The 56727-nt window shown below is 73.7% G+C and carries 48 protein-coding genes and 1 pseudogene (1 of these 49 running past the window's edge); 16 read left to right on the top strand and 33 right to left on the bottom strand.

The annotated features are described in order from the left end of the window. Positions 1-1010: the 3' portion of a LacI family DNA-binding transcriptional regulator gene (locus AC069K_RS22435; protein ID WP_478618957.1), read on the top strand. The gene continues 28 nt to the left of window position 1, outside the view; only the last 1010 of its 1038 coding nucleotides appear in the window; its start codon lies off the left edge, out of view; it ends in the stop codon at positions 1008-1010. Between the two features lie 139 nt (positions 1011-1149). After that, positions 1150-3192: an ATP-binding protein gene (locus AC069K_RS22430; protein ID WP_478618954.1), complete on the top strand. Its 2043-nt coding sequence runs from the start codon at positions 1150-1152 to the stop codon at positions 3190-3192. Between the two features lie 82 nt (positions 3193-3274). Here AC069K_RS22430 and AC069K_RS22425 read toward each other — a convergent pair whose 3' ends face one another. The 7 genes from AC069K_RS22425 to AC069K_RS22395 form a co-directional block, all read right to left on the bottom strand. Further along, positions 3275-3799, bottom strand: a complete 525-nt coding sequence (locus tag AC069K_RS22425) for an N-acetyltransferase family protein (protein ID WP_478618952.1) — start codon at positions 3797-3799, stop codon at positions 3275-3277. A 27-nt stretch (positions 3800-3826) separates the two neighbouring features. Next, the gene (locus AC069K_RS22420; protein ID WP_478618949.1) at positions 3827-4528 is read right to left on the bottom strand and encodes a TetR/AcrR family transcriptional regulator; all 702 of its coding nucleotides are present in this window, start codon (positions 4526-4528) and stop codon (positions 3827-3829) included. Between the two features lie 13 nt (positions 4529-4541). Then, positions 4542-5615, bottom strand: a complete 1074-nt coding sequence (locus tag AC069K_RS22415) for a PDR/VanB family oxidoreductase (RefSeq protein ID WP_478618946.1) — start codon at positions 5613-5615, stop codon at positions 4542-4544. Position 5616: 1 nt separating this feature from the next. Then, positions 5617-6504 (bottom strand): metal-dependent hydrolase, encoded by an 888-nt coding sequence (locus tag AC069K_RS22410; RefSeq protein WP_478618943.1) that lies wholly within the window; start codon positions 6502-6504, stop codon positions 5617-5619. Positions 6505-6615: 111 nt separating this feature from the next. Continuing rightward, positions 6616-8541: a hypothetical protein gene (locus AC069K_RS22405; protein ID WP_365110121.1), complete on the bottom strand. Its 1926-nt coding sequence runs from the start codon at positions 8539-8541 to the stop codon at positions 6616-6618. Positions 8542-8611: 70 nt separating this feature from the next. Next, the gene (locus tag AC069K_RS22400) at positions 8612-9412 is read right to left on the bottom strand and encodes a tyrosine-protein phosphatase (RefSeq protein WP_365110118.1); all 801 of its coding nucleotides are present in this window, start codon (positions 9410-9412) and stop codon (positions 8612-8614) included. Next, positions 9409-9645: a hypothetical protein gene (locus AC069K_RS22395; RefSeq protein ID WP_365110115.1), complete on the bottom strand. Its 237-nt coding sequence runs from the start codon at positions 9643-9645 to the stop codon at positions 9409-9411. Before AC069K_RS22395 ends, AC069K_RS22400 begins: the two co-directional genes overlap by 4 nt. A gap of 144 nt (positions 9646-9789) precedes the next feature. Here AC069K_RS22395 and AC069K_RS22390 point away from each other — a divergent pair, with 144 nt between their 5' ends. Beyond that, entirely contained in the window at positions 9790-10185 is a 396-nt protein-coding gene (locus AC069K_RS22390; protein WP_365110113.1) for a hypothetical protein, read from the top strand. Between the two features lie 91 nt (positions 10186-10276). Here AC069K_RS22390 and AC069K_RS22385 read toward each other — a convergent pair whose 3' ends face one another. The 6 genes from AC069K_RS22385 to glnII all read right to left on the bottom strand — a co-directional run bounded on the left by AC069K_RS22385 (position 10277) and on the right by glnII (position 17318). Then, entirely contained in the window at positions 10277-11797 is a 1521-nt protein-coding gene (locus AC069K_RS22385) for a DUF1996 domain-containing protein (protein ID WP_478618938.1), read from the bottom strand. A 99-nt stretch (positions 11798-11896) separates the two neighbouring features. Then, positions 11897-13042 (bottom strand): methyltransferase, encoded by a 1146-nt coding sequence (locus AC069K_RS22380; protein WP_478619404.1) that lies wholly within the window; start codon positions 13040-13042, stop codon positions 11897-11899. Positions 13043-13242: 200 nt separating this feature from the next. After that, complete coding sequence (locus tag AC069K_RS22375) at positions 13243-13890, bottom strand: response regulator transcription factor (protein WP_365110107.1); 648 nt, start codon at positions 13888-13890, stop codon at positions 13243-13245. Continuing rightward, the gene (locus AC069K_RS22370; protein ID WP_478618933.1) at positions 13875-15158 is read right to left on the bottom strand and encodes a sensor histidine kinase; all 1284 of its coding nucleotides are present in this window, start codon (positions 15156-15158) and stop codon (positions 13875-13877) included. The genes AC069K_RS22375 and AC069K_RS22370 overlap by 16 nt, the downstream gene beginning before the upstream one ends. 167 nt (positions 15159-15325) lie before the next feature. Beyond that, a complete protein-coding gene (locus AC069K_RS22365) occupies positions 15326-15931 on the bottom strand; it encodes a winged helix-turn-helix domain-containing protein (protein ID WP_478618930.1) in 606 nt (201 codons plus the stop codon). Positions 15932-16289: 358 nt separating this feature from the next. Then, a complete protein-coding gene (gene glnII, locus AC069K_RS22360; RefSeq protein ID WP_358832875.1) occupies positions 16290-17318 on the bottom strand; it encodes a glutamine synthetase in 1029 nt (342 codons plus the stop codon). 206 nt (positions 17319-17524) lie between these two features. On the opposite strand from glnII, the gene AC069K_RS22355 reads away from it, so the two are divergent. After that, positions 17525-18460, top strand: a complete 936-nt coding sequence (locus AC069K_RS22355; RefSeq protein ID WP_478618926.1) for a Gfo/Idh/MocA family protein — start codon at positions 17525-17527, stop codon at positions 18458-18460. Positions 18461-18594: 134 nt separating this feature from the next. On the opposite strand, the gene AC069K_RS22350 is transcribed toward AC069K_RS22355, so the two are convergent. Further along, the gene (locus AC069K_RS22350; RefSeq protein ID WP_478618923.1) at positions 18595-18954 is read right to left on the bottom strand and encodes an arsenate reductase family protein; all 360 of its coding nucleotides are present in this window, start codon (positions 18952-18954) and stop codon (positions 18595-18597) included. A gap of 127 nt (positions 18955-19081) precedes the next feature. Here AC069K_RS22350 and AC069K_RS22345 point away from each other — a divergent pair, with 127 nt between their 5' ends. Next, positions 19082-19363 carry a hypothetical protein gene (locus AC069K_RS22345; RefSeq protein WP_365110092.1) on the top strand — a complete coding sequence of 94 codons (282 nt, stop codon included), beginning with the start codon at positions 19082-19084 and terminating at the stop codon, positions 19361-19363. A gap of 261 nt (positions 19364-19624) precedes the next feature. Here the strand turns inward: AC069K_RS22345 and glnA are convergent, their stop codons facing one another. After that, a complete protein-coding gene (gene glnA, locus AC069K_RS22340; RefSeq protein ID WP_358834225.1) occupies positions 19625-21034 on the bottom strand; it encodes a type I glutamate--ammonia ligase in 1410 nt (469 codons plus the stop codon). Positions 21035-21276: 242 nt separating this feature from the next. Here glnA and AC069K_RS22335 point away from each other — a divergent pair, with 242 nt between their 5' ends. Next, positions 21277-21744, top strand: a complete 468-nt coding sequence (locus AC069K_RS22335; protein WP_478618918.1) for an RDD family protein — start codon at positions 21277-21279, stop codon at positions 21742-21744. Positions 21745-21993: 249 nt separating this feature from the next. On the opposite strand, the gene AC069K_RS22330 is transcribed toward AC069K_RS22335, so the two are convergent. From AC069K_RS22330 to lipB, 4 genes are all read right to left on the bottom strand, one after another. After that, positions 21994-22692 (bottom strand): DUF4191 domain-containing protein, encoded by a 699-nt coding sequence (locus tag AC069K_RS22330; RefSeq protein WP_358834223.1) that lies wholly within the window; start codon positions 22690-22692, stop codon positions 21994-21996. Positions 22693-22711: 19 nt separating this feature from the next. After that, the gene (locus tag AC069K_RS22325; RefSeq protein WP_358834222.1) at positions 22712-22915 is read right to left on the bottom strand and encodes an SCO2195 family GlnR-regulated protein; all 204 of its coding nucleotides are present in this window, start codon (positions 22913-22915) and stop codon (positions 22712-22714) included. A gap of 252 nt (positions 22916-23167) precedes the next feature. Continuing rightward, positions 23168-24199, bottom strand: a complete 1032-nt coding sequence (lipA, locus tag AC069K_RS22320; RefSeq protein WP_478618913.1) for a lipoyl synthase — start codon at positions 24197-24199, stop codon at positions 23168-23170. Between the two features lie 126 nt (positions 24200-24325). Continuing rightward, the gene (gene lipB / locus AC069K_RS22315) at positions 24326-25132 is read right to left on the bottom strand and encodes a lipoyl(octanoyl) transferase LipB (RefSeq protein WP_365110079.1); all 807 of its coding nucleotides are present in this window, start codon (positions 25130-25132) and stop codon (positions 24326-24328) included. Positions 25133-25341: 209 nt separating this feature from the next. On the opposite strand from lipB, the gene AC069K_RS22310 reads away from it, so the two are divergent. Next, complete coding sequence (locus tag AC069K_RS22310; RefSeq protein WP_358834219.1) at positions 25342-26808, top strand: NsdA family TPR-like regulatory protein; 1467 nt, start codon at positions 25342-25344, stop codon at positions 26806-26808. A 357-nt stretch (positions 26809-27165) separates the two neighbouring features. On the opposite strand, the gene AC069K_RS22305 is transcribed toward AC069K_RS22310, so the two are convergent. Then, positions 27166-28518: an NAD(P)/FAD-dependent oxidoreductase gene (locus tag AC069K_RS22305; protein ID WP_365110076.1), complete on the bottom strand. Its 1353-nt coding sequence runs from the start codon at positions 28516-28518 to the stop codon at positions 27166-27168. A 287-nt stretch (positions 28519-28805) separates the two neighbouring features. Beyond that, positions 28806-29693, bottom strand: coding sequence for a TIGR01777 family oxidoreductase (locus AC069K_RS22300; RefSeq protein ID WP_478618908.1), 888 nt, complete (start codon positions 29691-29693; stop codon positions 28806-28808). 85 nt (positions 29694-29778) lie between these two features. On the opposite strand from AC069K_RS22300, the gene AC069K_RS22295 reads away from it, so the two are divergent. Together AC069K_RS22295 and AC069K_RS22290 are read left to right on the top strand one after the other, a co-directional pair. Then, on the top strand, positions 29779-30273 hold the full coding sequence (locus AC069K_RS22295; protein WP_365110073.1) for a GNAT family N-acetyltransferase: 495 nt from the start codon (positions 29779-29781) through the stop codon (positions 30271-30273). A 48-nt stretch (positions 30274-30321) separates the two neighbouring features. Continuing rightward, on the top strand, positions 30322-31437 hold the full coding sequence (locus AC069K_RS22290; protein WP_478618904.1) for a PP2C family protein-serine/threonine phosphatase: 1116 nt from the start codon (positions 30322-30324) through the stop codon (positions 31435-31437). A gap of 45 nt (positions 31438-31482) precedes the next feature. On the opposite strand, the gene AC069K_RS22285 is transcribed toward AC069K_RS22290, so the two are convergent. The 7 genes from AC069K_RS22285 to AC069K_RS22255 form a co-directional block, all read right to left on the bottom strand. Next, positions 31483-32007: a DUF4240 domain-containing protein gene (locus tag AC069K_RS22285; protein ID WP_478618901.1), complete on the bottom strand. Its 525-nt coding sequence runs from the start codon at positions 32005-32007 to the stop codon at positions 31483-31485. 102 nt (positions 32008-32109) lie between these two features. Further along, positions 32110-33123, bottom strand: a complete 1014-nt coding sequence (locus tag AC069K_RS22280; protein WP_478618899.1) for a helix-turn-helix transcriptional regulator — start codon at positions 33121-33123, stop codon at positions 32110-32112. 111 nt (positions 33124-33234) lie between these two features. Further along, positions 33235-35934, bottom strand: a complete 2700-nt coding sequence (gene aceE / locus AC069K_RS22275) for a pyruvate dehydrogenase (acetyl-transferring), homodimeric type (protein ID WP_478618896.1) — start codon at positions 35932-35934, stop codon at positions 33235-33237. Between the two features lie 837 nt (positions 35935-36771). Continuing rightward, positions 36772-37395: a GntR family transcriptional regulator gene (locus AC069K_RS22270; RefSeq protein ID WP_358836434.1), complete on the bottom strand. Its 624-nt coding sequence runs from the start codon at positions 37393-37395 to the stop codon at positions 36772-36774. Between the two features lie 122 nt (positions 37396-37517). After that, the gene (sucB, locus tag AC069K_RS22265) at positions 37518-39335 is read right to left on the bottom strand and encodes a 2-oxoglutarate dehydrogenase, E2 component, dihydrolipoamide succinyltransferase (RefSeq protein WP_478618893.1); all 1818 of its coding nucleotides are present in this window, start codon (positions 39333-39335) and stop codon (positions 37518-37520) included. Between the two features lie 54 nt (positions 39336-39389). Then, positions 39390-40778 carry a dihydrolipoyl dehydrogenase gene (lpdA, locus tag AC069K_RS22260; RefSeq protein ID WP_358836712.1) on the bottom strand — a complete coding sequence of 463 codons (1389 nt, stop codon included), beginning with the start codon at positions 40776-40778 and terminating at the stop codon, positions 39390-39392. A 296-nt stretch (positions 40779-41074) separates the two neighbouring features. Then, positions 41075-42595 (bottom strand): leucyl aminopeptidase, encoded by a 1521-nt coding sequence (locus AC069K_RS22255; protein WP_365110054.1) that lies wholly within the window; start codon positions 42593-42595, stop codon positions 41075-41077. Positions 42596-42912: 317 nt separating this feature from the next. Between AC069K_RS22255 and AC069K_RS22250 the strand changes: the two genes are divergently transcribed. The 5 genes and pseudogenes from AC069K_RS22250 (at position 42913) to AC069K_RS22230 (ending at position 49766) form a co-directional block, all read left to right on the top strand. After that, the gene (locus tag AC069K_RS22250) at positions 42913-44925 is read left to right on the top strand and encodes a hypothetical protein (protein WP_478618888.1); all 2013 of its coding nucleotides are present in this window, start codon (positions 42913-42915) and stop codon (positions 44923-44925) included. A gap of 37 nt (positions 44926-44962) precedes the next feature. After that, positions 44963-46549: a GT4 family glycosyltransferase PelF gene (gene pelF / locus AC069K_RS22245; RefSeq protein ID WP_478618886.1), complete on the top strand. Its 1587-nt coding sequence runs from the start codon at positions 44963-44965 to the stop codon at positions 46547-46549. Then, the gene (locus AC069K_RS22240; RefSeq protein ID WP_478618883.1) at positions 46546-47997 is read left to right on the top strand and encodes a hypothetical protein; all 1452 of its coding nucleotides are present in this window, start codon (positions 46546-46548) and stop codon (positions 47995-47997) included. The genes pelF and AC069K_RS22240 overlap by 4 nt, the downstream gene beginning before the upstream one ends. A 288-nt stretch (positions 47998-48285) precedes the next feature. Beyond that, positions 48286-48912 (top strand): annotated as a pseudogene (locus tag AC069K_RS22235) (spherulation-specific family 4 protein); the annotation flags it as partial. Beyond that, positions 48909-49766 carry an endo alpha-1,4 polygalactosaminidase gene (locus AC069K_RS22230; protein WP_478618881.1) on the top strand — a complete coding sequence of 286 codons (858 nt, stop codon included), beginning with the start codon at positions 48909-48911 and terminating at the stop codon, positions 49764-49766. The pseudogene AC069K_RS22235 and the gene AC069K_RS22230, both read left to right, overlap by 4 nt. Positions 49767-49838: 72 nt before the next feature. Here AC069K_RS22230 and AC069K_RS22225 read toward each other — a convergent pair whose 3' ends face one another. Then, a complete protein-coding gene (locus tag AC069K_RS22225; RefSeq protein ID WP_478618878.1) occupies positions 49839-50618 on the bottom strand; it encodes an adenosylcobinamide-GDP ribazoletransferase in 780 nt (259 codons plus the stop codon). A 90-nt stretch (positions 50619-50708) separates the two neighbouring features. Between AC069K_RS22225 and AC069K_RS22220 the strand changes: the two genes are divergently transcribed. Continuing rightward, positions 50709-51461, top strand: a complete 753-nt coding sequence (locus tag AC069K_RS22220; protein ID WP_365110035.1) for a hypothetical protein — start codon at positions 50709-50711, stop codon at positions 51459-51461. On the opposite strand, the gene AC069K_RS22215 is transcribed toward AC069K_RS22220, so the two are convergent. From AC069K_RS22215 to AC069K_RS22200, 4 genes are all read right to left on the bottom strand, one after another. Then, positions 51410-52153, bottom strand: coding sequence for a hypothetical protein (locus AC069K_RS22215; RefSeq protein WP_365110032.1), 744 nt, complete (start codon positions 52151-52153; stop codon positions 51410-51412). The two genes, AC069K_RS22220 and AC069K_RS22215, sit on opposite strands and share 52 nt — an antisense overlap. Beyond that, on the bottom strand, positions 52150-53916 hold the full coding sequence (locus AC069K_RS22210) for a phosphatidylglycerol lysyltransferase domain-containing protein (RefSeq protein WP_365110029.1): 1767 nt from the start codon (positions 53914-53916) through the stop codon (positions 52150-52152). The genes AC069K_RS22215 and AC069K_RS22210 overlap by 4 nt, the downstream gene beginning before the upstream one ends. Positions 53917-53999: 83 nt before the next feature. Further along, positions 54000-55073, bottom strand: a complete 1074-nt coding sequence (gene cobT / locus AC069K_RS22205) for a nicotinate-nucleotide--dimethylbenzimidazole phosphoribosyltransferase (protein WP_365114293.1) — start codon at positions 55071-55073, stop codon at positions 54000-54002. Between the two features lie 75 nt (positions 55074-55148). Next, positions 55149-56336, bottom strand: a complete 1188-nt coding sequence (locus AC069K_RS22200) for a bifunctional adenosylcobinamide kinase/adenosylcobinamide-phosphate guanylyltransferase (RefSeq protein WP_365114291.1) — start codon at positions 56334-56336, stop codon at positions 55149-55151. 79 nt (positions 56337-56415) lie between these two features. Between AC069K_RS22200 and AC069K_RS22195 the strand changes: the two genes are divergently transcribed. Beyond that, positions 56416-56625, top strand: coding sequence for a hypothetical protein (locus AC069K_RS22195; protein ID WP_358991247.1), 210 nt, complete (start codon positions 56416-56418; stop codon positions 56623-56625). The last annotated feature ends 102 nt before the right edge of the window (positions 56626-56727 follow it).

The following is a 56727-nucleotide window of genomic DNA, read 5'->3' as shown; positions in this document are numbered from 1 at the left end:
CGCGCCTCGCCGACATCGCCTCCCAGGCGGCCGTCAGCGAGGCCACGGTCAGCCGGGTGCTCAACGGGCGCCCGGGTGTCGCCGACGCCACCCGCCAGCGGGTGCTCGCGGCCCTGGACGTCCTCGGCTGGGAGCGGCCCGCACGGCTGCGCCACCGCAGCGCCGGCCTGGTCGGCCTGGTCACCCCGGAACTCACCAACCCCATCTTCCCGGCCTTCGCCCAGGCCGTGGAGCAGGTGCTGGCCGGGCACGGCTACACCCCGGTGCTCTGCACCCAGCTGCCCGGCGGGGTGACCGAGGACGAGCTGGTCGAGCAGCTGGAGGAGCGCGGGGTCAACGGCATCGTGTTCCTGTCGGGGCTGCACGCCGACACCGCCGCCGACCCCGCCCGCTATCTGGCGCTGACCGAGCGCGGGGTGCCGTTCGTGCTGGTCAACGGGTACAACGAACGGATCCCCGCCCCCTTCGTCTCACCCGACGACCGTGCGGCGATGACGATGGCGGTGGGCCATCTCGCCGACCTCGGCCACACCCGGATCGGTCTGGCGGCCGGTCCGGCGCGGTATGTGCCCTCGCGGCGCAAGGCCGAGGGGTTCACGGCCGCGCTGGGAGAGCGGTTCGGGCTGCGGGCCGAGGAGGCCGCCGCGTACATCGGGCACACCCTCTTCGGCGTCGAGGGCGGCCAGGTGGCGGCGGGCACGCTGCTCGACCAGGGGTGTACGGGAGTGGTGTGCGCCAGCGACATGATGGCGCTCGGGGCGGTGCGCGCGGCGCGCGAGCGCGGGCTGGCGGTGCCCGGCCAGGTGTCGGTGGTGGGCTTCGACGACTCGCGGCTGATCGCCTTCACCGACCCGCCGCTGACCACCGTGCGCCAGCCGGTGCGGGCGATGGCGGCGGCCGCGGTGGGGGCGCTCCTGGAGGAGATCCGGGGGAATCCGGTGCAGCGGACGGAGTTCGTGTTCCAGCCGGAGCTGGTGGTGCGGGGGTCCACCGCGCGCGTACGGGACTGACCGGCAGACGACCATCCGATGCTCTTCGTACGTTCAGAAGTGGCGTCGACCTGATCATTCCTGGCCTCATTGCGACTGTTTCCCGTTGAACCGGGCCTTCGTGGCGGGAGTGGGCGATCGTCTGGTCCAGACTGTGCCCGTGTTGGGGAATCTTCCAGCGGAGACCACGAGCTTCGTGGGCCGGTCGGCGGAACTGGCCACCCTGGACGGCCTGTTGCGCGACCACCGGCTGGTCACGGTCACCGGCCCGGGCGGCGTGGGCAAATCCCGGCTCGCCCTGCGCGGCGCCCGCGGCCGCCGCGCCTTCTGCCCCGACGGGGTGTGGTGGGTCGAGCTGTCCCCGCTCTGCGACCCCGACCTGCTCGACGCCACCGTCGCCGACCACCTGGGCGTCACCGACCAGAGCGCCCGCAGCGCCGCCGAGGCGCTGTGCGGACGGCTCGCCGACCAACGCCTGCTCCTGGTCCTCGACACCTGCGAACACCTCGTCTCCGCGTGCGGCCACCTCATCGGCGAACTGCTCCAGACCTCGCCCGGGCTCACCGTCCTCGCCACCAGCAGGCAGCCCCTGGGACGCCCCGAGGAACACGTCTTCCCGCTCGGGCCCCTGCCGCCCGGCGGCGCGGCCCTCACCCTCTTCAAGCAGCGCGCCGTGGACGCCGTGCCGCACCTGTCGCTGAAGTCCTTCGAGGCTCCCGCCCGCGCCGAGGCCGCCGCCGCCGTCTGCCGCAGACTCGACGGCATCCCCCTCGCCATCGAACTCGCCGGTGCCCGGCTGCGCCTGTGGAGCGTCGAGCAACTGGCCGAACGGCTCGACTCCCGCTTCGAGATCCTCACCGACACCCGGTCCGACCGGCTGCCCCGGCACCAGACCATGCGCACCGCCATCGGCTGGAGCCACGAGCTGTGCGCCCCGCTGGAACGGCTGCTGTGGGCCCGGCTCTCCGTCTTCGCGGGCGGTTTCGACCTCGCGGCCGCCCAGGACGTCGCCGCGGGCGGCCCGCTCGCCCCCGAGGCCGTCGGCCCCGCGCTCGCCGGTCTCGCCGCCAAGTCCGTCGTCCGGCCCGGCGCGCACCGCGGCCGGACCGGCTACCGGATGCTCGACACCATCCGCGAGTACGGCCGCCAGTGGCTCGGCGAACTCGGCGAGGAGACGGCCGTGGCCCGCCGGCACGCCGAGCGCTGCCGCCGGCTGGTCCGCGCCGCGGAGACCGCCTGGCTGGGCCCGGAGCAGGTCGAGTGGTACGAACGGCTGGAAGGCGAACAGGCCGATCTGCGCGCGGCCCTGGAGCACCTGCTCGCCCACGACCCCGGCGCCGCGCTCGACCTGGCCGCCTCGCTCTGGTTCTTCTGGTTCTGCTGCGGCCATCTGCACGAGGGCCGCGGCTATCTGGAGCGCGCCCTCGACCTCGTCCCCGGCCCCGGCCACCATCGCGACCGCGCCGAGTGGGCGCTCGGCGCCATCGCCCTCCTCCAGGGCGACCTGGAGACCGCGCTGCGCCACGGCCGGCGGTCCGTCGCCCGCGCCACGGACCCCGAGTCCCGGCTGCGCGCCGCCTACCTGCTCGGCGTCGCCGTCCTGATGCCCGGCGACGCGGAGGGCGCCCTCGACGTCTGCACCCCCGCCATCGACGCGGCCGCCGTGGCGTTCTCGCCCGGACTCGCCCTGTGCGCGCTCGTCCGCGTCTACGCCCTCGCCAACCTGGGCCGCCACGAGGAGGCCGCCGCCGAGGCCACCTGGCTGCGCGACGAGTGCGCGAGCCGCGGGGAGCGCTGGCTGCGGGCGTACGCCGACTACACGCTCGCCGTCATCGCGCTGGAGCTGGGCCGCGCCACCGAGGCCGCCGAGCACGCCCGCGCCATGCTGGCCGGCAAACGGCTGCTCCACGACAGCTTCGGCATCGCCCTCGGCCTCGACCTGCTCGCCTGCGCGCTCGCCGCGCGGGGCGACGGCGAGGAGGGCGCCCTGGTCCTCGGCATCGGGCAGGAGTACTGGCGTACCGTCGGCAAGGCCCAGATGGGCGCGCCCCGGCTCACCGCCGTCCGCGAGGAGTGCGAGCGCCGGGCCAGGGCCGCGCTGGGCGACCAGGCGTACGACAGCGCCTTCCACCGGGGGGTGCGCGCCGGGCTCGACCAGGGGCTCAGCCACGCCCTCAAGGGTGACTTCGCCCAGGGGGGGTGACCCCGGGGGCGGCCCACGCTCTCCCGCGTGGACGTCCCGCCGCGGCTCACGGGGACGGCTTGGGCGGTGCGCCGCGCGCGGTTCAGCCGAGCCGCTTCTCCATGAGGACGACGGCGTAGCCGCTGCCGCCCCCGCCCTCCTTGAAGGGCTGCTCGCCCGCCACCGCGTACCCGGCCCGCTCGTAGTAGGCGCGCAGCCCGGGGCTCGAGGCCTTGAAGTCCAGGCGGGACAGCGGGCGCCCGGCCGCCGCGATGCGCCGCTCGGCGTGGGCGAGCAGGGCCCGGCCGGTCCCGGCGGGGGCCAGCGCGCGGTCCGTCATCAGCCGGTGCACATAGCCCGCCTCCGGCGGCCGCACGCCCCAGGCGGGCTCGTCGCGCCACCACAGCTCGTACGCCCCGGCCGCCCGCCCGTCGGCGGTCAGCGCCAGCCAGACCTCGCCCTCGGCGATGCGCCGGCGGAAGTGGTCCGCGTCCCTCTCGCCGGGCCGCCACTGGTCGATGCCGCTGTCCCGCATCCAGCGGGCGGCGCCGTCGTACAGCGCCACGAGCGTGGGCAGGTCCTCGTCAAAGGCGAGGCGGAAGGAGAGCGTCTCCGCGGGTGTCGTCATGGTGATCAACGTAAGGGCCCGGCGGATTCAGCGGGGCGCCAGGGCCGTCAGCCGGCTCACCAGGTCCCCGAACGGGCCGTCCGCCGGCTCGTCCGCGAGCATCCGCAGGACCACCGCCGCCATCTCCTCGTCGTAGGCCGCGCTCACCGCCGCCAGCGCCGCGAAGTCGTGGACCAGCTGCAACTCCAGCTCGGCGCGCGGGATACGGCGGCCGTCCAGCCAGATCAGAGCCGTGCACTCGGCGAGCGAGACCCAGGAGCGCACCACCAACTCCAGCCGGGCGGGCGGGTCCTGGACGCCGAGGTGGGCGAGGATCTGGAGGTAGGCGGCGTGCCGCACCTCGTCGATCATGGCGTTGGCGGTGGTCGAGTTGCCCGCCGAGGCCGCGGGGCCGCCCCGCATCAGCGCGGCGAAGCCCGGGCCGTGGCCCTCGACGAAGTCGAAGAAGCGGCCCATCACCCGCAGCAGCCGGGCCCCCAGCGGCCCCTCGTGCGGCTCGACGAACCGGGCCGCCAGCTCGTCGGCGGCCATCCGCAGCGCCGCCTCGTACAGGCTCTGCTTGCCGGGGAAGTAGTGGTAGACGAGCGGCCGGGATATCCCGGCCGCCGCCGCTATCTCGTCGATGGACACGTCGTCGGGGGAGCGGTGGCTGAACAGCTCCAGCGCGACCCCGATCAGCTGCCGCCTGCGCTCTTCGACGCCCATCCTGCGCCGCACCCCGGTCGTCATGCGAACAGGGTACCTACAGGTCGAGCACGAGTTTCCGTCCCCGGCAGCGGGAGACGCAGATCAGCATGGAGTCCTCGCGCTCCGCGTCCGTGAGCAGCTCGTCCTGGTGGTCCACCTCGCCCTCCAGGACCCGCTGTTGACAGGTTCCGCAGAAACCCTGCTCGCACGAGTACGAGAGGTGAGGCAGCTCCTCGCGGACCGTGGCGAGCACCGAGAGGCCCGCCGGGACGGTGAGCGTGCGGCCCGTGCGGCGCAGTTCGACCTCGAAGGTGCCGAGCTGCGCGGTGCCGGCGCCGGGCGTGAACCGCTCCAGATGGAGGGCCCGCCCCTCGGGCAGGGCCGCCGCCACGGCGTCCATCAGCGGCTCGGGGCCGCAGCAGTACACCGCCGCGCCCTCGTCCGTACCGGCCAGGAAGGCGGCCACATCGGGCAGTCCGGCCTCGTCCCCCGGCACCACGGTGACCCGCCCGTCCCCCGCCCCCAGCTTCTCGATCTCGTCCAGGAACGGCATGGAGGCCCGCGACCGGCCCCCGTACAGCAGCCGCCACGCGCCGCCCGCCGCCTCGACGGCCCGCAGCATGGGCAGCACCGGGGTGATGCCGATGCCGCCGGCGACGAACGCGTACGAGGGCGCCGCGGTCAGCGGGAAGCGGTTGCGCGGCCCGCGCACGACCAGTCCGGTGCCCTCGCGCAGCAGCTCGTGGACTTCGCGCGAGCCGCCCCGCCCGTCCTCGATCAGCCGGGTGGCGACGGTGTAGGCGGAGCGGTCGGCCGGGTCGCCGCAGAGCGAGTACTGCCGGACGAGGCCGGACGGCAGCAGCAGGTCGAGATGGGCGCCCGGCCGCCACGCGGGCAGCGGCGCGCCCGTCGGCGAGGCGAGCCGCAGCAGCGCCACGCCCTCGGCGGGCACGGCCCGTTCGGCGACGGTGAGCCGCAGCGAGGCGGCCCTGCGCCCGCCCTGCCCCGACACGGGCGTCTCCAGCGCGGGCAGCGGCCACAGCGGGGAGGCGGCGATCCGGCGGCGCACCGTCCGCCGCACCAGCAGCGCCGCCCCCGCGGCCAGCACCACGGAGCTCGTGCGCGGCATGTCAGCGGCCTCCGTTGGCGCCGGGCGAGCTCGCCAGATAAGCCACGGCCTGCGCGGTCGAACCCTCCTGCGAGGGGTGGTACGTACGGCTGAGATAGCGCGGGATCGAGCGCGCCATCGCCCCGGCGGTCGGCAGCGTGCCCTGCCGTCCGGAGCGCAGGAAGGCGCCGAACGTGGCCTTGCCGTCCGCAAGCGTGGGGTCGTTCTCCATGAAGAAGCGGGCGCCGCGCTGCCAGAGGAAGACCAGCGCGGTGAACGCGGTCGCCCAGGTCCGCACCCGGCGCCGGTAGCCGCCGTCGACGTGCTGGAAGAGGTCGAAGGCGACCGAGCGGTGCTCGACCTCCTCGGCGCCGTGCCAGCGCAGCAGGTCCAGCATCACCGCGTCGGCGCCGCGCGCGTCCAGGGTGTCCGCGTTGAGGATCCAGTCGCCCAGGAACGCCGTGTAGTGCTCGATCGCCGCGATGGTGGCGACCCGCTCCATCAGCCACCACCGGCGCGCCCGCCCCGGAGGCAGCGTCCGGTCGCCGAGGAGCTTCTCGAAGAGCCAGTCGACCTGCGCGGTGTACGGGGTGGGGTCGAGGCCGAGCACCTTGAGGTGGGGGAGCACGTCGTCGTGGGCCGCGGCGTGCGTGGCCTCCTGGCCGATGAACCCGATGACGTCCTCGCGCAGCCGCTCGTCGCGTATGTACGGCAGCACCTGCTTGTACACGTGCACGAACCAGCGCTCGCCCGCCGGGAGCAGCAGATGCAGCACGTTGATGGTGTGCCCGGTGAACGGGTCGCCGGGTATCCAGTGGAGCGGCGTCTCCTCCCAGGCGAACGAGACGTTCCTGGCCTTGAGCTCCTGGTGCTCCGAGACCACCGGAGCGGGCTGCGGCGTATTAGACATGGCGTCAATGTACTGACGGGTAAGCATCGGGAACAGGGGTCTGCGCGGAGTTGTCCGGACGAATCCGGTGCGGATCCCCCCCGCCCCCGGCCCGCCCCCGCCCGCCCGGGCTCAGCGCAGGGCGGTGACCTCGGTGCCGTCCGCGAGGCGCCCGCCCAGCTGGGCGCGGGCGCCCTCCTGGGTGCGCACCGCGAGGAGATGGCCGCGCTCGGCCGCCTCGACACCGCCGGAGACGGCCACCTTGACCAGGTCCTCGCTGCCCGCGGCCAGCACGTACCAGTGCCCGCCCCGGGACTTCCACAGCACCCCGGCCAGCACCTGCGGCCGGTGCGTGCCGCAGGCGGCGCTGTCGTCGGCGCGCGCGGCGACCGCGCCCGCGGTGCCCTTCGGCGCCCCCGGCGCCTGGAACTGGGCGAGCACCCTGCTGTCCGTGCCGGACCAGGTGTCGGCCCGGGTGCAGAGCCAGGCGGCGGTCCCGTTGGCCTCGGGCAGCGGCTGCCGCGCGTACTGCCAGGCGTTCACCGTCCGGACGCCGTGCGAGCGGACCGTGGGGAGCAGGCAGGCGGTACGGGCCCAGGCCTCGCGGGCGGCGGTGCCGGTGACGTCCCTGGGCGCGTCCGGCGGCCCCCAGGTGAGGCGGGCGGGCGCGAGCTCGCCGAGGTCGGTGAGGAGCCGCGCGGCCGCGTTGCCGCCGTCCTCGCGCAGTTGGAGCACGTCCCAGGAGGCGCAGTCGCGGGCCTGCGCGGGCGAGACCAGCGGGACGGTCACGCCGTCCCCGTCACGGACCAGCGGGCGGGGGGCCGCCGCCGGGTCGAGCAGGTCCCGCACGGCCGCCTCGCGCACCCAGGGGGCGGTCAGATAGCGCACGTTGCCGTCGGTGCGGCCGACCACCAGCGCCCCGGCGGACGCGGCGTCCGCGCCGTCCACGCGCGCGAAGTCGAGTGCCGCGCCCGCGGTGCCGTCCAGCGGCTCCGCGTACCGGGCGACCCGCAGACCGTCGTAGAAGAGCACCACCGAGGCCCGGTCGACCTTGCCCGCGTACAGCAGCTGGGGCGCGCCCATCGGCGGACCCGAGGGCGTCCTCGGCGTGGCGGAGACCTGCACGGAGCGGCCCGGCCGCGCCCAGACGGCGAGCGCGCGCCGCAGCAGCGCGCTGTCGCCGGTGAGGGAGCCCCGGGCGGGCCAGACGGAGAAGTCGGTGCGGGCCGAGGTGCGCCACACCCCCGCGTCCACCCGGACGACCCGGCTCGGGTCGAGGGCGGCCTCGGCGGCGGGATTGCGCGCGTACGGCGGCGCGGCGGCGCCGTCCGGGCCCCAGCCGTCGCCCGGCAGCCCGAGCAGCGTGCCGCAGACCGCCAGCGCCGCGGCGGCGACCAGGGCGGCGCGCAGGTGCTGGCGGCGGCGCATCAGGTCGGTGGGCCGGGCCTGGAGCGAGCAGGGGTCGAACTCGGCGGCCTCCAGGAGCGCCGCCGCGGCGCCGGGCTCACCCGCCTCCTCCACGGCGGCGCCGGCGTCCTCGACCCCCACGGCGTCGAGCTCCCTGCGCACCTCCGCGTCGCTCAGCCGGTCCAGGCCGCGCAGCACGAAGGCGGCCCGCGCGGGCCCGCTGAGCGCGGAGAGCCGCTGGTCCAGGGCGAGTTCGTCCGCCCCGCCGGAGCGGGGGAACAGCCGCAGCCCCCACACCTGCGGCAGCACCGGCGGCAACTGCGCCCGCTTGGGCCACGCCCGCCGCCGCAGCGGCAGCCCGGCCTCCAGCGCCTGCCGCACGACCTGGCGCCGCACGAACCCGTACCCCGGGTCGCCGCGCCGGGGCGCCGGGATCGCCGCCCGGGTGGCGGCGCGGCCCCGGGGCAGCGAGCGCTGCACCAGCGCGTGCGCGGTCAGCACCCGGCGGTTGCGCCCGAGGGAGGGCGGCAGCACGAGGTAGGCGAGCCGGGTCAGCCGGGGATAGTGCTCCACGAGAGCGGCTTCGGCCTGCTCGATGCCGACGGGGGTGGGGCGGGTGAGGATGTCCTGGGGCGGGGCCACGTTCAGCAAAACGAGCGAATCGTGGGATGGTCACCGCGCCCGTCGCCGCCCGGTCCCCGCCCGTGGGGCCGCGCCCGGCTCAGGGGGCGCTCGTCAGCCGGGCACGCAGGCGCCCGAGCGCCCCGTCGTCCACCCCGAGACCGTCCCGCGCGTACGCCTCCATCGACCCGTACCGCGACGCCACCTCCTCCAGGCCCGCCGCCAGGTACTCCGGCACCACCCCGATCACCGCCAGGGCCACCTCCGGGTCGCCGCCCTGCGCCGTGAACCCCTCGACCAGCGGCGCGAACGCCTGCCGCACCGCCGCGTTCACCGCCAGGTACTCCCGCTCCACCACCTCCCGCTCCGCCCCCAGCAGCGACAGCAGCACCGTCGCCCCCCACCCCGTACGGTCCTTGCCCGCCGTGCAGTGGAAGAGCAGCGGCCCCGCCCCCTCTTCCGCCAGCTCCCGCAGCAGCGTCCCGTACGCGGCCCGGGCCGACGCCGACGTCACCAGCCCCCGGTAGAGGTCCTCGAAGACCGTCCGCGCCCGGCCGCCGCCGAGGTGCTGCTCGGCCGCCACCGGGTCGGCCAGCACCCGCCGCAGCCGGGCGGCCGGGGGCGCCCCGTGGGCGCTCACCGCGTCGGCCAGCGCGTCCGCGACGACCAGCCGCGCCCCGTCCGGCAGCCGGTCGGGCCGCTCGGCGCGCTCGGCGTCCGTACGGAGGTCGACGACGGTACGGAGCCCGAGCCCGGCCACCGCCGGGTCGCCGGCCGGGTCGAACCGGTCGAGCGCCCCGGCCCGGAAGACCAGGCCGGACCGGACCGTACGGCCCCCGGCGAGCGGCGTACCGCCGAGATCGCGGAGGTTGGCGACGCTGGTGGCGGGGATCGCGGTCATGGGCGGACGCACTCCTGGGGCAGGGGCGGCCGGGCGCGGGCCGCCAGGTCGGTGCAGAGGTCGGTGCGGCCGGTGCCGCTGTCAAGTGGGTGTGCGACCGCGGAGGGAGCCGGGGCCGCGTGCGCGGGGTGTGCCGCCCCGGCGGCGGGCCCGGGCCGGGGGCTTCCGCCGGGCCCGGCGCCGTACGCCTCGGCGGGTTCCACGGGGGTCGGCGGGCTCGGCTTCACGGTCACGGTCTCGGTGCTCCTCGTGTCGTCGGGGGGCGCCGGCAGGCGCCTGCGGAGCGCACGGTGACGGCGTGGCGACTGTCGGGTCACGGGGCCACTGAAATGGCCAAATGCCCACGGGGAGGGGGTGGTTGAAGGCACGATGGAGGTATGCGCACCCTTGTACGAGCGGCCCTGGCAGCCGCGGTCGTGACCCTAGCCGCGGGCTGCGGCGGGGGCGGCCACGACGCGCCCAAGACGGCCGGCGGAACCCTCGAAGAGATAGCGGCCCAGGCCGCCTGCAAGCCGAAGATCTCCACCGACGCGGCCGAGCTCCGGCAGGCCAACTGCGACACCGCGGACGGCCGGTACGTCCTGGCGACCTTCGCCACGGACCGGGGCCAGCGGGAGTGGATCAACGGAGCCAAGGACTACGGCGGCGCCTATCTGGTGGGCCGCAAGTGGGTCGCCGTGGGCGACGAGAGCGTGGTCGACGCACTGCGCGGCCGGCTCGGTGGGAGTGTCGAGACCGGGACCAACCATTCCGGACACCACCACATGAGCTGACCGCGCAGTGTGCGTGCTCCCCCGGGTGGGGTGACCCGGGGGAGCCCATCAGGGGGAGCGGGTGTTTCCAGGCGCGTGCGCGCCCTGTCGGTCAGGCGCAGCTGCGCCCCGTGTTGATGCAGGTCACCGCCTTCCTCATCAGCGAGTCGCTGAAGACGTTGATGAAGTCACCGTGATCGGTGACTGGCTTGTGGAGCTGCTCGGGGAAGGAGTCGACGGCGAACCCGGGGCCCGGCGGCACGGCGTACACGATCCGCTGCTGGAGCTGCGGGATCGCCTTGAAGCCGCGCGGGCACGCACCGTTCCGGCCGGCGAAGGCCACATGCGTCCGGTGGTTCGCGCTGTCCGTGTTCTTCCCGTCCCAGCAGCTCTGGAAATTGAAGGTGCGGACGACTTTGCTGCCCTGGGGGCAGATCGGGTACTTCTCCTTGAGCTGGCGGTTCTCGAATCCGGTGCAGCTCCAGGACGCGTTGGCATTCGCGTTGCCGTTGGTGAAGGCCTTCGCGTCGCCGGTGATGATCCGCAGAAAGCGCGGCATGGCGGTGACCTTGCTGACGGGATTTCCGGCGAGCTTGATGGTCACCTGGGAGGGCGTCTGGATCTTTCCGACGTTCTTGTCCCGGCCGCCGCCGTCCGCGTTGGCGTCGTTCTCGTTCTGCCCGTTCTGAAGGCGCAGGACGGGCCAGTAATAGGTGGACTTGTCGCCCTGATTGCGGCAACTGGTGCCGCCCCTGGCCAGATCGGCGTCGCTGGAGAAGGCGTCGGTCGCCTGGTTTCCGACGTAGTCGTGCATATGGTGGGCGCCATTGCTCACGCCCGGCGCGACGATGACGTTGTCGGGGTTCCGCTTGGCGTTCTGGTTGACGCCGCAGCTGCTGGTGAAGAACCCGGTCGAGCCGTTGCGCTGGGTGCGGGGGGCCTGGACGTTCGGCCGTACGGAACGGATGTCGACGAAGTCGCTCTTCACGGGCCCGTTCCCGACGTTCTGCCCCTGGTTCTGGCCCTGACCTTGGCCCTGCCCCTGGTTCTGGCCCTGGTTCTGGCCCTGGTTCTGGCCCTGACCAGGCCATTGACCCTGGCCTTGGTTCTGGCCCTGGTTCTGGGCCCCTGCGGCGGCTTGTCCGCCGCCCCCGCCCCTGGCGTCGTCGTCCGCGCGCAGGGTGCACGGCGCGAGGCCCTGCATGCCCTGCGGCTGGTGTCCGCCGCTGCGGCCGACCGCCACCGCGATCCGGTCGAGCGACGCCGTCCGCTTGTCCTTCAGCGGGCCCAGTACGGCTTGCTGGGCATAGCCGGGATCGCGGTCGACCTGGTCCTTGTTCGAGGCGAACTTCTCGTAGGCGTCGGTGATCTGCGTATCGATGGCCGCCAGTTCCCGGTCCACCTCGGGGCGGGCCGGTTCCGGCACGTCCGGAAGGCTGTTGGACACGTCCGGGCAGTCGATCGTCGACGCGTTCGTCACCGGGGCGGCCCGTACCTGGGCCTTTCCCGGATCGTCACTCGCCGAGGCGTACACATTCACCGCGACAAGGCCGCCCCCACCGATGAAGAGTGCCGCGGCGGCCATCGTCATCCGCCGAGGGAAGGTCGGCCGTTTTCGTATTGAGCGTCCCATGGAACTCCTTCGCTTGAAGCAGCGCGTCGTTCCATACGCAAGGGGCGCGTGGGGCGTTCAACGCCCCGGCTTTTTCGTAGGTATCTCCAGGAACACCGGTCAGCGCTTGACCGCGCGCAACACCACGAACTTCGGGTCGCTGGCGACGAGTTCGCTGTTGCCGAAGAGCCGCTGGAGCTTGAGGTGGTAGCCCAGGTGCCGGTTGCCGACGACCCACAGCTCACCGCCCGGCCGCAGCGCCTCGCGCGCGTCCGTGAACATCCGCGTGGAGGTGCGGTCGGTGGTCGCCTGGTGGGTGTGGAACGGCGGGTTGTTGAGCACCAGGTCGGCCGTGCCCGGCGGGAACCCGCTCAGCCCGTCGCCGAGCCGGAACTCGGCGTCGGCCTCCCGCGCCGCGCCCGCGCAGAGCCGGAAGGTCGCGCGGGCCGAGGCGATCGCCTGGTGCGACTCGTCGGTGAACACCACGTGCGCCTCGGGGTTGGCGAGCGCCGCCGCCGTCCCCACGATGCCGTTGCCGCAGCCGAGGTCGACGACCCGGTCCGGGCCCGTACGCGTGGGCAGGTGCTGGAGCAGGAAGCGGGTGCCGATGTCGAGGCGGTCGGCGCAGAACACGCCCGCGTAGTTGGTGACGGCGAGCCCGGAGGCGGGCCCGATGCCCATCTCCAGCGAGTACGTCAGCGGCCACGGGTTCACCGGCCGGGCCAGGTCCGGGTCCGGCTCGCAGAAGATCAGCCGGGCCTTCTTCTCGGCCAGCGAGGTCTTCGTCGGGCCGAGCAGGCGCTCGAAGAGGTTCAGGGTGGAGGTGTGGATGTCCTTCACCATGCCGGCGCCGACGACCACGGTGTCCGCGTGCACGGCGGGCGCGAGCCGGTGCAGCTGGTCCTCCAGGAGGGCCAGGCTCTTCGGTACGCGCACCAGCAGCGCGTCCACCCGGGCGGGCGGCTCGTCGTGGGTGGACAGCAGCGTGACGGACCCCTCCGGCACCCCCGCCCGCGCGAGGTTGGCCCGGGTCGCCTCCTGGCCCAGGAACGACTCGCTGATCTGGGTGAGCGAGCCCGCGCCCCGGCCCGCGAGGGCGGTCGTCAGGGCGCCCCAGCGGTCCCCGAGGGCGACCACGGACCCCGAGAGGCCGATGCCCTCCAGATGCCGCAGCAGATACTCGTCGGCGGCGTCCCAGGCTCGCAGCTGGTCGCGCGGGTCCTCGGGAAAACGGGTCAGCTCGTACGCGCCCCAGGGCGTGGTCATCGGATTCATTGCTTGCCAGGCTAACCCGCCGGGACCCACGCCCCGCGCCACCCGCGCGCGCGGGGCGCCCGGGCCGCCGCCGGTGGCCGGGGCACGGGCCCGTCCCCGGGGGCGCGGGAAACTGCGCTCCCGCCGCCCGCTGCCCCCGGCCGTACACCACGCACACCCGAAGCGCGCTCGGGCCGCCCGCTCAGGCCCGCTCAGGCCCGCTCGAGATAGGCCAGCACGGCCAGCACCCGGCGGTTGTCGTCGTCGGACACCGGCAGGCCCAGCTTCGCGAAGATGTTGGAGGTGTGCTTCGCGACCGCCCGCTCGGTCACCACGAGCTGCTGCGCGATCGCCGCGTTGGACCGCCCCTGGGCCACCAGCTCCATGACCTCCAGCTCGCGCGGCGTGAGAGCGCCCACCGGCGACTCCCGCGCCTGCCGGGACAGGAGCTGCGAGATCACCTGCGGGTCCATCGCGGTGCCCCCGCCCGCCACCCGCCGCACCGCGTCCACGAACTGCTCCGCGTCGAAGACCCGGTCCTTCAGCAGATAGCCGACCCCGCCGTTGCCGTCGGCCAGCAGCTCGCGCGCGTACAACTGCTCCACGTGCTGGGACAGGACGAGCACCGGCAGCCCCGGCCGGACCCGCCGCGCGGCCAGCGCGCACTGGAGGCCCTCGTCGGTGTGCGTGGGCGGCAGCCGTACGTCCACGATCGCCACGTCCGGCTCCGACTCGGCCAGGGCCCTGGTCAGTTCGGGCCCGCTCTCGACCGCCGCGACCACCTCGAAGCCGAACGCCTCCAGCAGCCGTACGAGCCCGTCGCGGAGCAGGAAGAGGTCTTCGGCTAGGACAACACGCAAGGAATCTCCATGGTCACCATGGTGGGGCCGCCCACGGGACTGCTGACGGCCAGGACGCCGTCGAATGTACCCAGTCGCCGCTCCAGGCCGCTCAGCCCGGACCCGCCCCCGACCCGCGCCCCGCCGCGCCCGTCGTCGGTGACGGTGACGCGCAGCGCCCCCCGGTCGTCCGCGTACGACAGGTCGACCCAGATCCGGTCCGCGCCGGCGTGCTTGACCGCGTTGGTGAGGACCTCGCTGACGGCGAAGTACGCGGCCGACTCCACCGGGGCGTCCGCCCGTCCGGCCGGCAGTTGTACGTCGACCTCGACCGGCACCGGCAGGCGCAGCGCCAGCGCGCGCACCGCGTCCCCCAGACCGCGCTCGGCCAGCACCGGCGGGTGGATGCCGCGGACGAGGTCGCGCAGTTCGGTCAGTGCCTCGGCGGACGACTCGCGCGCCCGGGCGAGCAGCGCCTTGGCCTGCGCGGGGTCCTTCTCGATCAGCGCCTCGACGGTCCCCAGGCTCATGCCGACCGCGACGAGCCGGGCCTGTGCCCCGTCGTGCAGGTCGCGCTCGATGCGGCGCAGTTCGGCGGCCGAGGTGTCCACGGCGTCGTGCCGGGTCTCGGTCAGGCGCTCCACCCGCAGGGCGAGCGCCTGTTCCCGGGTGGGGGAGAGCAGGGACCGGCTCATCGCGAAGTTGGCCCGGATGAGGGCCGGGTTCACCCACAGGCCGAGGACGGCGTAAGCGATGCCGAGGACCGCCGCCAGGTTGGCCGTCGACTGCGAGGTGATGTGGAGGAAGGTGAACCACAGGCCGCCGCCCGCCTCGTCGATCGGCTTCCAGACGCCCGCCGCGAGCACCGTGCCCCACACGCTGTAGAGGAGCAGCGCGGGCGCCAGCGCGGCGACGAGGCCGCCCGCCGTCATGTCGACGAACAGCCACTCCAGGTCGCGCCAGGTCGCCGGGTCCTTCAGGAGCAGCCGGCACCGCTCGGCCGTACCCAGGGCCCCGGCCCGCTGCTCGCGGGGGAGCGGCCGGTAGGGCACGGCGATCTCCATCCCCAGCCACTCCCGGGCGAGGGCGCGGCGCCGGTTGGCGTACACCCGTACCGCGTCGAGCACGGCCGGGGTGGTGAACACCCCGACGCCGACGGGGATCAGGGCGATCGACACGACGGTCAGGGTGAACAGGAAGATCCCGACGGCCATGGCGCTGGTCGACAGACCGACCCCCCTGCCGCCGGCGAGCAGCCCCGCCCGTATACGCGTCACCATCGTCCTCATCCCCCTTCGTGGGTCCCGCGTGCCTGCGGACCCCAGTCTGGCCGCGCCGCACGGGTGCGGTCACGGGGCCGGTCCCCCCGGCCGGGGTGTACCTGGCACCACCCCCTGACCTCGTATCCTGCCCTCCCGCCGGTCACGGGAGAGCAGGTGCCGGGGGCGCGGGCGGCTCAGGGGGCGTACTTGTAGCCCACCCGCCGGACCGTCTGGATCGCGTGGCGGTGGCCGGCGCCCAGCTTGCGGCGCAGCCGGGCGACGTGGACGTCCACGGTCCGGCCGTCGCCGACGTGGCCGTACCCCCACACCGTGGTCACCAACTGGTCGCGGGTGTGCACCCGCTGAGGGTTCGCCACGAAGTGCGCCAGCAGCTCGAATTCGAGGTACGTGAGGTCGAGCGTGCGGCCGTCGACCTCGGCGGTGCGGCGGGCGGTGTCGATGCGGACGAGCGTGTCGCCCCCGGCCGCCGTGTCCGCGTCCGAGTCCGCGCCCGGCTCCCCGGCCACCGGGACCGGGAAGGGCGCGGCGGCGAGCGGCGGCTGCTGGTCGGCCGGGAGGAGGACCAGATAGCCGACCATCGGCGGCCGGCCGGGCAGCGAGGGCAGGGTGTGCGGGGGCGCGGGCAGCCAGGTCGCGCCCGGCGGGAGGAAGTCGGCGACCGTGCCGGTGGCGGCCACTTCGTCGCGGTCGACGGCACGGAGGCGATGGCGTCCCGGCGGGACGGGGGCGGGGCGGGCAGCGGTCGCAGCGGAGGTGGAGAAGACAGGGGCGTTCGCCATGAGAGGTCAGCTCTTTCGCGCGGAGTCGTCGGGGGACGTACGTCGTCGCGCGCGGGCCGAAGGCCTTCGGGTGAGGGGAGGCTTTAGAGGGCCGGCGCGTTCGTCGCGCGGCAACACACCCGGTCGAAGTCGTGGTGCTGACGGGACGGCCAGAACGGTTCCAGGTCGCTGCGACCTGTCGCGGGGTTCGGATGGCTGGCCATGCGCATATTGAACCAGACGCCCCCGGCGGCGAGCAGTGGCCTCCCCCACACCGGTACGGGAATCGGCCGCACGATGGCCGGAACTCGCCCTGCCACCAAGCCCGGAGGGCGCCCACCGCGTGTGCGGGGGCGCCCTCGGAAGCACGGCGGACGGCTCAGACCTGGCCGGCCTTCTCCAGGCCCGTGCAGCAGGTCTCGACGATCAGCCGGGTCACCACGTACGGGTCGACGTTCGCGTTGGGGCGGCGGTCCTCGATGTAGCCCTTCTTGTCCACCTCGACCTGCCACGGGATGCGCACCGAGGCGCCGCGGTCCGAGACGCCGTAGGAGTACTCGTTCCACGGGGCGGTCTCGTGCAGACCGGTCAGGCGGTCGTCGATGCCGGCGCCGTAGTTCTTGACGTGGTCCATGGGCTTGGAGCCCTCACCGAGCGACTCGCACGCGGTGATGATCGCGTCGTAACCCTCGCGCATCGCCCTGGTGGAGAAGTTGGTGTGCGCGCCCGCGCCGTTCCAGTCGCCCTTCACCGGCTTCGGGTCGAGCGTCGCGGAGACGTTGAACTCCTCGGCCGTGCGGTAGAGCAGCCAGCGCGCGATCCACAGCTGGTCGGAGACCTCCAGCGGGCCGACCGGGCCGACCTGGAACTCCCACTGGCCCGGCATGACCTCGGCGTTGATGCCGGAGATGCTGAGGCCCGCGGCGAGGCAGTGGTCGAGGTGCTTCTCGACGATCTCGCGGCCGAAGATCTCGTCGGCGCCGACACCGCAGTAGTAGCCGCCCTGCGCGGCGGGGAAGCCGCCGACGGGGAAGCCCAGCGGGCGGGCGCCGTCGAAGAACGTGTACTCCTGCTCGATGCCGAAGATGGGCTCCTGCGCGGCGAACCGCTCGGCGACCGGACGCAGCTGGGCGCGCGTGTTCGAGGCGTGCGGCGTGCCGTCGATGTCCAGGACCTCGCACAGGACGAGGAGGTTGTCGCCGCCGCGGATCGGGTCCGGGCAGGAGAAGACCGGCTTCAGGACCCGGTCGGACGCGTGGCCCTCGGCCTGGTTGGTGGAGGAGCCGTCGAAGCCCCACACCGGCAGCTCGGCGCCGTCCGGCACACCCGCTATGATCTTGGTCTTCGAGCGGAGCTTGGCGGTCGGCTCGGTGCCGTCGATCCAGATGTACTCAGCCTTGAACGTCACGGAAGCCATCCTTTGCGGGAGCTGCTGGTGGTGCGGGAGCCGCGGTGCGGCGGGGCCGCCGGCGCCGTGCGGGGCGTCCGGGCTGCTGGGGGCAGCCTCACATCCCGGGATTTCCCGTCCGTTGCCCGCATGTGAACCCGGTGTTACCCGGGTTTCGTCCGTGACCCCATGGGTTTCCCCAGCGGCCGACGAGCACACTGATCGGTATGACCGACGTATCCGGCGCCGCACCGGCCCCCGCAGCCCGCCCCGCACCCCTCCGTGTCGGCCTCCTCGGCACCGGCCCCTGGGCGGCCGCCACCCACGCCCCCGCGCTCGCCGCGCACCCGGACGTCGCGTTCGCCGGGGTCTGGGGACGCCGCCGGGAAGCCGCGGCCGAACTCGCCGCCGAGCACTCCGTTCCCGTGTACGAGGACGTGGACGAGCTGTTCGCGGCGTGCGACGCGGTCGCCTTCGCGCTGCCCCCGGACGTCCAGGCACCGCTCGCCGTACGGGCGGCCGGGGCCGGCTGCCACCTGCTGCTCGACAAGCCGGTCGCCACGGACGCGGCCCGGGCGCGCGAGGTCGCGGAGGCGGCGCGCCGCGCCCAGGTCGCCTCCGTGGTCTTCTTCACCCTGCGCTTCGCCCCGGGTACGGCCGGGTGGATCGACCGGCGGGCCGCGTCGGACGGCTGGTTCACCGCGCACGCGCACTGGCTCGGCTCGCTCTTCACCCCCGGCGCCGCCCCGAGCCCGTACGCCGCCTCGCCCTGGCGCCGGGAGAAGGGCGCGCTGTGGGACGTCGGCCCGCACGTCCTGTCGGTGCTGCTGCCGGTGCTCGGCGAGGTGACCCGGGTGACGGCCGCGCCCGGCCCCGACGACACCGTCCATCTGATCCTGCGCCACGCCTCCGGCGCCTCCGCCACGGTGACGCTGGGCTTCGCCGCGCCCCAGGCCGTGGCGGGGGTGGGCGTGGAACTCCTGGGCGAGCGGGGCGCGGAGCGGCTCCCGGACTGGGGCGGCGCGGCCGAGGCGTTCGCGGCGGCGCTGGACGCGCTGGTGACCGCGGCCCGGGGCGGGGAACCGCACCCGTGCGACGCGGGGTTCGGAGCGCGGGTGAGCGAACTGCTGGCGGAGGCGGAACGGCAGTTGGGGGACGGGTGAGGGGGAGGGGGTGCGCTGAGGGGGGGACGGGCTGAGGGGCGGGGCGGGCTGACGGTCGGGCGAGCTGACAGGCCGGGCGGGCTGACAGGCTGGGGCGGGCTGACAGGCGGGGGCGGGCGTGCCCGCCCCAGGTCTCACCGGGAGAGCGCGTCCCGTACCGCCTCCTCGGTGCGTCCCACCACCGCCGTCCCGTCATCCGCCGTGATGATCGGACGCTGGATGAGCTTCGGGTGTGCGGCGAGCGCGGCGATCCAGCGCCCTCGGGAACCGTCCTCGCGCGGCCACTCCTTGAGCCCGAGCTCCTTCGCCTCGGCCTCCTGGGTGCGCGTGATGTCCCACGGCTCCAGTCCGAGCCGGTCGAGCACGGCCCGGATCTCGTCCTCGGACGGCACGTCCTCCAGGTAGCGGCGGACGGTGTACGAGGCGCCCTCGGCGTCCAGCAGGTCGACGGCGCTGCGGCACTTGGAACAGGCGGGGTTGATCCAGATCTCCATGGGGGACACGGTACCGCCGGTACCCCTGTGACCTGCTCAAAGACCGTCCGACCAGCGGCGATTGTCAGTGGTGGGCAGTAAAATCGAGGCAGTTCGTGAGGGTTCCCGACAGCCCAGGAGGATGCCCATGGCCGCTGCCGTACTGACGTCGCGCGCCCCGCAACAGCTGTCCCTGATGTCCCTGAAGAAGGTACCGCTGCCCGCCGGACGCCCGCGGGTGTGGTACGAGACGCACAACAGGCGCCTCAAGGCGATGCGCCTGGCCATCGCGCTGCTCGACACCGGGGTCTACCAGCCCGAGCACGCGCCCAACCGCAAGATACGAAGCACGGCGGAGCTGATCGGCGTACACCCGCCGTCGGACACGACATGCCGAATGGTCCGGGCCCTGCTCCGCTCGGGCCGCTGACGCGGGGGTGCCGCGCCCGGGGGAAAATGGGGCGCGGCACTCACGGAGGGCTTCGCGCGTCCGCTCTTCGGAGCGATCGCCAACGCCTCGCCGGCGTGGGGTCCCCTCGCGGGCCTGTCCAGGAGTCACACCGGCGCCCCACGGGGCCCATGTCCTCGCGGGTACACGTGAGGGCCGTCATCCTCGGGGAATGGCGGCCCTCACTCGCGCGTCTGGCGGCGGGTTCCCGGGGTCTGGCCCCGGCTCACCCGCTCGCGCTCTTTAGATGTCGAAGTACAGCTCGAACTCGTGCGGGTGCGGCCGCAGCTGGATCGGGGCGATTTCCGCCGTGCGCTTGTAGTCGATCCACGTCTCGATCAGGTCGGACGTGAAGACGCCGCCCGCCTGGAGGTACTCGTTGTCGGCCTCCAGGGCCTCCAGTACCGCCGGGAGGGAGGTGGGGACCTGGGGGACGCCCGCGTGCTCCTCGGGGGCGAGCTCGTAGAGGTCCTTGTCGATCGGCTCGGCCGGCTCGATCTTGTTCTTGATGCCGTCCAGGCCGGCGAGGAGCAGCGCCGAGAAGGCGAGGTACGGGTTCGAGGACGGGTCCGGGGCGCGGAACTCGACGCGCTTGGCCTTCGGGTTCGAGCCCGTGATCGGGATGCGCATCGCGGCGGAGCGGTTGCGCTGCGAGTACACCAGGTTGACCGGGGCCTCGAAGCCGGGGACCAGGCGGTGGTAGGAGTTCACCGTCGGGTTGGTGAAGGCCAGCAGCGACGGGGCGTGCTTGAGGATGCCGCCGATGTAGTAGCGGGCGGTGTCCGACAGGCCCGCGTAGCCCTGCTCGTCGTAGAAGAGCGGCTCGCCGCCGGTCCACAGGGACTGGTGGACGTGCATGCCGGAGCCGTTGTCACCGAAGATCGGCTTCGGCATGAAGGTCGCGGTCTTGCCGTTGCGCCAGGCGACGTTCTTCACGATGTACTTGAAGAGCATCAGGTCGTCGGCCGCGGCCAGCAGCGTGTTGAACTTGTAGTTGATCTCCGCCTGGCCGGCCGTGCCCACCTCGTGGTGCTGGCGCTCGACCTGGAGGCCGGACTTCTCCAGCTCCAGGGAGATCTCGGCCCGCAGGTCGGCGAAGTGGTCCACCGGCGGGGCCGGGAAGTAGCCGCCCTTGTAGCGGACCTTGTAGCCGCGGTTGTCGTTCTCCGCACCGGTGTTCCAGGCGCCGGCCTCGGAGTCGATGTGGTAGAAGCCCTGGTTCGCCGAGGTCTCGAAGCGCACGCTGTCGAAGACGTAGAACTCGGCCTCGGGGCCGAAGTACGCCGTGTCCGCGATGCCGGTCGACGCGAGGTAGGCCTCGGCCTTCTTGGCGATGTTGCGCGGGTCGCGGCTGTACTGCTCGCCCGTGATCGGGTCGTGGATGAAGAAGTTGATGTTCAGCGTCTTGTCGCGGCGGAACGGGTCCAGGCGCGCGGTCGACAGGTCGGCGCGCAGCGCCATGTCGGACTCGTGGATCGCCTGGAAGCCGCGGATCGACGAACCGTCGAACGCCAGCTCCTCGGCCGGGTCGAACGCCGTCGCCGGGATCGTGAAGTGCTGCATCACGCCGGGAAGGTCGCAGAACCGGACGTCGACCATCTTGACGTCATTGTCCGCGATGTACTTCTTGGCGTCGTCGGCGTTCTGGAACATCCAACTCCTCCTACTCCCGTCCGGGGGAGACGGGGTTGTAGCTCGTGGTGCGGCCAGTGCGGTGGCACACGCTGGACCCGACCATAGGCAGGCGGGATTTCTCAAGCGTGACCCGTTTGTTTCGCCCAAGTTAACCGGGACCCGGGCAGGGGTCACATCAGGACCCGTACAAATCGGATATACCTGGTCCTCTGGGCCATCCCGGGGGTGGGGGCGCGAACACCGGCCGGTACCGTGGAAGCGTGGACAACAGGCAAGCAATCGGATCGTGGCTCTCCGGGCCCAAGGCGGCGGCCGAGGAGATGGGCGTCGACTTCGGTTACCGGGGCGAGCAGCTCGGTCTGCCGGAGGAGGGGCCGGGCGCCATCGCCCCCCTGGGTCGGCGCTTCGGCGCCATCTTCATCGACTGGTCGGTGAGCGCCCTGATCGCATACGGGCTGCTCGCGCACCGCCAGCTCCACCTCACCAACAACTGGGCGCTCGTCGTCTTCCTGGTGATGAGCGTCCTGACCGTCGGCACGGTCGGCGCCACGCCCGGCAAGCGCCTCCTGCGCCTGCGCCTCATCGCCGAGGGCGGCGGGCGCCTCAGCTTCCCGCGCGCCCTGCTGCGCAGCGTGCTGCTGTGCCTCGCCGTCCCGGCCCTGGTCTGGGACCGCGACAGCCGAGGCCTCCACGACCGTTTGGCGCGAGCGATCCAGGTCCGGATCTAGCAACGTCCGGATCTGGCAACCCCGATCCGGGTCGGGATCCAGCAACCCCGATCCAGCAACCCCGATCCGGCGGCCCCGGATCCGGCAACCCCCTGGGGGCGCCCGGAGGGCCGCCCTTTCAGGGGCGCGGGGAACTGCGCGACCAGCCACATCCGGCCCGCGGCCGGACACGCCCGCGTACATAAGGAAGGGGCCCGGCAGAACCTCTCGGTTCTGCCGGGCCCCTTACCCGTTCGCCCCAGCGGAGCGTCAGCGCGCCTTCCCGCCGCGCGGCATCCGCATCCCCTTGGGCATCGGCCCCTTGGGAAGCGGCATGTTGCTCATGAGGTCGCCCATCGCGCGCAGCCGGTCGTTGGCCGCGGTGACCTGCGGCCCGGCCAGGACCCGCGGGAGCTTCAGCAGCGTGGTGCGGAGCTTCTTCAGGGGCACCTGGCCCTCTCCGTCGCCGACCACCACGTCGTGGACGGGGACGTCCACCACGATCCGCGCCATCTTCTTCTTCTCGGCCGCCAGCAGCGACTTCACCCGGTTCGGGTTGCCCTCGGCCACCAGCACGATGCCGGCCCTGCCGACCGCCCGGTGCACGACGTCCTGGCTGCGGTTCATCGCCACCGCCGGGGTCGTCGTCCAGCCGCGGCCGATGTTCTGGAGCACCGCGGCCGCGGCCCCCGGCTGTCCTTCCATCTGCCCGAAGGCAGCGCGCTCGGCACGGCGTCCGAAGACGATCGCCATGGCGAGGAAGGCCAGCAGGAAGCCGAGGATGCCCAGGTAGATGGGGTGACCGATCAGGAACCCGAGCGCGAGGAAGACACCGAAGGTGACGATTCCGACTGCCGCGACGACGAGACCGACCTTGGAGTCGGCCTTGCGGGTCATCTTGTACGTGAGGGCGATCTGCTTCAGTCGCCCGGTGTTCGCAGTAGTGTCTGCGATTTCCTTCCTCGCCATGAAGCGAAGTTTACGTGGCTCAGGGCCGACGGCTAGCCACGGCCTCCAGTACGTGCTGGGCCTCGGTCCGGTCCTTGGCGCGGCGGCGGTCCTCCAGGACCGCCGTCCAGGCGTTGCGGCGGGCCGTGCGCTGGCCGGCGGCCAGCAGGACGGACTCCATGGCACGCAGTGCGTCGGTGACGGACGGGAGCGCGGTGGCGCGTACGGTCGTCGCGGACTGCATCGTGGGGTCCTCCCTAGGACGGGACAGCAGCGGGGCGTGCACGCGGGCGCACACACGGGGAGCGTGCGCGGTGCGTGAAGACAGCGTCACTGACTGGTGTTACCAGGGCGTGTCCGGACGGTCAAACGGCAATGAAACCTTGACGCCCGCCGAAGAAACGGCGACGCGGCCCCCGCGCCCCTCCTACCTGCGAAGGGCGCGGGAACCGCGTCGAATCGGCCATTACCGACCGGTAATACTTTGTGCGCGAATTCACACGCCGACGGCACCCACGGCGGGAGCGGCAGCGGCGGTCCCGGCGGCCGCAGCGACCCCGGTGGCCGGGTCCGTGGCGGCGGCCTTCGCGCCCCGGCGCTCCATCGCCTGCTGGAAGAGCCGGCCGGCCCGGTACGAGGAGCGGACCAGCGGGCCCGACATCACACCGGAGAAGCCGATCTCGTCGGCCTCCTCCTTCAGCTCCACGAACTCCTGCGGCTTCACCCAGCGCTCCACGGGGTGGTGGCGCAGCGACGGCCGCAGGTACTGCGTGATGGTGATCAGCTCGCAGCCCGCGTCGTGCAGGTGCTGGAGCGCCTCGCTGACCTCCTCGCGGGTCTCGCCCATGCCGAGGATCAGGTTCGACTTGGTCACCAGGCCGTAGTCACGGGCCTGGGTGATGACGTCGAGCGAGCGCTCGTAGCGGAAGCCGGGGCGGATGCGCTTGAAGATGCGGGGCACGGTCTCGACGTTGTGCGCGAAGACCTCGGGGCGGGACGAGAAGACCTCGGCCAGCTGCTCGGGCACCGCGTTGAAGTCGGGGGCCAGCAGCTCGACCTTGGTGCGGCCCTCGGCGCGCTCCGCGGTCTGCGCGTGGATCTGGCGCACGGTCTCCGCGTACAGCCAGGCGCCGCCGTCCGCCAGGTCGTCGCGGGCGACGCCGGTGATCGTGGCGTAGTTCAGGTCCATGGTGACCACGGACTCGCCGACGCGGCGGGGCTCGTCACGGTCGAGCGCCTTGGGCTTGCCCGTGTCGATCTGGCAGAAGTCGCAGCGCCGCGTGCACTGGTCGCCGCCGATGAGGAAGGTCGCCTCGCGGTCCTCCCAGCACTCGAAGATGTTGGGACAGCCCGCCTCCTGGCAGACCGTGTGCAGCCCCTCGCTCTTCACCAGGCTCTGCATCTTGGTGTACTCGGGGCCCATCTTCGCCCGGGTCTTGATCCACTCGGGCTTGCGCTCGATGGGGGTCTGGCTGTTCCGGACCTCCAGGCGCAGCATCTTGCGTCCGTCGGGTGCGACTGCGGACACGACGTGCTCCCTATGACTTCGATTCTTCGGCGGACACCAGGGTACGCCCGTTATTTGCGTGGCATTACGTCTGGCCAACCCCTGGCCAGAGGGGCGCATTCCCGTTTCCGGACGCGCCCCGGCGTACTAGGCGGTAGCCCGCTCGATCTCGCGCGGCGCCAGGTCCGCGTTCTCCAGGATCTCCCGGAGGTGCTTCTCGGCGACCGGCAGGACGTCCGCGATCGTGATCTCGCGGCCCAGTTCGTACGAGAGTGAGGTCACGCCCGCGTCCCGGATGCCGCACGGCACGATCCGGTCGAACCAGGTGTTGTCCGGGTTCACGTTGAGCGCGAAGCCGTGCATGGTCACGCCCTTGGCGACGCGGATCCCGATCGCGGCGAGCTTGCGGTCCTCGCGGCGCTGGCCCGCGTTCGAGGGGGCGTACTCCGGGCCGTTCAGGCGCGGGTCGAACTCCTCGTCGGTGAGCCGCGGGTCGAAGTCGAGGGAGAGGCCGCCCGGCCTGGGGCGCTGCGCGGCGGCCTGTTGGGGTTCGCCCAGCACCCACACCCCGCTGCGGCCCTCGACCCGGGTGGTCTCCAGACCGAAGTCGGCGGCCGTACGGATCAGGGCCTCCTCCAGGCGGCGCACGTGCGCGACCACGTCCACCGGGCGCGGCAGCTTCTGGATCGGGTAGCCGACGAGCTGCCCCGGGCCGTGCCAGGTGATCTTGCCGCCCCGGTCCACGTCCACCACCGGCGTCCCGTCCAGGGGGCGCTCGCTGGGATCCGTGCGCCGTCCCGCCGTGTAGACCGGCGGATGCTCCAGGAGCAGACAGGTGTCGGGGATCTCGTCGGCGAACCGGGCCGCGTGCACCCGCCGCTGCTCGTCCCAGGCCTCCTGGTACTCGACCGCGTCGTCACCGAAACCCAGTCGGACAAATCGCAGCTCGTTCACGCCCGGCTCCTCACCCAAGTGCATCCATGCGCCTCAGCCACTGTACGACCGCGTTCGACGGCAGCGTGCGGCGGGCAGAAACGGCACCTCCTCACACGATCGGATGAATGCGGGGCGAAGGCGGCGGTCAGGGCGTTATTGGCCGCTAAATTCCCCCCGTTCCATGAGGGCTGCCCGCTTGGCCCGGAAGGCAGGAGATCGCACAGCTGATGACGGAACGACCCGCGCAGCGCACACCCAACCGACAGCTCGCCGCGCTCATCGCGGAGGCCGGATTCTCCAACGCGGGCCTAGCGCGCCGCGTGGACCAGCTAGGGCTGGAACACGGCCTGGACCTGAGGTACGACAAGACGTCGGTGACAAGGTGGCTGCGCGGGCAGCAGCCACGCGGTACCACCCCCGCGCTGATCGCCGAGGTGTTCACCCGGCGCCTGGGGCGCAGACTCTCGGCCCAGGACCTGGGGCTCGACGCGTGTGCGCCGGTGTACGCCGGGCTGGAGTTCGCGGCGACCCCGGAGGAGGCCGTCGACATCGTCAGCGGCCTGTGGCGCAAGGACTCCGGCAGCCACGTCGAGCTCCGGAAGATCGCCTTCACCCCGGCCGGGCTCGTGGTGCCCAGCCGGGACTGGCTGATCGGCAGGGCCGACGAACGCGTGGGCCACGGCGACCCCTCCCCGCGCTTCGCGGGCGAGCAGGCCGCCGCGGGCCCCCGCATCCCCAGCCAGGGCCGGCCCGCCGTGCCCCGGCAGCGCGGCTCGGAGCGCGGCCCCGGACAACGGGTGACCAGCGGCGACATCGCCGCCCTGCGCTCGGTCGGGGAGCTCTTCCGCACCCTGGACCACGCCTACGGCGGCGGCCACGCCCGCCAGGCCCTGGTGCGCTACCTGGAGCACGAGGCCGAGCCGATGCTGCGCGGCAGCTACGGCGAGAACATCGGGCGCAGGCTCTTCGCGGCGGCCGCCGACCTCACCCGCCTCGCGGGCTGGACCTCGTACGACATCGCCGCGCACGGTCTGGCGCAGCGGTACTTCGTCCAGGCGCTCCGCCTCGCGCAGGCGGCGGGCGACCGGGCCTACGGGTCGTACGTACTGATCACCATGAGCCGCCAGGCCGTCTACCTCGGCCACGGCCGGGAGGCGGTGCAGCTCGCCCGGGTCGCCCAGCAGGGCGTCGGGTCATCGGCGCCGCCCGTGGTGCAGGCACTGCTGCACTCCGTGGAGGCGCGCGGACACGGGGTGCTCGGCGAGATCCGGGCGTGCACGGCCTCGCTGGTGCGGGCGGAACGGGCGATGGAGGCGGCGCGGCCGGGGGACGAGGTGCCGCACTGGGCGCGGTTCTTCGACGACGCGCAGCTCGCGGACGAGTTCGGGCACTGCCACCGGGACCTCCAGCAGTACCGGGCGGCCGCGCAGCACGCCGAGCGCTCCTTGCAGTTGCGCGCTCCGGCGTACGCCCGGTCCCGGCTCTTCTGCCGGGTGGTGCTCGCGTGCGCCCGGCTCGGGCTCGGGGAGCTCGACCAGGCGTGCGCGCTGGCCGCGGAGGCGGCGCAGCAGGCGAGCGAGATGCGGTCGGTGCGGGCGGTCGAGTATGTGCGGGACTTCGAGCGGCGGTTGGAGCCGTATCGGGATGCGGCGGCGGTGCGGACGTATCGCGACCGGGTGGCGGCGCTCGGGTAGGGCGCTGTTTTGCCCGGGGGCGTCTGCGGGGTGCGGTGTGTTGCTCGCGCCGTTCCCCGCGCCCCTTAACCCGTCTTCGTGTGCGGACCGTGGTGGGCTGGTCGCGCCGTTCCCCGCGCCCCTTAACCCGTCTTCGTCCGCAGGCCGTGGTGGGTTGCTCGCGCAGTTCCCCGCGCCCCTAACTAGCCAGGGGCGCGGGGAACTGCGCGACCAGCCACCCACGGCCTGCGGACGAAATCGCCACCCGCGCGCCGCAGGGCACCCCCACGGCGTGCGGACGAAATCTCCACCCGCGCGCCGCAGGCACCCCCACGGTTCGTGGACGACAACCCCGCCCGCGCGCCGCAGGCGGTCGGGTCAGGCTGCCGGCCTCATCGCCTTGGGCTTGGGGGTAGCGGGGCGCAGGCCCAGGTCGGAGAGGAGGGCGTGGGCGGCCCTGCGGCCCGAGTACAGGGCGCCCTGGACCGTGCTGGTGTCCCGGTGGTCCCCGCACACGTACAGGCCCGCCAGCAGCCGCACAGGGCGGCGTACGTCGTGCGGTGCGGGCATCGCCGGGACCGCCTCGGGGGTGTGCCGGACCGCCAGCAGGTCCCAGTCCGCCGTGGACGTGCCGTACAGCCGTCCCAGATGGGCCAGGACCGAGGTCTCCAGGTCCGGGGGCGGCGGGCCGAGCACGGTGGAGCTGATGAGCGCCCGCCCGCGCGGCGCGCGCGCCGGGTCGACCTCGCTCATCACCGCCGTGTGCGCCACCGGCCCGCCCCCGTCCCCGTCCAGCAGCAGCGCGGGCTCGGCCAGCGGGGGCGCGGGGGCCGTGTGGTGCACCACCGTCACCGGGTGGAACGGCGGCACCCGCAGCCCGGGCAGCAGCTCGGAGGCGGCGCGCGCGTCGGTGGCCAGCAGCAGCGAGCGGCAGCCGATCACGCCGTGGTCGGCGGTGGTCACGGCGGTCGTGGCGACCGAGGTGACCTTGACGCCGCTGCGGACCGTACCGGGCGGCAGTGCCGCAGCCAGCAGCTCGGGCAGCACCGACGCGCCCCCCGTCGGCACACAGAGCCGGCCGCGCGCGAAGCCGCGCAGGGCGAGGTCGGCGCACCGGCTGGAGGTGGTGAGGTCCGGGTCGCAGAGCAGCGCCGAGAGCAGCGGGCGGACGAACCCGTCGAGGGTCCTGGCGGGCAGGCCCCGGGTCTGGAGGGCCGTCCCGATGGGCAGTTCGGGCCGGGCGAGCAGCCGCTCCACGGGCGTCGCGGCGAGGCGCGCGAGCGAGGCGCCGAGGCGGGCCTGGTCCAGCGGGCCGCCCAGCGGGGTGGCGGCGCCCCGCGCGGTGCTCCTGGGCGCACCCCGGGTGCCTCCCCTGGGGGCGCTCGCGAGGGCGCGCGCCGTGGCGAGTGCGCCCCGCGCGCTCCTCGGTACGCCCGCCCGGTAGTGGCGGCCCGCGCTGTGGACGAGCACCCCGGGCGCGAACGCGCTCACGGCCAGGCCGTCCAGGCCGGGCGTGCGCGTCAGCTCCGGATACGAGGTGGAGAGCAACTGGCCGATCCGGTCGAGGCGGAAGCCGTCGAGGTGCTCGGTGGACATGCGGCCGCCCACCTCCCCGGCGGCCTCCAGGACCATGACCGAGACCCCCGCGCCGGTCAGCTGGTGAGCCGCTGACAGGCCGGCGAGCCCGGCCCCCACGATGACGACGTCCGCATGGTGTGCGGTGCTGAGCACGTGCCCCTCCCTGAGGTCGGCGCGGCTTGGTGGAGGCCTCATGCCCCCAACAGGTTCACGAAATGCAGGAGTTCGGAGAGAGAGACTAGAAAGCGCGGTCGATTCCGTGGGTCGCGCACACGACCGGGCACGGATGCACGGCGCCGCGACGCGTGCGCCGGTGCCCTTTCGGCCGGGCGGCGCGAGGCGCGTACGAGAGCCTCTCCGCGAGGGGAACGCCGGTGTTCCCCCACGCCTCCCGGACGCCTACCCCGGCTCCCCGGGCCCCTACCCCGCCTCCCGGACCTCTACCCCGCCGCCCCGATCGCCCCCTCGATCTCCGGGAACGCGAATCTGAAGCCCGATTCCAGGAGGCGGTGGGGGAGGACCCGCTGGCTGCCGAGGACGTCCTCGGCGAACTCGCCCAGGGCCAGCCGGATCGCCGGGGCCGGGACCGGGAAGAGCGCCGGCCGGCGCAGCACCCGGGCCATCGCCGCCGTCACCTCGCGGTTGGTGACCGGCTCCGGGGCCGTCAGGTTCACCGGGCCCGACACCTCGGGGGTGTCCAGAAGATGCCGCAGGGCCGCGATCTCGTCGTGCAGGGAGATGAACGACCAGTACTGGCGGCCGTCGCCGAGGCGCCCGCCGAGCCCCGCCCGGAAGATCGGGAAGAGCTTGCCCCAGGCGCCGCCCTCGCGGGCCACCACCAGCCCGGTGCGCGCGAACACCGTACGGATGCCCGCCTCCCGCGCCGGGGCCGCCGCCTCCTCCCACTCCACGCACACCCGCGCCAGGAAACCGTCGCCGGGCGGCGCCTCCTCGTCCACCGCGCGCGTGCCCGTATCGCCGTAGTAGCCGATCGCCGTGCCGCACAGCAGCACCTTCGGCGGCCGGTCGAGCGAGGCCAGGGCCTCGGCGAGGGCGGCCGTGCCGAGCACCCGGCTGTCGCGGATCTCCTTCTTGTACGCGTCCGTCCACCGGTGGTCCCCGACCCCGGCCCCGGCGAGGTGGACCACCGCCTCGCAGCCGGCGAGCCCCGCCGCGTCCACGTACTGGCGCCGCGGGTCCCACTCGACCTCGTCGGCGGTCCGCGCCGGACGCCGCACGAGAGGGACCAGCTCGTGCCCGTCCGCCCGCAGCGACCGGCCCAGCGCCGTGCCGATGAGCCCGGTCGAGCCCGCGATCGCGATCCGCATGCCGCCTTCTCCCGATGCTGGAGGGTGCCCCGGTCCGGGGCGGAAACCATGCTTCCTCATCCGTCCCCGATGGCACAGTTGCCCCATGTCCGCGCCTCACATACGTCCCGCCCGCCTCGGTGACGCGATCGCCCTCGCCGAACTCGACCGCGACGTCTGGTCGCCGCTGCACTCGGTCCAGCCCCGGCCCCGGCCGCCGCTCGGGCCCTTCTTCGACCCCGCGAACCCGCCCGCGTACTACCTGGTCGCGGAGCTCGACGGCCGGGTGGCCGGATATCTGCGCCTGGTCCGGCCCACCGCGCTGGAGTGCAACGGCCACGTCCGCCAGATCCAGGGCCTGGCCGTCCACGAAAGCGCCCGGGGCCGGGGCCTGGCCCGGGCGCTGCTGCGCGCCGCCGCCGAGGAGTCCCGGCGCCAGGGCGCCCGCCGGCTGACCTTGCGCGTCCTGGGCCACAACACCCCCGCCCGCGCGCTCTACGCCTCGGAGGGCTTCACCGTCGAGGGGGTCCTGCCGGGGGAGTTCCTGCTGGAGGGGGAGTACGTGGACGACGTGCTGATGGGGCGCGCGCTCACCGAGTGACGTAGAACAGGAGGTAGCAGCACGAACCCGGCGCCGAGGAGCTTCCCCATGGTGGACGAGGGTGCGTCCGGGCTGCTGCCGGTCGCCCCCCGGCCCCTGTGGCAGCGGGCGCTGCCGGTGGTGGTCCTCGCCGCGATCACGGCCGCCCAGCTCGCCACCCCCAACGGCGTCGAGCTCGGCTACTTCCTGGCCGCCGTGCCCCCGCTCGCCGCCTTCGCCTACGGCCCGCTCGGCACGGTCGTGCTGGCCACCGTCACCTTCGTCGGCGTCCTGCTGCCGCACACCCGCGACTGGTACCCGCACCCCGGTGACATCCTCACCCTCGCCGTCGTCGTGGTCTTCAGCGTCGTGGTGGCCCGGGTGCGCCAGCGCCGCGACCACCAGCTGGTGACCGTCCGCACGGTGGCGGAGGCGGCCCAGCTCGCGGTGCTGCCGCCGCTGCCGGCCGCGGTGGGTCCGGTGCGCTGTGCCGGGCTCTACCAGGCCGCCCAGCGCGGCACCCTGGTCGGTGGCGACTTCTACGACGTACGGGAGGGTCCGCACGGCGTCCGGGCGGTGATCGCCGACGTCCAGGGCCACGGTCTGGCGGCGGTCGGCACGGTGGCCTCGCTGCTCGGCGCCTTCCGCGAAGCGGTCCTCGACGAGCCCACGCTGCCGGGCGTGGCCGCCCGCCTCGACCGGCGTCTGGTGACCGACGCGGGAGCGGACGGCCACGGCGAGCTGTTCGCGACCGCGCTGCTGCTGGAGTTCCCGCCCGGCGAACCGGTCGTACGGGTGGTGAGCTGCGGGCACCCGCGGCCGTTCCTGCTGCGCGGGCGCGGCGCCGCGGAGCTGGCCGCCGAGCCCGCGCCCCCGCTGGGCCTGGGCCTGGCGGGCCTCGCGCCGCCCCGTGAGCTGCGGGTGGAGCTGGCGGAGGGGGACAGGATCCTCGCGTACACGGACGGGGTGACCGAGGCGCGCGACGGGGCCGGGGCCTTCTACCCGCTCGCGGAACGGCTGGCGGCGCTGGCCCCGCGCGACGGGCGTGCCCCGAGCGACGGTCCGGCGACGCGCGACGGTCTGGTGACGCTCACGGAGGCGGTACGCGACGACCTCGTGCGGTACGCGGGCCGCGCCAAGGACGACGTGGCGCTGCTGGCACTGGCCGCGGACCGGCCCCGCTAGGGCGGGTGGCGCAAGTCCCGCCTGCCCCGCGGCGCCCGGCACGCGCTAGAGCGAGCCGCCGAAGCGCTCCCACAGCCGGGGGAACCGTTCCGCCAGGGCGTCCTCGTCCTGGAGGTCCAGCGCGGTGCCCAGCGGCTCGGCGGGCTGCGGGGAGATGCCCAGCGCGGGCGCGGTGACCCCGGTGAGCTGCTCGTACGCCTCGTCCGCCGCGTAACCGAGGTCCTCGCCGTCCCCGTCGATCTCCTCGTCGAAGTCCTCCAGGAGCTCGGCGAGCCGGTCCGGGTCGTGCAGAGCGCCCTCGAACACCTCGCGGCCCTGCCCGATGAGCCAGCAGCGGAAGTAGTCGAAGGCGTCGTCGCTCGCGCCGCCGAGCAGGACCGCCGCCGCGCCCCACAGGTCCCAGACGTAGGCGCGGTTGTAGCGGGCCTCGAAGTGCCGGGCGAAGTCCAGGACGGATTCCGGGTCGAGTTGCAGCAGGCGCTCCACCAACAGCTCCGCGTGGTCCTCGGGGTCGCCCTCGGCGTCCGCGCGGGTGCTGTCGATGAGCTCCCAGAATTCCGTCTCGTCCATCACGGGTCCAGCATCGTGGCTGGCGGGTGGGCGCGCACGCGGAGCCGTACAAATCAGCCCTTCGGGCGGCCGGATCGAACCACCGGCCCCATGAGCCCCACCTCACCCGTCCCGCTCGTCCCGCTCCTGGGGCGCGGAGCCGTAGAGTCCGGCCATCGCGCGGGCGGCGGCGGCGAACCGCTCGCGCAGCGCCGCGGGTTCGAGCACCTCCACCTCCGGCCCGAGCGGCATCAGCTGGGCGAACGCCACGTCGTACGACTCCACCGGCAGCGCCACGGTCCTGCGGCCCCGCGCGTCCGCCCCGCCGGCCGCCTCCAGGGCCGCCAGGACCGGCTCCCGGTCGCCCAGGACCGACGGCAGCCGGGCGGCGCCCGCCTCGGACACCCGCACGAGCACGGTCTCCCGGAGCATCGCCCGGGCGAAGCCGGCCGCCCGTTCGGCCCAGAACCCGGCCAGGTCGAAGGACTCGTCCCGGACGAAGGCCTCCTCGTCCTGGCGCACCTCGTCGAACCGGTCCAGCCGGTACACCCGGAAGCCCGGGCGCTCCCCGTCGGCGCGGGCGCACACGTACCAGACCCCGGCCTTCAGGACGAGCCCGTACGGTTCGAGACGGCGCTCCACGACCTCTTCGTCACGGCGCCGGTAGACCACCCGCAGCACCCGGTCCGCCCAGACGGCCCGGGCGACGGCGGGCAGGTGCGCGGGCGTCCCCGGCTCCCGCCACCAGGCGGGCGCGTCCAGGTGGAAGCGCCGCCCGGCGCTCGCGGGCGCGTCCCGCAGCGAGGGGAGCAGGGCCGCCGACACCTTCAGGCGGGCGGCCGAGGCCACGTCCTCCAGGCCCATGTCGCGCAGGGCGCCCGGCACCCCGGACAGGAACAGCGCGGCGGCCTCGTCCCTGCCGAGCCCGGTGAGGCGGGTGCGGTAGCCGCCGACCAGCCGGTAGCCCCCGTTCCGGCCCCGGTCCGCGTAGACCGGGACGCCCGCCTCGCCCAGCGCCTGCGCGTCCCGGGTGACGGTCCGCTCGGAGACCTCCAGCTCGCGCGCCAGCTCGGCGGCGGACATGGAGGGCCGCGACTGGAGGAGCAGGACCATCTTGATCAGCCGGGCGGCGCGCATGAGGCAATGATGCCCGCGCCCCCCCGTACGCCCGCGCGGCCGGACGGGAACGCCCCCGGGGGGCGCGGCACTGAGCCGCGCCCCCCGGGGGCGTACACCGCTTCGTCCGGCCTACAGGCCGTACCGCTCGCGGGCCTCCTTGACGGCCGAGGCCTTGACCTCGCCGCGCCGGGCCAGCTGGGCCAGGGCCGCGACCACGATCGACTCGGCGTCCACACCGAAGTGGCGGCGGGCCGCGTCACGGGTGTCGGAGAGGCCGAACCCGTCGGCGCCGAGCGAGGACCAGTCCTGCTCGACCCACTGCGCGATCTGGTCCGGGACCTGGCGCATGTAGTCGCTCACCGCGAGGACCGGGCCCTCGGCGCCGGCCAGCGCCTGGCGTACGTACGGAATCCGCTCCTCGCCGCGCAGCAGCGCGGCGTCCGCCTCCAGGGCGTCGCGGCGCAGCTCCGTCCAGGAGGTCGCGGACCACACGTCGGCGGCCACGCCCCACTCCTCGGCGAGCAGCTTCTGGGCCTTGAGGGTCCAGTGGATCGCGGTGCCGGAGCCGAGCAGCTGGATGCGCGGCGGGTTGACGGCCGCCACGTCGAGCCCGGCCGACTCGGCGGTGTTGAACCGGTACAGGCCCTTGACGATGCCCTCGTCGATCCCGGCCGGCTTGGCGGGCTGCGGCAGGGGCTCGTTGTAGACGGTGAGGTAGTAGAAGACGTCTTGGTCCTCGCCCGGGGCCGCCTCGCCGTACATCCGGCGCAGACCGTCCTTGACGATGGTGCCGATCTCGTACGCGAACGCCGGGTCGTAGGTCAGCGCCGCCGGGTTGGTCGCGGCGATCACCGGCGAGTGGCCGTCGGCGTGCTGGAGGCCCTCACCGGTCAGCGTGGTGCGGCCGGCGGTGGCGCCCACCAGGAAGCCGCGGCCCAGCTGGTCGCCGAGCTGCCACATCTGGTCGGCGGTGCGCTGCCAGCCGAACATCGAGTAGAAGATGTAGAACGGGATCATCGGCTCGCCGTGCGTGGCGTACGCGGTGGAGGCGGCGATGAAGTCGGCCATCGAACCGGCCTCGGTGATCCCCTCGTTGAGGATCTGGCCGTCCTTCGCCTCGCGGTAGTACATCAGCTGGTCGCGGTCGACCGGCTCGTACGTCTGGCCCTTGGGGGAGTAGATCCCGAGGGAGGGGAAGAGGCTCTCCATACCGAAGGTGCGGGCCTCGTCCGGGACGATCGGGACCCAGCGCCTGCCGGTCTCCTTGTCGCGGATGAGGTCCTTGACCAGCCGGACGAACGCCATGGTGGTCGCCATGGACTGGTTGCCGGAGCCCTTGTCGAAGGCGGCGAACGCCTTGTCGGCCGCGGCGGGCAGCGGGGCCGGCGCGTGGCTGCGGCGGGCCGGGGCCGGGCCGCCGAGGGCGGCGCGCCGCTCCTGGAGGTAACGCACCTCGGGGGAGTCCGCGCCGGGGTGCCCGTAGGGCACGACACCGTCGACGAACTGCGCGTCCGAGATGGGCAGTTCCAGCAGATCCCGCATGTTCTTGAACTCGTCGTTGGAGAGCTTCTTCATCTGGTGGTTCGCGTTCTTGGACGCGAAGCCCTCACCGAGGGTGAAGCCCTTGACGGTCTGCGCCAGGATGACGGTCGGCGCGCCCTTGAACTCCAGCGCGGCCTTGTACGCGGCGTACACCTTGCGGGGCTCGTGACCGCCGCGGGAGAGGTGGAAGCACTCCAGGATCTTGTCGTCGCCGATCAGCTTCGCCATCTCGACGAGCGCCGGGTCCTTGCCGAAGAAGTCCTCGCGGATGTAGGCCGCGTCACGCGTCTGGTACGTCTGCACCTGCGCGTCCGGGACCTCGCGGAGCCGGCGGACGAGGGCGCCGGTGGTGTCGAGCGCGAACAGCTCGTCCCAGGCGCCGCCCCACAGCGACTTCACGACGTTCCAGCCGGCGCCGCGGAACTGGGCCTCCAGCTCCTGCACGATCTTGAAGTTGGCGCGGACCGGGCCGTCGAGGCGCTGGAGGTTGCAGTTGATGACGAAGGTGAGGTTGTCGAGGCCCTCCCGCGCGGCGAGCGCGAGTGCGGCGGTCGACTCGGGCTCGTCCATCTCGCCGTCACCGAGGAAGGCCCACACGTGGGAGCCGGAGACGTCCTTGATGTTCCGGTTGGTGAGGTACCGGTTGAACCGCGCCTGGTAGATGGCGGAGAGCGGCCCGAGACCCATCGACACGGTCGGGAACTCCCACAGCCAGGGGAGGCGGCGGGGGTGCGGGTAGGAGGGCAGGCCGTTGCCGCCCGACTCCTGCCGGAAGTTGTCGAGGTGGCTCTCGTTCAGCCGGCCGTCGAGGAAGGCGCGGGCGTAGATGCCGGGGGAGGCATGGCCCTGGATGTAGAGCTGGTCGCCGGACCCGTCGGCCTCCTTGCCCCGGAAGAAGTGGTTGAAGCCGGTCTCGTAGAGCCAGGCGGCGGAGGCGAAGGTGGCGATGTGGCCGCCGACGCCGTGCTTGGCGCCGCGGGTGACCATCGCGGCGGCGTTCCACCGGTTCCAGGCCGTGATCCGGCGCTCCATCTCCTCGTCGCCGTCGACCGCGGGCTCGGCGGAGGTGGGGATGGTGTTGACGTAGTCCGTCTCCAGCAGCTTGGGCAGGGCCAGGCCCGCGCCCTCGGCGTGCTGGAGCGTGCGGCGCATCAGATACGCGGCCCGGTGGGGGCCGGCGGCCTTGGCGACGGCGTCGAGGGAGGCCGCCCACTCGGCGGTCTCCTCGGTGTCACGGTCCGGGAGCTGGTCGAGCTCGCTCGGAGACTTGCGCGTGGGGTCGATCATGATCGCCGCCTTCCGGACAGGAGGGGGGTGGAGAAAAAGTGCCGTGTCTGGCAGGACAGGGCCGGTGGACCGGGTAAGTCCGCCGTTGACTGTAAGCCGACGATCGATGATCGATCAAAGTGTTGAGCGAAAAACTTCTCGATACGGGGAAAGTCGGCACAGGGTGCCGTGGATGGGGGCACGGGGTGCCTTGTTTTCGCAGGTGGGGTGGGGTTCGGATGAGCGGGGGCGCCGGAATGTGAGCGGGGCCCGCCCCCCTCTCCCTCCGCCGAACCGGGGCTGCGCCCCGGGGCCCCCTGGGGTTTGTCTGCGGGTGGGTGGGGTTGCTCGCGCGGTTCCTGGGTTCGTCTGCGGGGTGGGTGGTGGGTTGCTCGCGCAGTTCCCCGCGCCCCTGTTCGGCCCGGGGTTCGTCTGCGGGTGGGTGGGGGCCGGTCGCGCAGTTTCCCGCGCCCCTGTGGGGTCTGGGGTCTGGGTTTGGCTGCGGGCCGTGCTGGGCTGGTCGCGCAGTTCCCCGCGCCCCTTGAGGGGGCTGTGGCTGAGCGGGGATTCCGGCGCTCCCCGGAGGGGTGTAGGGCGAGCTTGGCACCCCGGTGACCGGGACCCCCGAGGGGCGCGGGGAACTGCGCGACCAGCCACGGACGGCCCGCAGATGACCGACGGCCCTTTAAGGGGCGCGGGGAACTGCGCGAGCAACCCGGCACGGTCCGCAGATGACCGACGGCCCTTTGAGGGGCGCGGGGAACTGCGCGACCAGCCACGGACGGCCCGCAGGCGACTGGCGGCCTTTGAGGGGCGCGGGGAACTGTGCGAGCCGTTCGGGGGCGTCGGGGGAGGGGGTCAGGCTCGGGGGGCGCAGCCCAGGACGTGGGACTTGACCAGGGTGCCAATCCGGGGATCGTGGCGCCGGAACGCCTCCACCAACTCCTGATGCTCCTCCGCGTACGACTTCTGCACCGTACCCAGCCAGCGGATGGACAGGGCCGTGAAGACCTCGATGCCGAGCCCCTCCCACGTGTGGAGGAGCACCCCGTTGTGCGCCGCCCGCACCAGCTCCCGGTGGAACCCCACCGTATGCCGCACCTGCGCCGTCCCGTCCGCCGCCGCGTCCGCCTCGTACAGCGCCGCCACATGGGGCTCCAGGGCCGAGCAGTCGGCGGCGAGGCGGTCCGCCGCCAGTTCCGCCGCGATCTGCTCCAGGCCCGCCCGTACGGGGTAGCTCTCCTCCAGGTCGGCCGCCGTCAGGTTCCGGACCCGTACGCCCTTGTTCGGCGCCGACTCGATCAGCCGCAGGGACTCCAGCTCCCGCAGGGCCTCGCGGACCGGCGTCTGGCTCACCTGGAGCTCGACCGCGATCCGGCGCTCCACGATCCGCTCACCCGGCTTCCAGCGACCGCTGACGATCCCCTCCACGATGTGCTCGCGGATCTGCTCGCGCAGCGAGTGGACGACGGGCGGGGTCATGACGAGCTCCTTCACGCGCGAGCGGTGACCTCTAGACAATACGGCGGCGCCCCCACCTGGAATCACTCCGGGCGGGGGCGCCTTCGTCACAGTCCGTACGGACGGGCCGTACGGCCGCGGTCCTACAGGCCGAGCTCGACCTCGAACTCGCCGGCCTCCAGGATCGCCTTGACGGCCGTCAGGTAGCGGGCCGCGTCGGCGCCGTCGACCAGACGGTGGTCGTAGGAGAGCGACAGGTAGGTCATGTCGCGGACGCCGATGACCGTGCCCTCGGCGGTCTCGATGACCGCCGGGCGCTTGACCGTGGCACCGATGCCCAGGATCGCGACCTGGTTCGGCGGCACGATGACCGTGTCGAACAGCGCGCCGCGCGAGCCGGTGTTGCTGATCGTGAAGGTCGCGCCGGACAGCTCGTCCGGGGTGATCTTGTTGGCGCGGACCTTGCCGGCCAGCTCGGCGGTCGCCTTGGAGATACCGGCCAGGTTGAGGTTGCCCGCACCCTTGATGACCGGGGTCATCAGACCCTTCTCGGAGTCCACGGCGATGCCGATGTTCTCCGAGTCGAAGTACGTGATGGTGCCCTCGTCCTCGTTGATGCGGGCGTTGACGACCGGGTGGGCCTTCAGCGCCTGGGCCGCGGCCTTGACGAAGAACGGCATCGGGGACAGCTTGACGCCCTCACGGGCGGCGAAGGAGTCCTTGGCGGCGGCACGCAGCTTCATCAGCTTCGTGATGTCCACCTCGACGACCGTGGTGAGCTGCGCCTGCGAGTGCAGGGCCTTCATCATGTTGTCGCCGATGACCTTGCGCATCCGGGTCATCTTGACCGTCTGGCCGCGCAGCGGGGACGCCTCCAGGGAGGGGGCGGCCTTCGCGGCGGGTGCGGCGACGGCGGCCGGCGCCGGGGCGGCGGCCTTGGCGGCCTCGGCCGCGGCGATGACGTCCTGCTTGCGGATACGGCCACCGACACCGGTGCCCTTGACCGCGCCCAGGTCCACACCGGACTCGGAGGCGAGCTTGCGCACCAGCGGCGTGACGTACGCGCCGTCGTCACCGGCGCCGGACGGAGCCGGAGCGGCGGCCGGGGCCTGCTGCGCCGGGGCGGCGGGCGCCGCGGGGGGCTGCGGGGCCGGGGCCTGCGGGGCGGCGGCGGGCGTCTGCGGGGCCGGGTCCGGCACCGGGGCCTGCGCGGCCGGGGCGGGCTGCGTGGGAGCCGGGGCCTGCTGCGCCGGGGCGGGCTGCGCCGGAGCGGGAGCCGCGGCCGGAGCCGGGGCGGCCTGGGCCGGAGCCGCGGCGGGCGCCGAGCCCGCGGCGCCGATGACGGCCAGCTTGGCGCCGACCTCGGCGGTCTCGTCCTCGCCGACCACGATCTCCAGCAGCACACCGGCGACCGGGGCGGGGATCTCGGTGTCGACCTTGTCGGTGGAGACCTCCAGGAGCGGCTCGTCCTCGGCCACCTCCTCGCCGACCTGCTTCAGCCAGCGGGTGACGGTGCCCTCGGTGACGCTCTCGCCGAGCGCGGGAAGGACGACGTCGGTGCCCTCGGCGGAGCCACCGCCGGAGGCGGCCTCGGCGGTCGGGGCCGGGGCGGGGGTCTGCGTCTCGGTGGACGGCGCGGCCTGCGGGGCGGGAGCCTCCTGAGCGGGGGCCTCCTGCGCCGGAGCCTGCTGCGCCGGGGCGGCCTCGGCGGCCGGGGCGCCGGAGCCGTCGTCGATGATCGCCAGCTCGGCGCCGACCTCGACGGTCTCGTCCTCGGCCACCTTGATGGAGGCCAGGATGCCGGAGGCGGGGGCCGGGATCTCGGTGTCGACCTTGTCGGTCGAGACCTCGAGCAACGGCTCGTCGGCCTCGACGCGCTCGCCCTCGGCCTTCAGCCAGCGGGTGACGGTGCCCTCGGTGACGCTCTCGCCGAGCGCCGGAAGGGTTACGGAAACCGACATGGTTTCAGTTTCTCCTTACAGATGTGCGGAAGTGGTCGTCGCGCCCGAGGGCAGTCAGTCGTGGGAGTGCAGCGGCTTGCCGGCCAGCGCCAGGTGGGCCTCGCCGAGAGCCTCGTTCTGCGTCGGGTGCGCGTGGATGAGCTGCGCGACCTCGGCCGGCAGAGCCTCCCAGTTGTAGATCAGCTGGGCCTCGCCGACCTGCTCGCCCATACGGTCACCGACCATGTGGACGCCGACCACGGCACCGTCCTTGACCTGGACGAGCTTGATCTCGCCCGCGGTCTTGAGGATCTTGCTCTTGCCGTTGCCCGCGAGGTTGTACTTCAGAGCGACGACCTTGTCCGCACCGTAGATCTCCTTGGCCTTGGCCTCGGAGATGCCGACGGAGGCGACCTCGGGGTGGCAGTACGTCACGCGCGGCACACCGTCGTAGTCGATCGGGACGGTCTTGAGACCGGCCAGACGCTCCGCCACCAGGATGCCCTCGGCGAAGCCGACGTGCGCGAGCTGGAGGGTCGGGACGAGGTCGCCGACGGCCGAGATGGTCGGCACGTTGGTGCGCATGTACTCGTCGACCAGGACGTAGCCGCGGTCCATCGCGACGCCCTGCTCCTCGTAACCGAGGCCCTGGGAGACCGGGCCGCGGCCGATGGCGACGAGGAGGACCTCGGCCTCGAACTCCTTGCCGTCGGCCAGCGTGACCTTGACACCGTTCTGGGTGTACTCGGCCTTCTGGAAGAAGGTGCCCAGGTTGAACTTGATGCCGCGCTTGCGGAAGGCGCGCTCCAGGAGCTTGGAGGAGTTCTCGTCCTCGGCCGGCACGAGGTGCTTGAGGCCCTCGACGACCGTGACGTCGGTGCCGAAGGACTTCCACGCCGAGGCGAACTCGACGCCGATGACGCCGCCGCCGAGGATGATCGCGGACTGCGGGACCCGGTCCAGGGTGAGCGCGTGGTCCGAGGAGATGATCCGGTTGCCGTCGATCTCCAGGCCCGGCAGCGACTTCGGCACGGAGCCGGTCGCCAGGAGGACGTGGCGGCCCTGGACGCGCTGCCCGCCGACGTCGACCGAGGTGGGCGACGACAGCCGGCCCTCACCCTCGATGTACGTCACCTTGCGGGAGGCGACCAGGCCCTGGAGGCCCTTGTACAGGCCCGAGATCACGTCGTCCTTGTACTTGTGGACGGCCGCGATGTCGATGCCCTCGAAGGTGGCCTTGACACCGAACTGCTCGGCCTCGCGGGCCTGGTCGGCGATCTCACCGGCGTGCAGCAGGGCCTTGGTGGGGATGCAGCCGTTGTGCAGGCAGGTGCCGCCGAGCTTGTTCTTCTCGATCAGTGCGACGTCCAGGCCCAGCTGCGCTCCGCGCAGGGCCGCGGCGTAGCCGCCACTGCCACCGCCGAGGATCACTAGGTCGAAAACGGTGCTGGCGTCGTTCGCCACGTCACGTCCTCCATGCATGTGCGCCGGGCGCGGTCGTCGATGACCGGCGGCGGCTGGTGTTCGGCCGCTTTTCTTCGGCCCTGTGGTGGGGGCCCTGTCCTGCCGAGAACCCATCTTCGCACTTGTTGACGGAAGGCGGGACGCGGGGCCGGGGTCTGAGACGGCCGATCGTCCTTCTGGCGGGCGATCACCGGGTATGTATCCCCGGATTTCGTCCACAGCGGAACCGGGCCGTGTGCGAGGGGTGAACACGAATGGCCTCGGGCACATGCCCGAGGCCATCGGTGTCACACGGGTCAGCCCAGTTCGCCGTCGGCGGTGCGCTCGGCCAGCCGGACCAGGGTGCGGACCGCGGAGCCGGTGCCGCCCTTGGGGGTGTAGCCGAAGGGGGCGCCCTCGTTGTAGGCCGGGCCCGCGATGTCCAGGTGGGCCCAGGTGATGCCCTCGCCCACGAACTCCTTCAGGAACAGACCGGCCACCAGGCCGCCGCCCATCCGCTCGCCCATGTTGGCGATGTCGGCGGTCGGGGAGTCCATGCCCTTGCGCAGCTCGGCGGGGAGCGGCATCGGCCAGGACTGCTCGCCGGCCTCCTCGGCCGTCTCGTGGACGGCGGTGCGGAAGGCGTCGTCGTTGGCCATCACACCGAAGGTGCGGCTGCCGAGCGCCATCATCATCGCGCCCGTCAGGGTCGCCACGTCGACGATCGCGTCCGGGTTCTCCTCGGAGGCCTTGGCCAGGGCGTCGGCGAGGACGAGCCGGCCCTCGGCGTCGGTGTTGAGGACCTCGACGGTCTTGCCGCTGTACATGCGCAGGACGTCGCCCGGACGGGTGGCGGTGCCGGACGGCATGTTCTCGGCGAGCGCCAGCCAGCCGGTGACGTTCACCTTCAGGCCCAGCCGGGCGGCGGTGACGACGGCGGCGAAGACGGCGGCGGCGCCGGCCATGTCGCACTTCATCGTCTCGTTGTGGCCCGCCGGCTTCAGCGAGATGCCGCCCGAGTCGTAGGTGATGCCCTTGCCGACGAAGGCCAGGGACTTCTCCGCCTTGGGGTGGGTGTAGCCGATGCGCACCAGGCGCGGGGCGTTGGCGGAGCCGGCGCCGACGCCGAGGATGCCGCCGTAGCCGCCCTTGGTGAGCGCCTTCTCGTCGAGCACCTGGACCTTGACGCCGTGCTCCTTGCCGGCCGCGGTGGCGACGGCTGCGAAGGACTCGGGGTAGAGGTCGTTCGGCGGGGTGTTCACCAGGTCGCGGGCGCGGTTGATCTCCTCGGCCAGCGCGATCGCGCGCTCGACCGCGGCCTTGTGAGCCTTGTCACGCGGCTTGGCGCCGGTCAGGGCGATTTCGGCCAGCGGCGCCTTGCCGTTCTTGCCGCCGTCCTGGTACGCGGTGAAGGCGTACGAACCGAGCAGCGCGCCCTCCGCGATGGCCGCCACGTCCTCGGCCGCCTCCACGGGCAGCGCGAACGCGGCCTTCTTGGTGCCGGCCAGGGCGCGGGCGGCGACACCGGCGGCCGCGCGCAGCGACTCGGCGGCGAACGTCTCGTCCTCGCCGGGGGCCGTGCCGAGTCCGACGGCCAGCACGACGGGCGCCTTCAGACCGGACGGCGACGGCAGCTTGGTCGCCTCGCCCTCGGCACCGGAGGCGCCCAGGGTCTCCAGGACGCCGGCGAGCTTGCCGCCGAACGCCTTGTCCACGGCCTCGGCGCCCGGCGCGACGACCAGACCCCCCTTGGGCCCGGTGCCCTTGGTGATGCCGACGACCACGGCGTCGGCGCGCAGCGTCGCGGCACCGGCAGTGCTGAGAGTCAGAGCAGTCACGGTGGTGAAGTCTCTCTTCCGTTGAGTTTCCGAGCCGAGGGATGGGTCGGCTGTGCCCCGGCGCATCGTAATTCGGCCGAGTCGGGCGCGGATACGAGCGTACGCGCGCGGATCCGCTTCGCTCACGGCGGCGGCAATTCACTCATCCGTGGTGTCTGTTCCATGTTTGCCCGCCAGACTGTGATCGCTCGGTCACACTCGGCCCGTCCGGGCAAGGGCGCACAGGGCTCCTTTGCACCATTTCCACAGGTCCTGCCGTGTGCGCACGCATAGGGAAGGGCCCCCATGAGGGGGGAACGTTGAAGAAGGCGAACCGGATGAGAACGGGCAGAACCGCGGTGGCACTGCTCACCGCCGGCCTCCTGGCGGCGGGCATACCCGCGGCCGGCGCCGACGCCGCGACGGTGACCCCGCGCATCGACCTCAAGGTGCTCGTCCTGGACGACGGCGGCAGCGTGGTGGACGCGCTGACGGCCCAGCTCCGGAGCATCGGGCTGCCGTACCAGACGGTGCGCCTGGGCGACGCGGGACGGCCGACGGTCGACGCGGCGTTCCTCGGCGACACGGTGAACGGGCGCCCCCGGGCCAAGTTCCAGGGCGTGATCGCGCCCAACGAGCTCCCCTTCGGGTCGGCCGACTCCCCCGAGCAGAGCGCGCTCGCGGCGTACGAGAAGGCCTTCGGCATCCGCCAGATCGACGCCTCCACCTGGGCCCACCCCGAGGTCGGCCTCGACTACACGGACCAGAACGGCGGCTGGGCCGGGGTGCTCGACGGCGCCAGGACCCAGATCACGCCGGACGGGCTGAAGGGCCCCTTCGCCTACCTCGACGGAACGGTCCCCTTCGAGGACAACTCCGCCTCCGTCGCCGAGAGTTACGGCTACGCCGCCCACCCCCGGGAGGGCTACACCAGCTACCTCACCGCGCCCACCGGCGGCTCCCTGCTCGGGACCTACACCCACGACGGGCGCAGCGAACTCGTCGTCACCTTCGCCTACAACCAGTACCAGGAGCAGTTCAAGGTACTCGCGCGCGGCATGGTGGAGTGGCTGACCCAGGGCGTCCACCTCGGACAGAACCGCAACTACTTCGCCGTCCACGTCGACGACGTCCTCGCGCCGGACGCCCGCTGGGACACCGCGCGCGACTGCACCCCGGGCGACTTCGACTGCGCCGGCGGGGGCGGCGCGACGAGCGACATCCGGATGACGGCGGCCGACGCGCAGTACGCCGTCCAGTGGGAGCGGGCCAGCGGTTTCACCCTCGACCTGCTGTACAACGCGGGCTCCGGCGAGGAGTGGAAGGCCGAGCACGGCGGCACCGACGCTCTCGCCGCCCAGCTCCTCGCCGACAAGGCCGCGTTCCGCTGGGAGAACCACACCTACACGCACGCCTTCCTCGGCTGCGTCCAGGACACCACCACGGTGCCCTGGACCTGCGCGAAGAACGCGGACGGCAGCACCCGGTGGGTGAGCCGCGCCGACATCGCCGGCCAGATCACCGACAACTACCAGTGGGGCGTGCGCAAGGGCCTTCCGGTCGACCGCGCCGAACTGGTCACCGGGGAGCACTCCGGCCTGAAGACCCTGCCGCAGCAGCCCCAGGACAACCCCAACCTGGCCGGGGCACTCGCCGACGCCGGGGTCAAGTGGGCGGGCAGCGACAACTCCCGCGAGCCGCAGCAGCGCCCGGTCGGCTCTGCCCTCACGGTGCCGCGCTACCCGATGAACGTGTACTACAACGTGGGCACGGCGGCCGAGATGGCCGACGAGTACAACTGGATCTACACCTCCAGGGCCGACGGCGGCAGCGGGGTCTGCGAGGACAACCCCACCTCCACCTGCCTGCCCGGGCCGCTGGACACCGCCACCGGGTACGCCTCGTACATCGTTCCCCAGGAGGCCGCCACCGCGCTGCGGCACGTGCTCGGCAACGACCCGCGCCCGCACTACGTCCACCAGTCCAACCTCGCCGAGGAGCGCCTGCTCTACCCGGTCCTCGACCGGGTGCTCGGCGACTACCGCGCCCTGTTCGCGGACAGCGTGCCCGTCGTCAACCTGCGCCAACGAGACATCGGCACCGAGCTCGGCCGCCAGGCCGCCTGGGCCAAGGCGGTGGCGGACGGCAAGGTCACCGCGTACCGCGTCGGCACCGCCGTCACCGTCCAGGCGCCCTCGGGCGTGGTGGCGCCGGTCACGGCTCCCGAGGGCACCCTGCAGCAACAGCTCCTGGGCACCACCGTGTTCGGCACGCCGTACGCGGGTCAGCGCACCGCCTGGTCCGCTCCCGGAGCGCTCCAGACGGCGATCACGCTGAAGCTCCCGGCCTGACCGGCCGACCGACATTCGCTGTCCAGGGGGGACACCAATGCCGAGCAGTGGCCGTCATGTCACCATGCTCACGGAAGGCACCTATCCGCACATCCACGGGGGTGTGAGCACCTGGTGCGACCAGCTCGTCCGCGGTATGCCGGAGGTCGACTTCCAAGTCCTGGCCCTCACCGGCAGCGGCCGCGAGCCGGTCGCCTGGGAGCTGCCGCCGAACGTGTACCGGCACACGGCGTTCCCCCTGTGGGGACCGGCGCCGCGGCGCCGGCCGCTCTTCGGCAGGGAGCGGCGCCGCTTCATAGACGTCTACGAGCGGTTCCTGCTCTCGATGCTCGACCCCGGGTCCGGCTGCGACTTCACCCAGGGGCTCTTCGCCCTGGCGCGGCTGGCCCGGGCCGGGCGGCTCTCGGGGGCGCTGCGCTCGGAGGCCGCGCTGCGGTCCCTGATGTGGATCTGGACCATGCCGCATCTGGAGATAGCCGCCGCACGGCCCACCGTGCACGACGCCCTGACCGCCACCGACCTCCTCGAACACGCGCTGCGCCCGCTGACCGCCCGCCTCCCCGAGGACTGCGTGGCGCACGCGGTCAGCAGCGGCCTCGCCACCCTTCCCGCGCTGGCCGCCCAGCACTTCGACGGCGTGCCCTTCCTCCTCACCGAGCACGGCATCTATCTGCGCGAGCGCTATCTCGGCTACCGCACCGGCGAGCAGAGCTGGCCGGTGAAGTCGCTGATCCTCGCCTTCTACCGCGAGCTCAACTCCACGGGGTACCGCCAGGCCGACCTGATCACCCCGTGCAACCAGTACAACCGCCGCTGGGAGGAGCGCGGCGGGGCGCCGGCCGACCGCATCAGGACGGTCTACAACGGCGTCGACCCCAGCCTCTTCCCGCACGCCGGACCCGACCCGGCGGTGCCCACCCTCAGCTGGTGCGGACGCGTCGACCCGATCAAGGACCTGGAGACCCTGATCCGGGCGTACGCCATGGTCAGGGCCGAGCTGCCGGAGGTGCGGCTGCGGCTGTTCGGGCCGGTCCCGGCAGGCAACGCCGACTACCGCACCAAGCTGGAGAAGCTCGCCGCGGAACTCGGGGTCACCGACGGGATCACCTACGAGGGCCGGGTCAGCGACGTCGCCGGCGCCTACGCGGCGGGCAGCGTGGTGATGCTCTCCAGCATCAGTGAGGGCTTCCCCTTCTCGCTGATAGAGGCGATGTCCTGCGGGCGCGCCACGGTCTCCACGGACGTGGGCGGGGTGCGCGAGGCCGTCGGGGACGCGGGCCTGGTGGTGCCGCCGCGCGAGCCCGCGCTGATGGCCGAGGCCGCCCTGTCCCTGCTGCGCGACCACGAACGGCGCGCCGCACTGGGCGCGTCGGCCCGTGCCCGGGTCGTCGAGCAGTTCACCCTCCACCGGTCCGTGGACGGCTTCCGCCGGATCTACCGGGAGCTCGCCGGGGCCCCCGAGCCCCTGCCCCGGTACGCCCCGGCCGCCGCGCCCCTCGCGGAACGTCCCGCCGAGGACCGGGCCCAGGACCGCGCCCAGGTCCCCGGCGAGGCGGACGACTGGACGCTGGAACTCACCGACCCCTGGTACCGGGAGCTGGCGTCGGACGGGTCGGTCTGGTGAGCGGCTCGTTGTGGCTGGGCGCGGAGGGCCGGCACACCCTGCCCTTCATCCCGCGCCAGCGCCCGCACACCCCCGCCGCCGACCCTGTCGACGAACTCGCCGCCCGGATGGAGGAGTTGATCGCGGCCGCCGTCCACCCGGACGAGGTCGCGGCCATCCTGGAGTCCGACGGCATGACCGACTCCCACATCCGTACGGCCTACGGCCGCCACGACTCCTTCGAGCTCGCCGAGGACCTCTACGCGCGCGTGGAGCGCCGCTACCCGTCCGCCGCGGCCCCGGCCGCCGACCCCTGGCACGGCTCCCTGGGCGCCTGTCTGCTGCGCGGCCTGGTCTTCGCGCTGCCCGGCCTGGCGTACGTCCTGGGCGCCCCGCTGCTCGCCGGGCCCGAGGACGGCTTCGGCCTGCCCTTCGGTACGGTCCCGCTGCTCGCCTCGGCCGTCACCGGCTGGGTGTGGAACCAGGGGCTCTCCCACCGGGCCTACACGTGGCTCGGCCTGGGCGACCGGGCCGCCGCCGGTGCCGCCCTGCGCACCGGGGCCCCGCTGGGGGCCGTGCTGGGCGCGCTGGTGGCGCTGGCGGTGAGCGGGCCGGGCGAACTGCCCGCGGTCGGCTTCGCCGCCGGGCAGGCGGTCTATCTGGCGGCGGCGACCGTGCTGCTCGTCCTGGGGCGCGAGCGGGACCTGCTGTACGCGCTGGCGCCGGTGGCGGCGGGCGCCGCATGGGCCACCGTCCTCGACCTGCCCGACGCGCCGCGCTGCGCGCTGCTGCTGCTCTCGCTCGCCGCCGCGACCGGCTTCGCCCGGCGCGCGTCGGGCGGGGCGGGCGGCGGCGGGGCGGGCGCGGGCGACGGCCGGCCGGGCCCGTCCCTGGCCGCCGCCGTCCCGTACGCGCTGTTCGGTCTCGGCACCGGCGTCCTGGTGCTGTACGCGGCCGTCGGGGACGTGCTCGCCGACGGCGCCGGGTCCGCCGTGGCCGCGCCCTCGGCCGTCGCGCTCACCCTGAGCATGGGGCCCGCCGAGTGGCTGCTGTACCGCTTCCGCAGCGGGAGCAGGGCGGGGTTGCGGGCCACCAGCGCCCGCGGCTTCCGCCGGGCGACCGCGGCCACCCTCGTGGTCTGCCTCGGCGGCTATCTCGCCGTCCTCCTCGCCCTCACCGTCGCCGGGACGCTGCTGTGGCCGGGCGCCCCGCACCTCGGCGCGCTCCGGCTGACGGGGCTGCTGCTCACCGGCATGGTCCTGTGGACCGCGCTGCTGCTCCAGTCCTATGGCGCCGTCCGCGCCGCCGCCGCCGTGTGCTGTGCGGCGGCCGGGGCGCAGGCGCTGACCCTGGTGACCGGGGCGGGCCACCCGGACACGGTCGGGCCGGTGGTGGCGGGCGTCGCCGCGCTGCTGCTCGCCGTGCTCGTGGGGGCACTGCTGGGACGGGCGACGGCCCACCGCGCATGACCCCAGCCCGAAGCGGGGTCCATGGCGGCTCCGCGTACAGGAAGAGAAGCCACGCACACGATGCACCCGCAGACCCCGCACCCGCACGCCCCACCTGTCCCACCCGCCCTGCACACCGCACCCGCCCCGCATCCGGCACCTGCCACCTCGGCCGCACCCGCCCCGCATCCGGCACCCGCCACCTCGGCCGCACCCGCCCCGCATCCGGCACCCGCCACCTCGGCCGCACCCGCCCCGCAACCGGCACCCGCCACCTCGGCCGCACCCGCCCCTCCCGCCCCCGAGCGGACCCTCCTCGTCCCGTTCTACGACCACCCGGCCGACCGGCCCGACGCCTGGGAGAGGCTCATCGCGGCGGCGCCCCGGCTGTACGGGGTCGTGCTCAACCCCGCCAGCGGCGCCGGGCAGGCCCCCGACGCGGTGTTCGCCGAGGCCGCGGCCCGGCTGCGGGCGGCCGGCGTCCCCGTCCTCGGCTACGCGGACACGGACTACGGCCGCCGCCCGCACGCCGAGGTCGTCCGCGACCTGCTGCGCCACCGCGACTGGTACGGGGCCGACGGCGCCTTCCTCGACCAGGCGGCCACCGATCCGGCGCTCCTCGCGCACTACCGGCGCCTGTCCGTCGCGGCCCGCGCCGCCGGGGCCCGCACCCTGGTCCTCAACCACGGCACCCACCCCCACCCCGGGTACGCCGCCCTCGCGGACCTGCTCGTCACGTACGAGGGCACCTGGGCGGCCTACCCTGGGGCGGGCGCCCCGCAGTGGACCCTGGCCCATCCGCCGGAGCGCTTCTGCCACCTCGTCTACGCGGCCCCGCCCGGCGCCCGGCCCACCACGCCTGTGCACTGCGCGGTGCCGGGCGACGCCCCGCACCCCTGGGGCACGCTGCCGCACCTCCTGGAGCCCGCCCGATGACACGCCGCCTCCCCCTCGCGCTGGTCCTGCTGCTGCTCCTGCTCGCGGGGTGCTCCTCCTCGGACTCCTCGGACGACGACAGGCCGGGGCCGGACGAGTCCGGCGCCGTGACGTCCCCGTCCCCGTCCCCGTCCGCGCCGGGCCCCGCCCCCGGGCACTGGCAGCCGCGGCCCGGCCTCGCCTGGCAGTGGCAGCTCACCGGGAAGCTCGACCCGTCGGTGGACGTGCCGGTGTACGACGTCGACGGCTTCCACGTGTCCAGGGCGCAGGTCGACGATCTGCACCGGCGCGGACGCAAGGTGATCTGCTACGTCTCCACCGGCGCCTGGGAGGACTTCCGCCCGGACGCCGGCCGGTTCCCCGCGTCGGTGCTGGGCAGGCCCAACGGCTGGGAGGGCGAGCGCTGGCTGGACGTCCGCCGTACGGACGTCCTGGGGCCGCTGATGGCCAAGCGGTTCGACATGTGCCGGGAGAAGGGGTTCGACGCGGTCGAGCCGGACAACATGGACGGCTACGCCAACGAGACCGGCTTCCCCCTCACGGCGGCGCACCAGCTCGCGTACAACCGGCTCGTCGCGCGGCTCGCCCATGAGCGGGGGCTCGCCGTCGGGCTGAAGAACGACCTCGACCAGATCCCGGAGCTGGTGGGGGAGTTCGACTTCGCGGTGAACGAGCAGTGCGCGGAGTTCGGCGAGTGCGAGGCGCTCGGCGCGTTCACCCGCGCCGGGAAAGCGGTCTTCCACGTCGAGTACGACAAGGCGCCCGCCACGTTCTGCGCGGTGGCGCGGAAGCTGGGGCTGAGCTCGATGCGCAAGGAGCTGGAGCTGGGGACGTGGCGCCGGGCGTGCCCGTGACGCGCCGGCGGGGGCGGGCGGTGCGGGGCCGGTCGCGCGGTACCTGGCGCGCCCCGGCCGGTCGCGCGATGCCTAGCGCGCCCCCAGCGCCGCCACGGTCAGCGCGGCCGTCGCCGCCGTCTCGGCCAGCGCCCCGAACACGTCCCCGGTCACCCCGCCGAAGCGGCGTACGCAGTGGGCCAGCAGCAGCTGGGACGCCGCCAGGGCCGCCAGGAGCGCCAGGGTGTGGTGCAGGGCCGCGCCGGGACCCAGCGCCAGCCCGGCCGCCGCGCACCCCGCCGCCACCAGCACGGCCACCCCCGCCGCCGCCCGCCGCGGCACCGCCCCCGCCACCGCCGCCCCCAGGCCGTCCGGGCGGGCCGGGGGGACTCCGGGGCGGCAGGCCAGGGTGAGGGCCAGACGGGCCGTGACGGCCGCCACCGCCGCCGCGAGCGCGCCCCGGGCCCAGCTCTCCGCGTACAGCTCGGCCAGGGCCGCCACCTGGCCCAGGAGGACGAGGACGAGGGTGAGTACCCCGAACGGGCCGATGTCCGACTGCTTCATGATCCGCAGGGCGTCCTCGGCGGGCTTGGCGCTGCCGAGCCCGTCCGCCACGTCCGCCAGGCCGTCCAGGTGCAGGCCCCGGGTGAGCGCGGCCGGGACCGCCGCCGTGGCGACGGCGGCGAGCAGCGGACCGGAGCCGAGGAGCAGGAGCAGGCCCCCGGCGGCCGCCGCGCAGACGCCCACGACCAGGCCCGCCAGGGGAGCCCAGAGCATCCCGGAGCGGGCCGCCGCGCGGTCCCAGCGGGTGACCCGGACCGGGAGCACGGTCAGCGTGCCGAAGGCGAAGCGTATGCCGTCCATGGGATTCATCGGGCGCAGGGTATCCCGGGCGCCACTCTCCGCCTCGCAGGGGTAAATTGCCCCTGTTGCCCCTATTGCAGCCCTGTGGATCGGAGGGGGATGAGCTGGTTCAGCCGGAACTTCGTCGAGCCGGGCAAGCTCCCCATGCTGCTCGCCCTGGCGTCGTTCGTGCTGACGTTCGTCGTCACCCGTACGATCACCCGGCTCATCCGGGCCGGGCGTGGCCCGTTCCGCAACATCCGGCCGGGCGGCCTGCACATCCACCACGTGGTGCCGGGGGTGGTCCTCACCGTGGTGGGCGGGTTCGGGGCGGTCGCCAGCGGGCGGCACGGGGTCGGCGCCGGTGTCTTCGCGGTGGTCTTCGGGATGGGCGCGGGCCTGGTCCTCGACGAGTTCGCGCTGATCCTGCACCTGGACGACGTGTACTGGACCGAGCAGGGCCGCAAGAGCGTCGAGGTGGTGGTGCTGACCGCCGCCCTGGTGCTGCTCGCCCTCGCCGGGTTCTCGCCGCTCGGCGTCAACGACATGACCCCGCAGGAGAGCCACGACCGGGCCTCGTTCCTGCTCACCCTGGCCGTCAACTTCGGGTTCGTGCTGATCGCGCTGGTCAAGGGCAAGTTCCGGCTCGCCGTCGTGGGCGCGCTCGTCCCGTTCGTGGCGCTCGTCGCCGCGATCCGCCTCGCCCGGCCGGGCTCCCCGTGGGCGCGCCGCTTCTACCGCGGGCGCGCCCGGGCCCGCGCCCGGTCCGCCCTGCGGGTCTACCGGCACGACCGGCGCTGGACGCGGCTGCGGCGGCGGGCTCAGGACTTCATCGGCGGGGCCCCGGACAGGCTGCCGGCGCGCCGGCCCTGAGCGGCCCGGGCACGGCGCCGCCTCTGGCGCACCGAGGTGATCCAGCAGAGCACGCCCACCGCGACGATGGCCGCGATGTGCTCCTTGCCCGCGAGGTTGTCCTTGGCCACCACCTCGCCGGCCATCGAGGCGGCGACGACCCCGGCCGTCCAGTACGCCCGGTAGCGCCAGCACACGTACACCGCCAGCCCCACCACCGCGGCCGAGGGGCCGGTGTCGACCATCCTGGCGTCCGAGGCGGGCAGCCCCAGGACGCTGTCGGGGCCGAGCGCGATGCCCACGCGCGCGTACATCGTCCCGGCCAGGGTCGCCGCGTAGGCGATGACCAGGGTGTGGCGGCGGCCGATGCAGATCTCGGCGACCCCGAAGACCAGCAGCAGCTGGGCGAGCGCGCCCCACACCGGCAGGTCCAGGGCCGGGACGAAGAGGGAGAGGGGGGTGCGCAGCAGGGAGACGGCCAGGGCGTCCTCGGCCTTCACCGAGCCGATGACCTGGACCGGGCGGAAGCCCCACGGCTGGTTCTGCACCACCTGGAACAACGATGTCAGCGCGACCGCGCCGAGGGTCATGGGGACCGCCCGCCAGCGCTGGGTGGAGAGCGCGTAGCGGACGGCGAGGTGGAGGGGGCCCCACTCCCGCCGGGCGAACCGGCGTACTGGTCCGTTGCCCGGCAGGGAGAGGGGGCCCTTCACCTCTGGGACTCCAGGTGCCGGCGGTGCAGCCACTTGGGCAGCCCGGGCGCCTCCAGGAAGCCCTCGGCGCGCGCGGCGGCGATGCCGATGCGCGGCAGGTCGGCGGACTTCTCGAAGAGCATGAAGCGGGGCTCCCAGATCGGCCGGTACTTGGCGTTGGCGCGGTACAGCGACTCGATCTGCCACCAGCGGGAGAAGAAGCTGAGCAGCGAGCGCCACAGCCTCAGCACCGGACCCGCGCCGAGCTTCGAGCCGCGTTCGAAGACGGAGCGGAACATCGCGAAGTTCAGCGAGACCTGGGTGATCCCGATCTCCCTGGAGCGCTGGAGGAGCTCGATGACCATGAACTCCATCAGGCCGTTCTCGGAGTCCCGGTCGCGGCGCATCAGGTCCAGCGAGAGCCCGTTCGGGCCCCACGGCACGAAGCTGAGCACGGCCCGCAGGGCGCCCTCGCCGTCGGTGCACTCCAGCATCACGCACTGGCCGTCCGCCGGGTCGCCGAGGCGGCCCAGGGCCATGGAGAAGCCGCGCTCGGTGGCGCCGTCGCGCCAGTCGTCGGCCTTGCGCAGCAGTTCACTCATCTCATCGGCAGGAATGTCCGCATGACGGCGGATCCTCACCTCGTACCCGGCACGCTTCACCCGGTTGTACGCCTGGCGCACGGTCCGCATGGCGCGGCCGTCCAGGGTGAAGTCGGCGGTCTCCACCAGCGCCTCGTCGCCGAGCTCCAGGGCGTCCAGGCCGTGCCGGGCGTAGACGGTGCCGCCCTCCTCGCTGGCGCCCATCACCGCCGGGGTCCAGCCGTGCTCGCGCGCCTCGGCCAGCCACGGCTCGATCGCGCCGGGCCACGCCTCGGGGTCGCCGATGGGATCGCCGGAGGCCAGCGAGACGCCGCCCACCACCCGGTAGGCCACGGCGGCCTTGCCGGTGGGGGACCAGATGACGCTCTTCTCGCGGCGCAGCGCGAAGTAGCCGAGCGAGTCGCGCTCGCCCTGCTTGTCCAGGAGCGCGCGCAGCCTCTCCTCGTCCTCCACGGAGAGCGGGTCGACGGCCTTGCGGTTGCGGAAGGCCGCGTAGATCACGGCGATCAGCAGCAGGGTGGAGAGCACGTTGATGGCCACGTTGACCCAGCCCGGGGTGTCGATCCCGGTGATGTCGTGGTCGTCGGGCACCAGCGAGACGAGCCGCATCACGCCGTAGCGCCAGCGGCCCAGGAACGTCGAGTGCTGGTTCCCCTCGTACGTGTTGGTCACCGTGACCAGGAGCGTGGCCAGCAGCGAGGTGAGCAGCAGCCCGCCGGCCGCGACGACCGCCGCGAGCCGGGGGTTGGCGCGGTCGCCCTTGGCGTAGAACTCGCGGCGGCCCAGCATCAGGGCGAGGACGAACGCGGCGGTCAGGACCAGGGACACCCAGTTCTGCGCGTACTGCCGGATCTCCGGGAAGACCATGACGAACGCGAACAGCAGCAGGACGAGACTGCTGAGCACCATGTTGAGGATCCAGGCGGCACGCTTGCGGCGGCGCATGGTGACCGCCAGGAACAGCGTGAACACGCCCGAGGCGAACCCCGCGTCGAGCAGGTACGGCGTGAAGTAGTTGTCCGTGTTGTGGCGCCGAAGGTCCTGGCCCAGGGAAACCCACACGGCGCTCAGGAAGTTGATGAACGTCACGGCACGCAGGTACCAGACGGCGAAGGCCGCACTGCGTCGCGACCGGACGGTACTCCGGGTCAATCCTTCGGTGGTCAAGCGGACTTCTCCCATGAAACGCGATCATATGGGGCAGTGGACATCGCGCCTCGGGGCGGTCACGGACGCGGCCGGGCGATGCCCGGCCGCGCCGCGGCTCAGTCTTCGGTGCGATCCCCCTCGGTCTCCGCGCGCTCGACAAGCTCCGCCGCCAGGGCGGCGGCGGCCTGCACGAGAGGGAGGGCGAGCAGGGCCCCGGTTCCTTCACCCACAGTGACGCCGTGGTCGAGCAGGGGGTTGAGTGCCATCCGGTCCAATGCCTTGGACTGGGCCGGCTCCCCGCTCAGCTGACCGGCCAGCCACCAGTCCGGAGCCCGGAAGGCGGCCCGCTGGGCAACCAGCGCGCAGGCCGACGAGACCACCCCGTCCAGGATGACCGGCGTTCGGCGCACCGCGCACTGAAGCAGAAAACCGGTGGTCGCGGCAAGGTCGGCCCCGCCGACGGCCGCCAGCAGCTCCAGCTGGTCGCCCAGGACCGGCCGCGCCCGGCGCAGCGCGTCCCGGATCGCCGCGCACTTGCGCATCCACGCCAGGTCGTCGATCGTCGCCCCGCCACGCCCGGTGACGACCGAGGCGTCGGTGCCGCACAGCGCCGCGATCAGGGTGGCCGCGGCCGTGGTGCCGCCCACGCTGAGGTCGCCGAGCACCACCAGGTCGGTGCCGGAGTCGGCCTCCTCGTCGGCGATCCGCATCCCGAGGCGTACGGCGGCCTCCGCCTCCTCGACGGTCAGCGCGTCCTCGATGTCGATCCGCCCGCTGCCGCGCCGCACCCGGTGCCGTACGACGTCCTCGGGCAGCAGCGCGGGGTCGCAGTCCAGCCCCGCGTCCACGACCCGTACGGGGGCGCCCAGGCGGCGGGCCAGGACGGAGACGGGGCCGCTGCCGTCCAGCACGGACCGCACCAGGGTGTGCGCGGAGCCCGCCGGGCGGGCCGAGACGCCCAGTTCGGCGATGCCGTGGTCACCGGCGAAGAGGATCACGCGCGGGTGCTCGATGGGCCTGACCGGCACCGTGCCCTGGGCGGCGGAGAGCCACTCGCCCAGTTCGTCGAGCCGGCCGAGCGCGCCGGACGGCACGGTCAGCCGCTCCCGGCGTTCCTCGGCGTCACGCCGCACACCGCTGTCGGGGCGTTCGATCAGATCGGAGAAGTCGTCGAGATTCAGCCTGCTCATTCGCCGAACAGTACCGGCAGCGGGTGCCCGCCCCACCGGTGGTGGGGCGGGATCGCGCCCCGGCGCCCGCCCGGCTCAGCCGCGCAGCACCAGGGCCTGCCCGGCGACGACCAGCAGGACGTGCTCGCACTCGGCCGCCACCGCCGAGTTGAGCCTGCCCAGCTCGTCCCGGAACACCCGCCCCGCGCGCGTCGCGGGCACCACCCCCGACCCCACCTCGTTGCTGACGAACACCACGGTCCTCGGGGTCGCCCGCACCGCCGCGACCAGCTCGGCCACCCGCTCGCGCACGGCCTGCGGCAGCTTCTCCCGCTCCCACGCCCCGGCCCGGTCCATGGCGTCGGTCAGCCACAGCGACAGGCAGTCCACGAGCAGCGCGGGGCCCTCGGAGGCCAGCAGCGGCACCAGCTCGCAGGTCTCCTCCGTACGCCAGGCGCCGGGCCGCCGGTCGCGGTGCAGGCCGACCCGCGCCGCCCACTCCGGGTCGCCCTCGCGGGTGCCGCCGGTCGCCACGTACACCACCTCGGGGAAGGCCTCCAGACGGCGTTCGGCCTCCACCGACTTGCCCGAGCGCGCCCCGCCCAGCACCAGGGTGCGGCGCGGCAGATCGGGCACCGCGTGGTACTCCCCGACGATCAGCGTCGACCCGTCCGGCACCGCCCGCGCCCCGGCCGCCGCGAGCCGGCGGGCCAACTCCCGCCCGGGCGGCACGTCGTGGCCGATGTGCGCGGCCACCACGTCCGTGGCGGCCCCCACCGCGCCCGCCGCCCGCAGCCGGGCCAGCGCGTCCGGCCGCCCCAGCACGTCGCAGACCACCATGTCGTACGGATGCGACGCCCCGGCCATCCCCGAGGGCGCCCCGCCGGGCGGCAGGTACAGCAGCCGCTCGCCCTCCGGCGAGGTCACCTCGTATCCCGTGCCGGGCGCGTCCATCGGCACGGCCCGCACCCGGTGCCCGCTGATCAGCGTCAGCACCCGGCCGTCCGGCACCCGCCCGGCCGACGGCAGCCCGGGCGGCAGCTCCACCGCGGGCCCGTCGTGCGGATGGGTGAGCAGGACCTGCCGTACGCCCGTGAGCGAGTGCCCGGACCGGGCGGCGGCCAGCGCCGCCCCGGGGGTCAGATCGAGCAGCAGGGCGCCGTCGACGAGCAGGGCGGTCGCGGCGCGCGCCTGGTCGCCGCGGGCCGAGGCGCACGCGGCGCAGGGGCAGTCGGGGCGCGGCAGCCCGTCGGGGGCTCCGGTGCCGAGGAGAGTCAGTTCCACGAAGACGATCCTCCCGCGTCACCGCGGCCGGTGCGCGCCCGGATACGCTGCGGGCAGCAACGTGACCCGGGAGGCGGACATGGCGTGGACGTGGCGATTCGAGAAGTCCGACGGGACGGAGGTCGAGCCGGCGGTGACACCGGAGGAGTTCACGACCCAGGGCGACGCGGAGTCCTGGATCGGTGAGGTCTGGAAGGACCTGCTGGAGGGCGGCGCCGACCAGGTGCACCTCTTCGACGACGGCAAGAAGATCTACGGCCCGATGAGCCTCCAGGCCGACGCGGGCTGACGCACGGTGGCGCGTGGGGGGGGGGGGGGGGGGGGGGGGGGGGGGGGGGGGGGGGGGGGGGGGAGGGGGAAAAATGGGCGGCCGCCCCGCAAGACGCGCCCC

It is taken from the genome of Streptomyces sp. NPDC043908 (genome assembly GCF_056435525.1).
The sequence above is the reverse complement of the archived record's forward strand: the minus strand, read 5'-3'. Positions and strand labels throughout refer to the sequence as shown.

Excerpts from the sequence above, each read along its gene's own strand:
- AC069K_RS22385 (WP_478618938.1), bottom strand. The coding sequence starts at position 11,797 with ATGGGACGCTCAATACGAAAACGGCCGACCTTCCCTCGGCGGATGACG.
- AC069K_RS22295 (WP_365110073.1), top strand. The coding sequence starts at position 29,779 with ATGTCCGCGCCTCACATACGTCCCGCCCGCCTCGGTGACGCGATCGCC.
- AC069K_RS22355 (WP_478618926.1), top strand. The coding sequence starts at position 17,525 with ATGACCGACGTATCCGGCGCCGCACCGGCCCCCGCAGCCCGCCCCGCA.
- pelF (WP_478618886.1), top strand. The coding sequence starts at position 44,963 with ATGCCGAGCAGTGGCCGTCATGTCACCATGCTCACGGAAGGCACCTAT.
- AC069K_RS22390 (WP_365110113.1), top strand. The coding sequence starts at position 9,790 with ATGCGCACCCTTGTACGAGCGGCCCTGGCAGCCGCGGTCGTGACCCTA.
- AC069K_RS22425 (WP_478618952.1), bottom strand. The coding sequence starts at position 3,799 with ATGACGACACCCGCGGAGACGCTCTCCTTCCGCCTCGCCTTTGACGAG.
- AC069K_RS22380 (WP_478619404.1), bottom strand. The coding sequence starts at position 13,042 with ATGACCACGCCCTGGGGCGCGTACGAGCTGACCCGTTTTCCCGAGGAC.
- AC069K_RS22290 (WP_478618904.1), top strand. The coding sequence starts at position 30,322 with ATGGTGGACGAGGGTGCGTCCGGGCTGCTGCCGGTCGCCCCCCGGCCC.
- AC069K_RS22210 (WP_365110029.1), bottom strand. The coding sequence starts at position 53,916 with ATGGGAGAAGTCCGCTTGACCACCGAAGGATTGACCCGGAGTACCGTC.
- AC069K_RS22415 (WP_478618946.1), bottom strand. The coding sequence starts at position 5,615 with ATGCCGCGCACGAGCTCCGTGGTGCTGGCCGCGGGGGCGGCGCTGCTG.
- AC069K_RS22350 (WP_478618923.1), bottom strand. The coding sequence starts at position 18,954 with ATGGAGATCTGGATCAACCCCGCCTGTTCCAAGTGCCGCAGCGCCGTC.
- AC069K_RS22195 (WP_358991247.1), top strand. The coding sequence starts at position 56,416 with ATGGCGTGGACGTGGCGATTCGAGAAGTCCGACGGGACGGAGGTCGAG.
- AC069K_RS22365 (WP_478618930.1), bottom strand. The coding sequence starts at position 15,931 with ATGGCGAACGCCCCTGTCTTCTCCACCTCCGCTGCGACCGCTGCCCGC.
- sucB (WP_478618893.1), bottom strand. The coding sequence starts at position 39,335 with ATGTCGGTTTCCGTAACCCTTCCGGCGCTCGGCGAGAGCGTCACCGAG.
- AC069K_RS22370 (WP_478618933.1), bottom strand. The coding sequence starts at position 15,158 with ATGAGGACGATGGTGACGCGTATACGGGCGGGGCTGCTCGCCGGCGGC.
- AC069K_RS22280 (WP_478618899.1), bottom strand. The coding sequence starts at position 33,123 with ATGCGCGCCGCCCGGCTGATCAAGATGGTCCTGCTCCTCCAGTCGCGG.
- AC069K_RS22250 (WP_478618888.1), top strand. The coding sequence starts at position 42,913 with ATGAGAACGGGCAGAACCGCGGTGGCACTGCTCACCGCCGGCCTCCTG.
- AC069K_RS22225 (WP_478618878.1), bottom strand. The coding sequence starts at position 50,618 with ATGAATCCCATGGACGGCATACGCTTCGCCTTCGGCACGCTGACCGTG.
- AC069K_RS22300 (WP_478618908.1), bottom strand. The coding sequence starts at position 29,693 with ATGCGGATCGCGATCGCGGGCTCGACCGGGCTCATCGGCACGGCGCTG.
- AC069K_RS22420 (WP_478618949.1), bottom strand. The coding sequence starts at position 4,528 with ATGACGACCGGGGTGCGGCGCAGGATGGGCGTCGAAGAGCGCAGGCGG.
- AC069K_RS22220 (WP_365110035.1), top strand. The coding sequence starts at position 50,709 with ATGAGCTGGTTCAGCCGGAACTTCGTCGAGCCGGGCAAGCTCCCCATG.
- AC069K_RS22325 (WP_358834222.1), bottom strand. The coding sequence starts at position 22,915 with ATGCAGTCCGCGACGACCGTACGCGCCACCGCGCTCCCGTCCGTCACC.
- AC069K_RS22410 (WP_478618943.1), bottom strand. The coding sequence starts at position 6,504 with ATGTCTAATACGCCGCAGCCCGCTCCGGTGGTCTCGGAGCACCAGGAG.
- AC069K_RS22230 (WP_478618881.1), top strand. The coding sequence starts at position 48,909 with ATGACACGCCGCCTCCCCCTCGCGCTGGTCCTGCTGCTGCTCCTGCTC.
- AC069K_RS22345 (WP_365110092.1), top strand. The coding sequence starts at position 19,082 with ATGGCCGCTGCCGTACTGACGTCGCGCGCCCCGCAACAGCTGTCCCTG.
- aceE (WP_478618896.1), bottom strand. The coding sequence starts at position 35,934 with ATGATCGACCCCACGCGCAAGTCTCCGAGCGAGCTCGACCAGCTCCCG.
- AC069K_RS22330 (WP_358834223.1), bottom strand. The coding sequence starts at position 22,692 with ATGGCGAGGAAGGAAATCGCAGACACTACTGCGAACACCGGGCGACTG.
- AC069K_RS22285 (WP_478618901.1), bottom strand. The coding sequence starts at position 32,007 with ATGGACGAGACGGAATTCTGGGAGCTCATCGACAGCACCCGCGCGGAC.
- AC069K_RS22270 (WP_358836434.1), bottom strand. The coding sequence starts at position 37,395 with ATGACCCCGCCCGTCGTCCACTCGCTGCGCGAGCAGATCCGCGAGCAC.
- AC069K_RS22310 (WP_358834219.1), top strand. The coding sequence starts at position 25,342 with ATGACGGAACGACCCGCGCAGCGCACACCCAACCGACAGCTCGCCGCG.
- glnA (WP_358834225.1), bottom strand. The coding sequence starts at position 21,034 with ATGTTCCAGAACGCCGACGACGCCAAGAAGTACATCGCGGACAATGAC.
- AC069K_RS22400 (WP_365110118.1), bottom strand. The coding sequence starts at position 9,412 with ATGACCGCGATCCCCGCCACCAGCGTCGCCAACCTCCGCGATCTCGGC.
- cobT (WP_365114293.1), bottom strand. The coding sequence starts at position 55,073 with ATGAGCAGGCTGAATCTCGACGACTTCTCCGATCTGATCGAACGCCCC.